Consider the following 57671-nt stretch of genomic DNA (forward strand, 5'->3'; position numbering starts at 1 on the left):
CGAGATCGAAGGCGGCGACGCGGTAGTCGTTATCGGCAATGTTGAGCGCCAGGTTCTTGCCCATGACGCCAAGGCCTATCATGCCTATGTCGAGGAGGTCTGAGTGATTTTGCATGAGATTTTTCCCCATGGGAAACTGAGATTGTCTACACCTATCTTTTATTATAGTCTGGACTATCTGAGTCAAATCATGAGCTTAAATCGCTCTATTGCTTCAACTGCGAGCCACATAGTCGATAGGCACGAAATTGGTCGCGATTATACAAAAACTGGTAAGTTAATTACTAGAAAAACTCGGCGATGACTGACCGCCTGACAGAACAGTGTTTCCTTTTAAGCGCAAAGGGCCACAAAGCCCTTATACATTAAGAGGTTCACTCGCGTAGATTAAGATCTTGGGTCAGGGTCAAGCAGATCTGCCGCAGCTGTTCGAGCTCGGCATCCGACACACTCACCTTCTCCAGCAAGGTTTGCTTCAACGCCAGGGCATCTTGCTTAAGCGCCTCGCCGGCGGGCGTCATCTGAATCACCTTCTTGCGCTCGTCCCGACTGTCCACCTGGCGCACCAGCAAGCCCTTGGCCTCCAGGCGCTTGACGATGGGGGTTAAGGTGCCCAGATCGAGGCGGGTCGCCTGAGACAGATCGGTCAGGCTAGCCTTGTCCTTTAACCAGAGTGCCTGCATGGTCAGATATTGTGGATAGGTCAGATCGCACTGCTGTAGCAAGGGACGATAGGCCCGCACCAGGGCATTGGCGGCCGTATAGAGGGCGAAACAGACATTATCCGACAGACATTCTCCCCCCTGTTGACAGCTCTCCCCCTCGACGACATCCGTCGTCACTTGCATCATTTGCGTTTCACTCATCTGCTTACTCTTCATCTTACCGGACACTTTTCAAAGCACTTTCAAGGCGTTGCTCATTCTAGCAATCGGTCGCCTCACTTCAGGTCATCTATCTTAACAGAATTGACGCAGGATACGCTGACATCAAAACCCATTACTTTGCGCACAAAGTATTTGCATTGCGCTCAATTTATTTGTAGAGTCTAACACAATTAGTTAGCGCGCAAAGCAAAAGAGGACAACTTAATGCAAGCACAAGAGATAATACTGGCCAGCCGCCCTGAAGGCATGCCGACTCAAGCCAACTTCAGCCTGAAACAACTTGAGTTACCGCCGCTCAAGCCAGGCGAGTTTTTAGTCAAGAACCTATGGATGTCGGTCGACCCTTATATGCGCGGCCGAATGATCGATAGAGAGAGTTACATCGCTCCGTTCGCGCTGGGTGAAGCATTGGAAGGTGGCGCCATTGGTGAGGTGATCGAATCGAACCATGAAGGCTTTCCCGTGGGCAGCAAGGTGAGCAGCATGAAAGGCTGGCGCAGCCACTATGTTACAGATGGTACGGATCACACCCTGCTACCGGATACGCCCCTGTCAGAATCTCATTTTCTCGGCGTCCTGGGCATGCCGGGCATGACGGCCTGGACAGGCCTTAACCGTATCGCCCAGCTAAAAGCCGGTGAGACCCTGTTTGTCTCGGCGGCCTCGGGCGCGGTGGGCAGCGTCGCCTGTCAGCTAGGGCTTCTGATGGGTGCCAAGGTTGTTGCCTCCGTGGGTTCGGATGAGAAGGCCGAGGCGCTCAAGGCGATGGGAATCGAACAGGTGATCAACTACAAGACGACGCCTAACCTGAGCCAGGCACTTAAAGCCGCCGCCCCTCAAGGGGTCGATGTTTACTTTGAAAACGTAGGCGGCGAGCATCTGGCTGCGGCGCTGGATAACATGAACGACCATGGCCGTATCGCCGTATGCGGCATGATTGCCCAGTACAACGATACAGCACCGACGCCTGGCCCAAGCAACCTGGCCTACATCATCATGAAGAAGCTGAGAGTGGAAGGCTTTATCGTGTTCGAGCACTGGCAACACTATGGCGAGTTCGCCAAGCAGATGAGTGAGTGGCTGGCCAACGGCAAGGTCAAAGCCGAGCAGACCATATATGAAGGACTAGAGAATGCCCCCGCGGCCTTCATCGGCCTGTTCGAAGGCAAGAACCGCGGTAAGATGGTAGTCAAGCTGGCTTAAATATCGCCTAGCCTATCGAAAAAACCGGCTCGCTGAGCCGGTTTTTTTATAACGGAAAAAGCAGCCCTCGTCTATGCGAGAGTGATAGCCGCTACTTTAATTTCAGCAGACCTATCAAGACACAGATGGCACCGCCAACCATACCCGCCCACGCCTCTATCGGCGTATCGCCACTAACCGCACGGGAGATCTGCGAACTGGTGGAGTCGTAGATGTTATATCCCCACCAGGCTAAGGCTATGCCTATGACCAATAGCACTATCCCTAAATACTGACTCTTCATTTCCATAGCCTCTTGAAAATAGTTGACCGCCTCAGCATACGATAGCTCAAAGTGCTATATCAATGGCAAAGTCACCGGCTTAGTCACAGGCTTAGTCACCGGCCCAGTCTCCGGTTGAGTAACAGGCCGAACAAGCGCATGCACCGACTTCCAATTCGAGCCCTTGACTTACCTAAGTCTGCCAAAGGCCCTAATCACTATGTTTATCTCTAACTAATAATTAACACTGTGCGGTTAAAGCTGTTGGCTAACACTGTACGGTTAAAACACCAGTGTGATGCTCTGTCCGGCCGCCAAGGATTGCCACTGAGTCGAGAGCTGTGTGATGCTCGCTAGCATCTGCTCGAACTCATGCTCACTCACCTGAGGGATAACTAGTCCGCGCTGCTCACAGCTCTGGGCGAGCAGATAGCTGAAGGCCTCGAAATTAAGCTCCTGAGACCAGTAGAGCGACTGCAATGACTCTACCATAGACTCCGTCTGCCACACCTGGGTCTTATCGGCTACCTGACGCGACAGCTGGTTATGCTCCAGGGTGAAACTTATATTCGCCCCGGCCTTTAGCTGACCATAGAAGGCACCAGGGATCGCCAGGGTCTTCTCCACCACGTAGTGGATCATGTCATGGGGCGCTATGCCCTGCTCTGGCATCTGCGTCTCGGTGCGACTGGCATCCTGTCGAATGCAAGTTAGCCTGCCGTAGCGTCCATCTCCCTTGGTAAAAACGACTTGCATACTTTAACTCCTTCTCCTGAATTCCTTACACCTTATTTCCTTGCCCCTTACTCCTTGCTCTGGGCTCTGGGAACTGAGTTCTGAGCACTGTCCGCTTCAAGCCGCGCCTTTGGCTCCTCACCCACAGAGATGAGCCGACCATCTGGGCTGAATCGGCGCCACACGCCTACCTTCTCGCCATCTTGGTATTGTCCTTCCTCGGCAAGCTTGCCACCACGGTGATACTTGCGGTTGCGCAGCCTGTCTGGATCCCAATAACTGGTGCTCCAGCCGTTGCGCTTGCCCTGGCGATACTCGATAGACTTAGACAGCAGGCCTCCTTCGAAACCATAGTGCGCTTCTGTCCCCTCTTTCAGTCCATTGTGATAAGGGATGGTCTTATTCAGGGTGCCATCCTCCAGATAGACCCGGGTCACCCCCTCTAACTGGCCGTCGACATAGGGCTCGACTACTTCGATAGCGCCAGTTTCATAGAAGCTCACCAGCTCGCCGTTAAGTTTGCCCTGATGCAGGGTGGCTTGTTGCTTCAGCCACCCCTCTTCGGCGAAATACTTCGCCTTACCGCTATAGGGCTCGGCCTCGTCGCGCAGGTGAAAGCGACCGTTCACCTTCTCTAATGCGTCTAACTCGACATAGTCCTTCGTCAGCTCACTCGCCACCTGGTAGCCCAGACCCAATAGGGTCACCACGACCAGGCCCACCAGCAAGCGCTTAGGTTTCATCATCCTTTTACTCCAACTCCCTGACCCCAAAAGTAGTCCTTTTTCCTCTGTCATTTCTCTCTATTAGGCAGGTCGCAGCCATTCAAAAAATAAAAGCTATAATTTACAGCTAATTGGTCATCAGACATGCCAAGAATGCCGCTATAGTTAATAGATATTGGTCTTTTGGCAAGTACTTTATGGGGAAGCTTATGAATATTAGAGACTTGAGTGTGGTCAAGAAGATATGGGCAAGTTATCTGGCCGTGTTTATCGTCTTCATCCTAGTTGCCATGTTATTGATGTTAAGTCTATCGACATTGAATCAGAACATTCGCACCTTGACCGATAAGAGTCTGCCCTCGGTCGCCATTCTCAAGGGGATCCAGGTGGACATTACCAAGGTCCGCAAAGATGAGTTCTCCCTGCTTCCCAACAGCGACAACCCTAAGATAGGTCAGTGGCTGCAAGATCTGGACAGATGGCGCGCCGATGTTCAGGCAGGCATTTCCGCCTATGAGGCCCTGGAGCTCAACGCCGAAGAAAGGCAATCCTTTAAGGTATTCAAAGACACCTGGAATCAGTACATACAGGAGACCAGCGCCTATAACGGCCTGCTCAATCAGGGGGATGCCGACAAAGCCAACCAGGTGGTGCTGGCGAGTTTCGGCACCTACTCCAAGGCGCTGAGCAGCCTGGACGACACCCTGGGACTCAACGACGAACTGGTCAAGCAGATAGGCATAAATGTGCACGACGAGGCGCTATCGACCCAATACAGCGCCGGCATAGGCGCGCTGGTGATCATCATAGTGATCGCCCTCGCCTCTACCCTGCTATCACGCGCCATCTGCCGCCCCATCGACCGGGCGCTGGCCTTTGCGGCCAATATCGCCAAGGGACAACTCACCAACGCCATCGACGAGGAGGCCCTGACCCAGGATGAGCTAGGCACCCTGCTGCGCGAGCTAGTCACCATGCAGGCAAACCTGCACGCCCTGGTCTCAGAGATCAACGACTCCACCATACAGCTAACCGCTGCCGTCGAAGAGGTGAGCGCCATCTCGGCGCAGAACGCCTCCAGCATGCAGAATCAGCAGCTGGAACTGAGCTCGGTCGCCTCGGCCATGACCCAGATGCAGGCCGCCGTGGGTGAAGTGGCGCAAAATACCGAAAACGGTGCCACCTCGGCCTATTCGGCCACAGAGATCGCCAAACAAGGCACAGAGACGCTGGCCCAGACCATAGCGGTGATCGAGCGTGTCTCCCAGACGATTCAGGAGTCGGACCTGCTGGCTCACGAGTTAGAATCCAGCTCCAACAACATCAACATGGTGGTGGATGTGATCCGTGGCATCGCCGAGCAGACCAACCTGTTGGCCCTCAACGCCGCCATCGAGGCGGCCCGCGCCGGCGAGCAGGGGCGAGGCTTCGCCGTGGTGGCCGACGAGGTGAGATCCCTGGCGCAGCGCACCCAGGACTCTACCGCCCAGATCGTCGACATAGTCAACCAGCTGCAGGAGAACAGCAGCAAGATAGGTCACTCGAGTCAGGAGTGCCAAACCGGCATCGCCCAGTGTGTCGAGCAGGTGAATGCGGCGGGGAGTCAGATAAGCGAGATAGAACATTCGGTGGAAAATATCGCCCAGATGAGCACCCAGATAGCCACTGCCTGCAGCGAGCAAAATGCGGTCTCCGAGGAGCTAAACCGCAGCGTGGATCATATCAATAATGTCTCGACCGAGATGACCGAAGCTTCGTCACAGACCGCCATCGCCTGTCAGGAGATCAGTAGCCTGGCCCACAACCTCAAGGCCAGGATAGAGACCTTCAAGCTGTAAGGTGACCTGAAAAACCAAAAGGGCCCTAGGGCCCTTTTTTAATAGCAAGCAAAAGCGATATTAGACGTGGGCGTCGGCATACCCCATGCGGGTCAGAGCATTACGCACCAACTCGAGTGTATAGGGATCTTCGATCGTCGCCGGCATCTTGAAGCTCTGGTTATCGGCAATCTTACGCATGGTGCCGCGCAAGATCTTACCCGAGCGTGTCTTAGGCAACTTAGGCACGGCGCTCACCAGCTTAAAGGCCGCCACTGGGCCAATCTGCTCACGCACCAGGGCGATAAGCTCCTTGTAGAGCTGCTCGTCGCTGAGATCGCAACCTTTTTTCAGCACCACCAGTCCCAGCGGCACCTGACCCTTGAGCTTATCGTCGACACCAATCACCGCCGCCTCGGCCACCGCCTCATGCTGACACAGCACCTCTTCGAAGCGTCCGGTCGATAAACGGTGACCGGCCACATTAATGATGTCATCGATGCGGCTCATGATATAGAGGTAACCCTCTTCATCCATGTAGCCGGCATCGCCTGTGAGGTAATAACCCGGATACATGGAGAGGTAGCTCTCTTTATAACGCCCCTCGTTCTGCCACAGGGTCGCGAGCGTGCCGGGCGGCAGTGGCAGCTTGATCACCACGTTACCCGACTGTTCCGGCGCGACACTGTCGCCCATCTCATCGAGTACCTGCACATCATAGCCTGGTACCGCCTTGGCTGGCGAGCCCGCCTTGACCGGCACGGGCGCGGTCCCCATCAAGTTAGCGGCCACCGGCCAGCCGGTTTCTGTCTGCCACCAGTGGTCGATCACCGGCTTGTCTAGCTGCTGCTCGGCCCAGTGCAGGGTATCGGGATCGCAGCGCTCACCGGCGAGGAATAAAGTGCCCAGACAGCTAAGATCCACATCCTTCAGGTAACCACCTTCGGGATCGTCACGTTTGATGGCGCGGATCGCCGTCGGCGCGGTAAAGAAACTCTTCACATTATATTTGGCAATGGTGCGCCAGAAGATACCGGGATCCGGCGTGCCCACAGGCTTACCCTCGAACAGTACGGTAGTAGCGCCCACGAGTAAGGGGCCATAGACGATGTAGGAGTGACCAACCACCCAGCCCACATCCGAGGCCGCCCAGAAGACATCTCCCGGCTCGATATCATAGATATGCTTCATCGACCAGGCGAGCGCCACGGCATGGCCGCCATTGTCGCGCACCACTCCCTTGGGCTGACCCGTGGTGCCCGAGGTATAGAGGATATAAAGCGGATCGGTCGCCTCTACCGTCTGACACTCGATGTTTGGCGCATCGGCCATGGCCCCCTGCCAGTCGACGTCTCGGCCATCGACTAAGTCTGCTTGCAGCTGAGGACGATTGAGGATCACACACTGCTCCACCTTGTGGCTCGCCTGCTCCAGCGCATCATCCAGCAGCGGCTTGTAGGCCACCACGCCCGAGGGCTCGACGCCGCAGGAGGCGGAGAGGATCATCTTTGGCTTGGCATCATCGATTCGGGTCGCTAGCTCGTTGGCGGCGAAACCGCCGAACACTACTGAGTGAATCGCGCCGAGTCGCGCACAGGCCAGCATGGCATAGGCGGTCTCTGGCACCATGGGCATATAGATGATCACCCTGTCGCCTTTGACCACGCCCTGGCTGGCCATGTAGCCGGCCAGTCGGCTCACCTGTGCCTGCAACTCGTTGTAGGTGATCCCATATTCTGTGCCCGTTATCGGGCTCACATATTGAATCGCCACCTGATCGCCGCGCCCGGCCTCGACGTGTCTGTCGACCGCGTTGTAACAGGTATTGAGCTGACCGCCGCTGAACCAGCGATACATAGGTGCCTGACTGTCATCGAGTACCCGCTCAAACGGCTTGTCCCAGGTTAAGGCCCCGGCGGCCTCGCCCCAGAAGGCATTGGGATTATCGATAGATTCCTGGTGTAACTGATTATGCAAATCCTTCATGTGATCTTCTCCGAATGACATGCGCCCGCCACTCACGGTCGACATATCGGCTTCCCCTTCCAAACGATTTGGCTTATGCGCCATAGATCACATTATGGAGGCAAGTGACACTTTTCCCATTAGACCTTTGCCTAACCTATCCGCAAACCCAGGACTGGTGGTTATTTCACCACTTATTGCTGAGATTTTTACAGCCAAACACGCCGATCAGACCACCTAAAATCTTTACCTTTACGTAAACTTCATATATCGTGCTAGAAAAGTTAATCAATATGGTATTTTTTCGATGAGCGACAAACACAGTCCACAGACCACCTACTCCATCAGCGACCTGTCTAAGGAGTTCGATATTACCACACGTAGTATCCGCTTCTACGAAGATCAGGGGCTGCTCAAACCCAAGCGCCGTGGGCAAACCCGCATCTATGGCCTGAAAGATCGCGTGCGCCTCAAGCTGATCTTACGGGGTAAGCGCCTGGGCTTCTCGCTCGCCGAAACCCGCCGCTTATTCGAGCTCTACGATGCCGACAAAAACAGCAGCACTCAGCTACATACCATGCTGGAGTTGGTGGAAGAGAAAAAATCGGCCCTGCAGCAGCAGATGGACGACATCAAGGTGGTCTTGATGGAGCTTAACTCTGCCGAGCAGCAGTGCCGCGCCGCCCTGGAGCAGCAACAGAACACCTAGGGCGTAGCAAGGACCATATCGAATTAACACAGCAACAAATTAGACACAAGCCAGGCTAGGAAGCCTGACTAAAAAAATTATAAAAGCATAAGACCTGTAGGATAAAACCATGACTCAACTCTACTCTTCTCTCAACTTCGGCCTCGGTGAAGATGTCGACATGCTGCGTGATGCAGTGCGTAGCTTCGCCGCCAATGAAATCGCTCCTATCGCCGCCAAGGTGGATCAGGAAAACGCCTTCCCTAACGAGCTATGGCCCGTACTGGGCGAGATGGGACTGCTTGGGGTGACAGTGCCCGAAGAGTACGGCGGAGCAGACATGGGTTACCTGGCCCACGTAGTCGCCATGGAGGAGATCTCCCGCGCCTCGGCCTCTATCGGCCTGAGCTATGGCGCCCACTCTAACCTGTGTGTTAACCAGATCAACCGTAACGGTAATAGCGAACAGAAGGCCAAGTACCTGCCTAAGCTGGTGAGCGGCGAGTATATCGGCGCCCTGGCGATGAGTGAGCCTAACGCAGGTTCGGACGTTGTCTCCATGAAGCTGAGCGCCCGTAAAGAGGGGGACCGTTATATCCTCAACGGCAACAAGATGTGGATCACCAACGGCCCGGACGCCGACACCTATGTGATCTACGCCAAGACAGACATGGACAAGGGGCCACACGGTATCACCGCCTTCATCGTCGAGCGTGGCTTTAAGGGCTTCAGCCAGGCGCAGAAGCTGGACAAGCTGGGCATGCGTGGCTCTAACACCTGTGAGCTAGTGTTCGAAGATTGCGAAGTGCCTGAAGAGAACATCCTAGGCGGTCTCAACAACGGCGTTAAGGTGCTGATGAGCGGCCTGGATTATGAACGCGTAGTGCTCTCTGGCGGCCCACTTGGGATCATGACCGCCTGTATGGATATCGTGGTGCCTTACATTCACGAGCGTGAGCAGTTTGGCAAGTCTATCGGTCAGTTCCAGCTGGTACAGGGCAAGCTTGCCGACATGTACACAGGCATGAACGCCGCCAAGTCTTACGTCTATAACGTGGCCAAGTCATGCGATCGCGGCGAGACCACACGTAAAGACGCCGCCGGCGCCATCCTTTATAGCGCGGAGCTGGCTACCAAGATGGCCCTGGATGCCATCCAGCTGCTAGGCGGCAACGGCTATGTTAACGAGTACGCCACGGGTCGCCTGCTGCGCGATGCCAAGCTTTATGAGATTGGCGCCGGTACCTCAGAGATCCGTCGCATGCTGATCGGCCGCGAGCTGTTCAACGAGTCGAAATAGTCGAATGCGTAAAACGGGCCGGAGCCAATCCGGCCCAGGGCGGGCAATCGCCACTTCCCGTTCACCACAGTCTTAAAAGGAACCAAGCCGTGACGCAACTGAGCAGTCAAATCAATCCCCGCAGCGACGAGTTTAAGGCCAAGCATCAACAGATGAGCCAGGTGGTCGCCGATCTCAAGTTAAAACTGTCTGAAATCGAACAAGGCGGTGGCGCCGTCGCCATGGAGCGCCATCTCTCCCGTGGCAAGCTGTCGCCACGTCAGCGTGTCGAGAAGCTACTGGATCCCGGCTCGCCGTTTCTGGAGATCTCCCAGTTTGCCGCCTACCAGGTCTATGACGACGTGGTACCGGCCGCGGGCATCATAGCCGGTATCGGCCGCGTCAGCGGCGTCGAGTGCATGATCATCGCCAACGACGCCACGGTAAAGGGCGGCACCTATTATCCGCTAACGGTGAAGAAACACCTTAGGGCCCAGGAGATCGCCGAGCGCTGTCACCTGCCCTGCATCTATCTGGTGGACTCGGGCGGGGCTAACCTGCCGCGCCAGGACGAAGTATTCCCCGACAGAGACCATTTCGGTCGCATCTTCTATAACCAGGCCAAGATGTCTTCCAAGGGCATTCCACAGATCGCCGTGGTGATGGGTCTGTGTACCGCGGGCGGCGCCTATGTGCCCGCCATGGCCGATGAGTCGATCATCGTCAAGGAACAGGGCACCATCTTCCTGGCGGGCCCACCATTGGTGAAGGCCGCTACAGGCGAAGAGGTCTCGGCCGAAGAGCTGGGCGGCGCCGAGGTGCATACTAAGATCTCGGGCGTGGCCGACCATATGGCGCAAAACGATGAGCACGCCCTAGAGCTGGCGCGCAAGTCGGTGACCCGTCTCAATCACAACAAGCAGATCGCCAGCCAGCTGAGCCCGGTCAAGCCGCCTAAGTTCGAGATCAACGAGCTCTACGGCATAGTGGGGACAGATCTGAAGAAGCCGTTCGATGTCAAAGAGGTGATCGCCCGTATCGTCGATGACTCAGATTTCGACGAGTTCAAGGCCAACTATGGCGCCACCCTAGTGTGCGGTTTCGCCCGTATCCACGGCTACCCAGTTGGTATCGTCGCCAACAACGGCATCCTCTTCTCCGAGTCGGCGCAGAAGGGCGCCCACTTTATCGAGCTCTGCTGCCAGCGCAAGATCCCGCTGCTGTTTTTGCAAAACATCACAGGCTTCATGGTAGGTAAGAAGTATGAGCATGAAGGGATCGCCAAGCATGGCGCCAAGATGGTGACCGCGGTTTCCTGCGCCACCGTGCCTAAGTTTACCGTGATCATCGGCGGCTCTTATGGCGCCGGTAACTACGGCATGTGTGGCCGCGCCTTCGAACCGACCATGATGTGGATGTGGCCTAACGCCCGCATCTCGGTCATGGGTGGCGAGCAAGCAGCTGGCGTACTGGCGACCGTGCGCCGCGATGGTCTAGCCCGTAAAGGAGTGGACTGGCCGGCCGAAGATGAGGCCGCCTTCCGCGCCCCTATCGTGGCTCAATATGACAAGGAGGGACATCCTTATCATGCTAGCGCTCGTCTGTGGGACGACGGCATTATCGATCCGGCCCAGACCCGTGACGTGGTTGGCCTTGCCCTCTCTGCGGCACTCAATGCGCCGATTGAAGAGACTAAGTTTGGCGTGTTCCGCATGTAATGCGCCGCTAAGTCAACAATCGATAACGCAGAGGCAAGGAAGGATACCCATGACAAGCCAAACAATTGCACAAGAATTTGAATACTTAAGCTGCTCCCTAAACGATGGAGTCGGCGAGATGGTGCTTAACCGCGCCGACAAACACAACGCCTTCGACGAGGTGATGATAGGTGAGATGATCGCCGCCCTCGACCTGTTCGCAAGCGACGACAGCTGTCAGCTGCTGGTGCTTAAGGCCAACGGGCGTAACTTCAGCGCCGGCGCCGATCTCAACTGGATGCGCAAGCAGGCCAAGATGGACTTCGAGCAAAACTTGAGTGACGCCAACGAGCTGGCGACCCTGATGCATAAGCTCGACAAGTTCCCCAAGCCGACGCTGGCATTGGTACAAGGAGCGGCCTTCGGCGGCGCCCTGGGGCTTATCTGCGCCAGCGACATCGCTATCGCCGATAGCCGCGCCAGCTTCTGCCTCAGTGAGGTTAAGCTCGGGCTGATCCCCGCGGTGATCAGCCCCTATGTGGTACGTGCCATGGGCCAGCGCGCCTCGCGCCGCTACATGCTGACCGCCGAGCGCTTCGACGCCGAAACCGCGCTCAAGCTCAATGTGATCCATGAGATTAACGATGATCTCGATAGCGCCAGCGCGCCCATCATCACGGCGCTCAAGGGCAACAGCCCTCAGGGCATGGCCTGGGTCAAGACCCTGCTGTCACGCCTGGAAGATGGTGTGATTGACCAGGAGACGCTGGCCTACACCAGCGAGCGTATCGCCCGCATCCGCGTCTCAGACGAGGGCCAGGAGGGGCTTAACGCCTTCTTCGAGAAGAGAAGCCCAAGGTGGAACACCTAATGAACACAGAGATCATCTTAGACCCTATTGCCCTACCAGTTCGGGGAGCTCGCTAACATGTTTACCAAATTACTGATCGCCAACCGCGGCGAAATCGCCTGCAGAATCATCAAGACCGCACAGGTCATGGGCATCAAAACCGTCGCCCTCTATTCGGACGCCGACAAGGACGCCCGCCATGTGGCCATGGCCGATGAGTCCTTCTACCTGGGCGGCAGCGCCCCGAGCGAGTCTTACCTCAAGGGCGAATTGATCCTTGAGATCGCCAAACGCAGCGGCGCCCAGGCGATCCACCCTGGCTACGGCTTCCTGTCGGAAAACGCCGACTTCGCCCGTCAGTGTGAACAGGCGGGTATCGCCTTCGTCGGCCCAAGCGCCGATGCCATCGACGCCATGGGCAGCAAGAGCGCCGCCAAGATCATTATGGAGAAGGCCAATGTGCCCCTGGTGCCCGGCTATCACGGCGATGATCAGAGCGACGAGGTACTGCTCAAGGCCTCGAAAGAGATAGGCTTCCCTCAGCTGATCAAAGCTGCCTACGGCGGTGGTGGTAAGGGGATGCGTATCGTCGAGTCGGAAGCTGAAGCCCTGGACGCCATCAACTCGGCGCGCCGCGAGGCGGCCTCCTCTTTTGGCAACGACAAGCTGCTGATCGAACGCTACCTGAGACAGCCCCGTCACGTCGAGGTGCAGGTATTTGCCGATACCCAGGGCAACTGCATCTATCTGTCGGATCGCGACTGCTCCATTCAGCGTCGTCACCAGAAGGTGGTCGAAGAGGCACCGGCGCCGGGTCTGTCCGACAGCCTACGCCGCGCCATGGGTGAAGCCGCCGTCGCCGCCGCCAAGGCAATCGACTATGTGGGCGCGGGTACCGTGGAGTTTCTGCTCGACACCCATGCCAGCGACGAGACCGACTGCTTCTACTTCATGGAGATGAACACGCGTCTGCAGGTAGAGCATCCCGTCACCGAGATGGTGACCGGCCAGGACTTGGTGAAATGGCAGCTGATGGTCGCCAGCGGCAGCGAGCTGCCACTGCGCCAGGAAGATGTGCGCATTCACGGCCACTCCTTCGAGGTGCGTATCTACGCCGAAGATCCGCAAAACGAATTTCTGCCCGCCAGCGGCAAGCTCAACTTCCTGCGCGAACCCGAACAGAACCGTTATGTGCGCATCGATTCCGGCATCCGCGAAAACGATGTGATCAGCAACTTCTACGACCCTATGATCGCCAAGCTGATCGTCTGGGACGAGTCGCGCCCCCGCGCCCTGCAGCGCCTGGTGCACGCCCTGGAGTCTTATCAGATCAGTGGCCTGAAACACAACATAGAGTTCCTGGCCAACATCGCCGAACATCAGGCCTTCGCCCAGGCCGATTTCAGCACAGACTTTATCGAGCGTTATGGCGACACCCTGATTGGTGCCAACCTGGATGGCGACAACAGCAGCGAGCAAAATGGCGCCCTGGCCTTCGCCGCCCTCTATCATCTGTGTGCCCAGAAGGAGCAGGCCAAGCTCACCGCGACCAACAGCCACGACCCTTATTCGCCTTGGGGGCAGGTCAGCGGCTTCAGACTCAACCGCAGCGGCGTACATCAGCTCTCTCTGCTGGATGACCAACATGAGATCCAACACCTGACCCTGAGCCAAGTGGGCGATTGCTACTACCTCAGCCTCAACGAGCAGCAACTGACCCTGAGCGGTGAGCTAAAGCAAGATCTGCTGCACGCCGAGATCAACGGCCACAAGAGCAAGATCCCCGTCAGTCGTGAAGGCGACGACTTCACCCTCTTCCTGCCAAGCGGCAGCTATCACTTCCGCGCCCTGCAGACAGAGGTAGTGGAAGATCAGGCCAGCAGCGAAGATAAGCTCAAGGCGCCGATGAACGGCACTATCGTCACTCACCTGGTCGAGGTGGGCGATGAGGTCGAGGCGGGTCAGGGGCTGATGGTGATGGAAGCGATGAAGATGGAATACACCATCGAAGCGCCGTTTGACGGCAAGGTTGCCGCCTTCTTCTTCCAGCCAGGTGAGCTAGTGAGCGACGGCGCCCTGCTGCTGGACGTTACCCCGAACGAGGACGCCTAACCATGAGCAAGACTTATCCAAGCCGGGTCAGCATCTTCGAGGTCGGCGCCCGCGACGGCCTGCAGAACGAGAAGGCGGTCACCACCGCCGATAAGCTGACCCTGATCGATCAGCTCGGCGAGGCGGGCCTGACCCGCATCGAGGCCGGTAGCTTCGTCTCCCCCAAGTGGGTGCCGCAGATGGCCGACTCGGGCGAGATCTTCCGCCAGCTGAGCAAGCGTCCAGGCGTGGTCTACAGCGCATTGACACCGAATCTCAAGGGGCTGGAACTTGCCCTTGACGCTGGCGCGGACGAGGTGGCCATCTTCGGCGCCGCCTCGCAGAGCTTTAGCCAGCGCAACATCAACTGCTCTATCGAGGAGTCGATCGAGCGCTTCATCCCTGTGATGGAGGCGGCTCAGGCGAAACAGATCCCCGTACGCGGCTATGTCTCTTGTGTGCTGGGCTGTCCCTACGAGGGCGAGATCCAGGTCGAGGAAGTGGCTCGCGTGGCAGAGATCCTTTACAAAATGGGCTGCTACGAGATCTCTCTGGGTGACACCATAGGCGTTGGCACCCCCTTAAATGCCCGTAGAATGGTGGAAGCGGTCGCGTGCAGGGTACCGGTAGAGAAACTGGCGCTACACTTTCATGACACCTATGGTCAGGCATTAGCCAATATTCTTGCCTGTCTGGAAACAGGCGTCAGCGTCATCGACAGCTCGGTGGCCGGACTGGGTGGCTGCCCCTATGCCAAAGGCGCCTCGGGCAACCTGGCCACAGAAGATCTGGTCTACATGCTTCACGGCATGGGAATAGAGACCGGCATAGATCTTAACGCCCTGATCACCGCGGGCAACAACATCAGCCAGGCGCTTGGCAGAGACAGCGGTGCCAAGGTTGCACGCGCGCTAACAGAATAACAGGAGCTGGGCTCAGGCCCGGCTTACGCTCAAAGGAGATAATGATAATGGCAGGACTCAATAAGCTGGTCGCCAGCTATGAAGAAGCATTGGAAGGTCTGACTGACAACATGACCGTCATGGTCGGCGGTTTCGGCCTCTGCGGCATCCCTGAAGGCTTAATTGCCCAGATGGTTAAGAGTGGTGCCAAGGGGCTCACCGCCATCTCGAATAACGCCGGGGTCGACGATTTCGGCCTGGGGCTGCTGCTCAAGAGCCGTCAGATCAGCACCATGATCGCCTCTTATGTGGGCGAGAATGCCACCTTCGAGCAGCAGATGCTCTCGGGTGAGCTCAACGTGATCCTCACCCCTCAAGGCACGCTGGCCGAGAAGATCCGCGCCGGCGGCGCCGGTATTCCCGCCTTCTTCACCGCAACCGGTTACGGTACTCCGGTAGCCGAAGGCAAGGAGACTCGTGAGATCGATGGTCGTCACTATGTGCTGGAGCCCGCGCTGACCGCCGATTTCGCCCTGGTTCGCGCCTGGAAGGCCGATACCATGGGTAACCTGGTTTTCCGTAAGACGGCCGCCAACTTCAACCCTATGATGGCCACGGCCGGTAAGATCACTGTGGTAGAAGCCGAGCATATCGTCGAGCCGGGCGAGCTAGACCCAGACCATATCCATACCCCAGGCATCTATGTGGATCGCCTGATCCAAGGTACGTTCGAGAAGCGTATCGAGCAGCGCACCGTCAAGAGCAAATAGGGAGGAGACACCATGGCTTTATCGAGAGAACAACTGGCACAGCGTGTTTCCCAGGAGCTACAGGATGGTTTTTATGTCAACCTGGGCATAGGCATCCCCACCCTAGTGGCCAACTATATTCCCGAAGGCATGCAGGTGATGCTGCAGTCTGAAAACGGCCTGCTCGGCATGGGCGAGTTCCCCACAGAAGAGACCATAGACGCCGATTTGATCAACGCGGGTAAGCAGACGGTTACCGCAGTGCCCGGCGCCTCCTTCTTCTCCTCGGCCGAGAGCTTCGCCATGATCCGTGGTGGTCATGTGGATCTCACCGTGCTGGGCGCCTTCGAGGTGGATGTCGAGGGCTCTATCGCCTCCTGGATGATCCCAGGCAAGCTGATTAAAGGCATGGGCGGCGCCATGGATCTGGTGGCCGGTGCCGACAATATTATCGTCACCATGATGCACGCCGATAAACACGGCAACTCTAAGCTGCTGCCTAAGTGTGAGCTGCCGCTTACCGGCTATGGCTGCATCAAGCGCGTGCTGACCGACCTTGCCTTCCTGGAGATCAAAGATGGCGCGTTCCACCTGCTGGAGCGGGCACCAGGCGTGAGCGTCGAGGAGATCATCGAGAAGACGGCCGGCAAGCTGGTCGTGCCCGAGCATGTCCCCGAGATGCAGTTCTAATTGCACTCGTTAACATGAAAAGCCCGGACAGATGTCTGGGCTTTTTTATATGGCTCTTTTGTATGGCTTTTTGTATGGCTCTTTTGTATGGCTTCTGGGTATAGCGCTTTTGTATGCGCTTAGGCGTTGGCGCGATGTACCGCCTGACGCCAGAACTGCCGCGCCAGTTGCCGCGATTCCATCGACTTGAGCGAGCTGCGCTCACCCAGTTGTCTGTCGGCCTGGGACTGGGCAAAGCCCTCGCTGGCCAGCTCGCTTATCGCCTGCAGCGAGTCGCTGATATCCACCGCCGCCAGTCCCTGCTCCTGCATGGAGTTGGCGCTCAACTCTGCCATCTGATTGATCTTATCGATACGGGTCACCAGCTCGGCAAATACCGCCTCGGCCTGCTTGACCAACTGCACTGCCTGGGTCGCCTGACGCTGACCAGCGCTCAGGGTATGGGCCGCATTGGCGGTGCTCTGCTGGAACTTGGCGATGATGGCATCTATCTGGCTGGTCGAGTCTGCGGTGCGCGCCGACAGCTGGCGTACCTCGTCGGCCACCACGGCAAAGCCCCGGCCAGACTCGCCGGCCCGCGCCGCCTCGATGGCGGCGTTAAGCGCCAGCAGGTTGGTCTGCTCGGCAATCTTGGTGATCACCTCAAGCACCTGATTAATTGCCACGCTGTCATGTTCAATTTCACTCACCACCTGGGCAAAGTTACCTACCTCGCCATGTAGCTCGTCTATGCTGGCCACCACGGCATCGAGCTGCTCATAGCCCTGCTGCACCGCCGCCTGACTGGCCTCGACATCGACAGACACCTGCTTGATCTGCTGGCCTAGTTCATTAAAGCTGGCGGTCAACTCCTCGACCGCCGCCGCGGCCTGGGCCGTCTGTTGATTCTGACCATCGGCGCGATCGGCGGTGGCCGTGATAGAGCTCAGCAAGGTGTCACTGTCCCTGACGATAGTGGTCGAGGCGTCTGTCATGCGCCCCACCACCCCGGCGATCTCCGCGGTGGTGAACTCCATGGCAAACTGAATATTACCCAGCTCGTCCCGCCGCCCGGCATAGATATGTCTGGCCACAGGGTCTGACACTATGGACAGCGCATGCTGGTTGAGGGCGCGCAGCGGCGCCAACATAGCGCGCATCCCAAAGACCAACAGGGGGGCGCAAAGCAGCGCCAGCCAGGGTGAGATGTTGCTTAGCCCAATGGCCAGCAACAGACAAACGAGGGCGAACAGGATCAGCTTAGCGCCATAGCTGAACTTGGCATCAACGATCTCGCTGCGCTGCTCGGCGCTATTCAGGCTCTGATAGATGTCGCTGGCGCGCGCAACCTGCTCCTGACTGGCCCGGCGGCGCACGGACTGATATTCCTTGACCTGGCCGTTCTCCAGCACGGGCGCCACATAGGCGTTGACCCAGTAATAGGAGCCATCTTTACAGCGATTCTTGACGACACCCAGCCAGGGTTGCTTATCGGTCAGTCGCTGCCACAACATGGCAAAGGCGGCTTTTGGCATGTCTGGATGACGCACTATGTTGTGGGGCTGACTGAGCAACTCCTCTTCGGAGAATCCACAGATACGACAGAAATCCTCGTTGGCATAGCCTATGTTGCCCTTGAGATCTGTGGTGGAGAGCAGGATATCATCGTCGGTCAGCGCAACCTCATTGTCTATCACGGGTTGATTATTTCGCATTGCATTTTAGTTAGTTACCCAAATGGTGACTGAATTTTGACGCCTGACAAATTTTCATCAATTGATCTAACGCAATGTATCTGTATCAAGTAGGTTACAGCTGTTGAAATTATGAGGCAGATCTCATAGGTAAGCATTATTCCGTTACTAATTAAGTCGTTATTAATAAAGATTATTCACACCTAATCAGTTGAATTTATAACCAGAAAATCCCTTGCTACAGCTTTTGTTTGCAAAACCTGTCTAATCCACACTATTATCATGGACTTTAAAAACGATACGCCTGCCAGGGTGGCCCATAGCGCATTCGCCGCCGAAGCTCCAAAGACAACTAGAATAAAAACCTAAGAGTGAAATGATGAAACTAGCAGGCCACCTAAACTGATGCCCTACTTTGCCACCTACAAGAACGTACTCCTTGCCGCGCTACTGCTCTGTTTGAGTCTTCCCCTGCTGGCAAAGCATACCCCAGAGGTGCGTTGTGGCGTAGCGACCGGGTTCCCCCCCTATCAGTTTTCCATCGATGGTGAAACCACAGGGTTCGATGCCGACGTAGCCAGGCTGATCTTTCAGCGGCTTGGCAAGGCGTTCCAGTTTAGGCAGGAGTCTTGGGATCTGGTCTTCAATGAACTCAGGTTTGGTGACATAGAGGTGATTGCCGGCATGGAAGTCAACGACCTCAGAACCAAGTTTTTCGACTTTACTCGGCCCTACTACTACCGATACGACGTGATCTTCATTCTCGAAGACAACCAGCAGATCGCTAAACTGGAGGATCTTCATAACAAGTTTGTCAGCGGCGATCGCCACTCTTACATCGAAACCCACTGGAAGGAGCTGGGCACACTGTATAACTTTCGCATCATAGCAACCCCTAGCAAGGAAAAGTCCATGGCGCTGTTAAAGGCGGGTAAGATCCAGGCAGCCATCATGCCGAAGGCCGTCGGCCTCTACCTCGCCCGGCAGATGGGAATAGGCGTTACGATACTGGACAACCCCGATCCCGGCTCGCCCGTGGCCTTTGCGGTCAAGAAAGGCAATAGCGAACTCTTGAGCCAAATTGAAAGCACCCTGCACGCTCTCATTGAAGAAGGCGAGGTTGAGCGGCTATACCAGAAATGGTTTCCGCATAGCAGCACCAAGGGAAAACCTGATAGCCGTTAGCAGCTAGCCACAAGCTATCGCGCCCCCCCCCTCGCAGAAACCCACACAAACTCAATCTGCAGCTACACTGTCAATAAGCGAGCCAAAAAGTAGACAGCTGCGCGCCGTTTCACAAAGAGGTTTTTCAAAAAGAGCCTTTTTACACAAAGCCTTTTTACACAAAGCCTTTTAGCACCAGCGAGGATCCATGCTTAGCAAACTCAATCGAAGGCGCCATATCTTCCAGCTCACCGCCATCTTCAGCATGATATTTGCGCTGATAGGATTTAGCTACAACGTATGGCGCATGGAAATTAGCGAGTATAACAACACCATGCGGACCGCAAGCTTCGAACTCTTGCTGCAGCTCTCTGAACTTGAGGCGATAGTGTTTGCCGCGCACTATGATAAAGACCCCCATGCGGGCAATCCGCGCAAGGGCTGGATCAAGGTAAACCTGATTAACGACTTGAGCATGATCACCGAGGAGGAGGTTATCGCATCATGCGCCGACCTCAAGACCGTATGGCAACACCACTGGCCACAAATGACCGACCAGCGAGAGAGCGCCACCCGTATCGTCGAGCAGATTGACCATACCCGCGCCAGCGTCAGACACTTACTCGCCAGCCTTGAATAGCCGAGGCGTAGGCATAAAAAAGCCACCCTATTGGATGGCTTATTGCTTAGCTCACTCGAGTGGGAGAGTTAGTCCCACAAAAATTCGCGGAAATGCTTACGGCAGACAGACTCATAGCTTTCGTTACCGCCGATGGCGACCTGCTCACCTTCTTTCATGGGGCGGCCTTCGCCATCCAGCCTCACCACCATGTTGGCCTTACGACCACAATGACAGATGGTCTTAAGTTCCACCAGCTTGTCGGCCCAGGCTAACAGGTACTGACTGCCGCTAAACAGCTCGCCCTGGAAATCTGTCTTCAGACCATAGCAGAGCACGGGAATATCCATTACGTCGACCACATAGGTCAGCTGTCTCACCTGCTCCTTGCTCAAAAACTGCGACTCATCGATCAAGATGCAGTGCAGAGGCTGACTCTTAAGCGCCTCGCGCACCATCTCAACCAGATTGTCATCGCTGGCAAATACCTGGGCATCTGTCTCGATACCGATACGAGAGGCCACCTTACCCACGCCATAGCGATCATCTATCGACGCCGTCATGACCAAGGTATTCATGCCGCGTTCGCGATAGTTATAGGAAGATTGCAGCAGTGAGGTGGATTTGCCGGCATTCATTGCCGAATAGTAAAAATAGAGCTGTGCCAAAGCGAGTAGTCCCCTGATTATTGTTATCGAGCGATTCTATCACCATATTGCGCCAATTAGCAGCGCCAAAAGGCTACTCGTCATGGGCTCGCCGCACAGTCTGACACATTTATCGCTTATCCCTATCGCCAACCGAGTCTCGACAGGCCTGCCATTGTCGGAGGCTCGCTATTAGCACTCGTCGCGGCGGCCGCTGAATAAGACCATTAGGGCAATAGAGGCCTCTAATGATATCCATGTCAGCCAATCACTTAGCTAAGTGAGTCTGACCTAGTACCATTTTCAGCCTGAGTTAATTTACAAACGTTAGATTATCCCGACACCCGCCCACATAAAAATAACAATCACAATCTAAGGAAGTTGTATAGATGAAATTGAACCTTATCGCCTTTGCCGTCGTCGGCGCCTTATCGACCACAGTACTGCTCAGTGGTTGTCAAACAAGCAATGCGCCCACACAGGCCGCCGCCGGTATGGAAGCGCAAAACCCACTGATGCAAGCCAGCACGCTGCAATACCAGGCACCCGATTTTAGCCAGATCAAGGATGAGCATTTCGAGCACGCCCTCGAGCAAGGCATAGAAGAGCATCATGCACAGGTATTGGCCATTGCCGACAACAAGGAGCCCGCCACCTTTGCCAACACTATCGTGGCGCTGGAGACCAGCGGCGAGCTGCTGACCCGCGCCTCCAAGGTGTTCTACAACCTGACTGGGTCTAACAGCAACCCCGCCCTACGTAAGCTACAGGGCGAGATGGCCCCTAAGATGGCCGCTCACTCAGACAACATCCACCTCAACGGCAAGTTGTTTGCCCGCATCGATAGCCTGTATCAGCGCCGCAACACCTTAGGGCTAACGGCCGAAGAGGTGCGCCTTATAGAGATCTACCACCAACGCTTCGTCATGGCGGGTGCCAAGCTGACCGAGGCACAAAAGGCCGAGATACGCCTGCTGAACGAAGAGCAGTCTAAGCTCACCAACGAATTTGGTCAGCGCCTGCTAAGGCTCACCAAGGAGATCGCCGTCGTCGTCGACAGTGTCGATGAGCTGAAGGGGCTGTCAGAGAGTGAGATCCGCGCCGCCAAGGCCGATGCCAAAGCCGCCGGACATGAAGGCAAGTATCTGATCAATATCACCAATACCACTCGTCAGCCTATCCTAGCCAAGCTGGAAAACCGAGAGCTACGCCAGCAGGTGTGGCAGGCCTCATCTAATCGCGGCATGAGCGGCGACAACGAAACCGCATCTCTGGTTGCCCGCCTGGCACAGCTGCGCGCCGAGCGTGCCAAACTCCTGGGTTACGATAGCTGGGCCGACTATCGCCTGACGCCGCAGATGGCCAAGACCCCGGAAGCCGTCTATCAGATGTTCGGTTCTATGGTGCCCGCCGTGGTGGCCAACACCCAGAAGGAAGCCGACGATATCCAGGCGATGATCGACAAGACTGGCGGCGACTTCACCCTGGCCCCGTGGGATTGGGCCTTCTATGCCGAGAAGGTGCGTAAAGACAAATTCGATCTCGACAGCGCCGCCATCAAACCTTACTTCGAGTTTGAACGTGTGCTCAAGGACGGCGTGTTCTTCACCCTGGAGCGTCTCTATGGCGTGACCCTCAAGCCGCGCCCGGATCTGCCTGTCTACCATGAAGATGTGAAGGCCTATGAGATGTTTGACGCCGACGGCAGCTCGATGGCGATCTTCTACGCAGACTACTTTGCCCGCGAAGGCAAACGCGGCGGCGCCTGGATGAGCTCCTTCGTGACTCAGTCAAAACTTCTGAACCAGAAGCCTGTGGTGGTCAACGTGATGAACATCAAGAAGGCACCAGAGGGTGAGCCGACCTTCGTCAGCTACGACGAGGTCACCACCATGTTCCACGAGATGGGCCATGGCACCCACGGCATGTTCTCTAAGGTGACCTACCCTAGCCTGTCGGGCACGGCCGTTTCCCGCGACTTTGTCGAGTTCCCCTCGACCTTCGAAGAAGATTGGGCGGCTCACCCCGAGGTGCTGGCCAACTACGCCAAGCACTACGAGACGGGCGAAGTGATCCCCGACGACCTGCTGCAGAAACTGCTGAAATCACGCAGCTTCAATCAGGGCTTCGACACCCTGGAGTATATGGCGGCGGCCCTGGTGGATCTCGAGTGGCACTCACTGAGCGCCGACGCGCCGCTGCAGGATGTGGCCGAATTCGAAGCCAAGGCGCTTAAGAAACACGGCATCAATATCGCCGCCGTACCGCCACGCTACAAGTCGACCTACTTCGCCCACGCCTTCCCCGGCGGTTACTCGGCCAGCTACTACGCCTACATGTGGAGCGAGATCCTGGCGGCGGATGCCTTCGCCTATGTGCAGACCCAGGGCGGTCTTAACCGCGAGATTGGCATGAAGTACCGTAAGACCATCCGCGAGGTCGGCAACAGCGTGCCGCCGATGGAGGCCTACAAGGCCTTTAGAGGTCAGGCGCCGACCACAGAGGCGCTGCTAAAACGCCGCGGTCTCAACTAAGCGAATTCCCGTTAAAGGGGAATATTAACCATAAAAAAATGCCGCTCCATGAGCGGCATTTTTCTGTCTGTGTGGTATCGACAGGTCACTTATACCAATCGTAATAAACAATTGATCATTCTAGCTTGTTAAAACACTCGATAACTGTATTAGTATTTTTAATTGTAGAATAACTACTTATCTAAAAATCCTGCTTTGTTCTCAAGCGTTTTGCCTGCGCTATTTCTGATCACATATTTACTGTGATTGGTATTAAACCGGACGGTTAGCCTTATGACGCAGCACCAGAATGCTTACCACAAACACCCCACTACAGGCTGCCAGTCCCGCGCCGACCGACTCGGTAAAGCCCAGCACGGTATACCCCACCAGGCTGATCCCCGCCACGATGAGGGCATAGGGTAGCTGAGTCAGCACATGGTCTATGTGGTGACAGTTCGCCCCGGTAGACGACAGGATAGTAGTATCCGAGATAGGCGAGCAGTGATCGCCAAACACGGCGCCCGCCAGCACAGAGGCCAGCATAGGCAGCATCATGTTGGTGTGGGTGCCCATGGCCATATCGGCGGCAATCGGCAACATGATACCGAAGGTGCCCCAGCTGGTGCCGGTAGAGAAGGCCGTCAGACCCGCCAGCACGAACAGCACGGCAGGCAGCAGCGCGAACGGAATGTTACCCGTCGCCAGGCTCGCCATATACTTACCCGTCTCCATCTGACCGATCACCCCGGCGATGGTCCAGGCGAACAGCAGAATATAGATGGCGGGCAACATGGAGCGCGCCCCGGCCAGCACACCTTTAAAGATAAGGGCCTTGTCCAGCCCCTGAACAGCCACCAGCACTAGGGTAGCTGCCAGACCAATCACGGCACCGAAGAAGAGCGATGAGGCCACATCCGTCTTCTCGAACGCCCCTATCACGCTAAAGGGCAGGTTTTCCGCGGCCAGCGCAGCGGCGCCGCTGTCGATCATGAAGTAGATGGTAGCAAATACCAGCACGGTAATAGGCAGGAACAGGCCTAAGATCTTACCCGAATCCGCCTCTGGTAGGTCGCTGTTGGCGCCTGGCGGCAGGCCCTTGGCCTCGTCATACAGGTTACCCTTCTGGGCGTTTAGCTCATGCTGGCGCATCGGCCCCACATCCAGCCCCATGAAGGCCACACATAGCAGCAATACCAGGGCGAAGATGGCATAGAAGTTCATCGGGATCATCTGGATAAACACGCTCAGATGGCCGGTGTCGGCAAAGCCATGGGCGGTGAGTATGCCGCCGATCAGCGCGATGATGTACGCCCCCCAGCTAGAGACCGGCGAGATCACGCAGATTGGCGCGGCGGTCGAGTCCAGCAGGTAGGCCAGCTTGCTGCGGGAGATATAGTATCTGTCGGTGAGCGGCCGGGCGACGCTGCCCACGACCAGGCTGTTGAAATAGTCATCGATGAAGACCACGCAGCCCAGGAACATGGTGAGCAGCTTGGCATCGCGCTTATTACGAATATGCTGACGGGCCCAGTCGGCAAAGGCCTTGGCGGCACCGCTCACGGTAATGATTGCGGTGATCATCCCAAGCAGAATCAAGAAACCCAGCAGATAGACGTTCCAGCTGTTTAAGGCGCCATCATCCCACACCAGGCCCACCACCTGTTGTCCCAGGTATTGGCCCATATCCAGCGGTGAAAAATCGGCAATTAACAGTGCCCCCAGGAGGATCCCCACACCGAGCGAGAGCAGGACGCGGCGGGTAAAGATCGCCAGCAGAATCGCTACCACGGGCGGCAGCAAAGAAAGTGCCGAATCGGCATAACTCAAAGTTGTCATTGTAAAATATTGTCTTCGTTTAAATACGAATGGAGGGCAACTGAACTGGTGGGATATAGCATGAGATATTACACCTGTCCTATCAGTAGCGCTCCATAGTGATACCCATTCTCGGTATACCTTCCACTTATCAATCCAGATAAGAAGCACTATGGCAGTGCTGCCTCTATTCGATGACAGCCCCAGCGGCAAGCCTTGATCAACTCCACCACTTCGGCACCAAATCCTTTCATATTCGCTTAACGGCATCACCCTAACGAATACTACTGATATTTAATGCACCTCTACGTCTCAGGACGCCTGCCAATGTCACTATCGGCAAACGTGAGGCACATAAAAACACAAGCGGCTTTAAGGACGCTACCTCAAAGCCGCTCCATGTGATCTATATCACACTAAATTTTAGATGAACACCAAAGTGCTCACCAAGCATTTACATTTTATTAAATAAGTTCGAGTAGCTTAGGCACTGCCTCGAACAGATCCGCTTCCAGACCATAGTCGGCCACCTGGAAGATAGGCGCCTCAGGATCTTTGTTGATTGCCACGATCACCTTAGAATCTTTCATCCCCGCTAAGTGCTGGATGGCACCCGAAATACCCACGGCGATATAGAGGTCTGGCGCAACAATCTTACCCGTCTGACCCACCTGCAGATCGTTTGGCACGTAACCGGCGTCAACCGCGGCGCGAGACGCACCCAGTGCACCGCCCAGCTTATCGGCCAACTGCTCGAGAATCGCAAAGTTCTCGGCGCTGCCCATGGCACGACCACCCGACACCACGACTGAGGCCGCACCAAGATCGGGACGCTCAGACTCAGACAGGGTCTGCGAGACAAACTCGACATCGCCGCTGTACTCGTTATCCAGGGTCTGCACCGAGGCACTACCGTCCTGGGCAACCGCATCGAAGGCACTGGCGCGAACCGTCATCACCTTGATGGCATCCAGGCTCTGAACCGTCGCCATGGCGCTACCGGCATAGATAGGACGCACGAAAGTATCTTCGCTGACCACTTCAACCACTTCAGAGATCTGCGCCACATCTAAAAGGGCCGCAACGCGTGGCAGTGCATCTTTACCGACACTCGAGGCCGCAGCCAGGATGTGTTGATACTCGCTGGCCACAGAAACGATCAGCGATGACAGGTTTTCGGCAATGGCGTTGGCATAAACGGCGCTATCGGCCACCAATACCTGACGCACACCGGCAAGCTGCTTGGCGCTCTCAACCGCGGCGCCACAGTTATGACCGGCTACCATCACATCGACTTCGCTACCGATCGCCTGAGCACAAGCAACTACCTTGGCGGTATCGAGTTTTAAAGTCGCATTATCATGTTCTGCTATTACTAGAATCGCCATTTAGATCACCTTCGCTTCATTCTTTAGCTTGTCCACTAGCTCCTCGACAGAAGCCACCATAATACCCGCTTGACGCTCGGCAGGCGGTGTCACCTTGAGCACCTTCTGATGCTGCTTCAGGGTCACGCCCAGACTGTCTACCGTGATGGTATCGAGCGGCTTACGTTTCGCCTTCATGATGTTAGGTAATTTGGCATAGCGAGGTTCGTTCAGACGCAGGTCTGTGGTGACAATCGCAGGCAGTGGCATCTTAAGGGTCTGCAGACCGCCGTCGATCTCACGGGTAACCACAAGTTGCTCGCCTTCAACCTTTACCTCAGAGGCAAAGGTGGCCTGAGGTAGACCGGCTAGCGCCGCCAGCATCTGGCCTGTCTGGTTGTTGTCGCCATCGATAGACTGCTTACCCAGCATGATCAGCTGAGCCTGCTCATTGGCTTGAATCGCGTTGAGGATCTTTGCAATAGAAAGCGGCGCAAGTTCTTCGTCGGTTTCCACATGAATACCGCGGTCTGCGCCCAGCGCCATCGCCGTGCGTAGCTGCTCCTGCGACGCCTTAGGCCCTATGGTTGCTACCACGATCTCGGTCGCAATACCTGCTTCTTTCAAACGTACCGCTTCTTCTACAGCAATCTCACAAAATGGGTTAATGGCCATCTTCAGATTTGCGGTATCGACATTTGTATTGTCAGCGTTAACCCTGACCTTCACATTAGCATCGACGACGCGTTTTACTGGCACCAATACTTTCATAAGGCTTCCTTCTTACGTCTTTATTCTGGATAACAAATAGTGCATAGCGAAACTATCACCAACTTACGCCACTTTACGTGCTGTTGACGTTAACGTCAACAGGAAGTCACCAGCATCTTTGTCTTACATCAAAAACAGGGTGTTTAGGGGTGACTAAGAGGTCAAAATGGGACAAAAAAAGAAAAGCTGAAATAAAATTTACCTTAAAGGCTCAAATATTCATTTAATTCGTTTGATAAAACCTTTTTTAGTTCCTATTATTAGCCCTGTAATCCTATTTACTATTTTATTTTTAAGCAGGACATTATAAATATGAGCGAATTTCTAGATATATTGACGCATGGTCGTCGCTTTAAGGCTGCTGTTAAAGAATTGTCGGTAGAAGATTTAAAAGATGTAGCAGTTAAGCTTGAAAAAATCATTACCGAGAAAGAGAAGCAAGCAGAAGAAGAAAGCGCGGTTATGGCCGAGCGCAATGCAAAGATAGAAGAGATTCGCCAACAAATGGAAGCTGTTGGTTTATCAATTGACGATTTAGGCGCAGTGGCTGCTAAGCCAGCTCCTAAGAAACGTGCTCCACGCCCACCAAAATATAAAATTGAAGTGAATGGCGAAACGATCACTTGGACGGGTCAGGGTCGCACACCAACCGTATTTAAAAATGAGTTAGATAAGGGTCGTTCACTCGAAGACTTCCTTATCTAAGCTTAAACATTCCCACTGTGGGATGAACGAGCAAAAAAGCCAACCTCAGGGTTGGCTTTTTTATTTGTTAGTCAGGGCAAGTTTGCTACATCCATTTGCATTTCCCCTTTCCTCTGCATTTTCTCAACCATTATTCAGTCATTTCCCCAATGCTTTTCCGAATGATTTTCCAGCCTCCCTTTCTCAACTTATGCCGAGTGTTTGCCAAGCCGCTATTTCTCAGGAGCCTGACATAAACCGATACAGTTCAATGCTTGGAAATTGTTCATAATATGGGATAATCTTGAGCTACTTTTGATCCCAGCCAATAATAATTAAACGCCATGCGAATCCATTTCCTCTCAGTGTCCGCGAGTCTGGTGGCCTGCCTCTTGGCGAGCCCGTCCGCGATAGCAAACGCTCAGTTAACAGATAACACGCCAAAATTAACCGCGCTGTCCCATGCAACCTTGATGATCGCCCCCGGCGAAACCAAACAGGATGCCACCCTGTTAATTGAAGATAATAAAATTAAAGCCATTATCTCCAATGACAAAATACCCGAAGATGCCTATGTCATCGACATGACAGGTAAGCATATTTATCCCGGCTTTATCGACCCGTATACCAATTACGGCATCGACTTTAAATATGACGAGCAGAAAGTGGCCCGCCCGGTTTATGAAATTAAACGCATAGGTGGCAATGCCGATAATGGTGCAATTCACGCTGAAAAAGAGTGGTTTAACTATATATATCCGGACCAGGAAGCGGCCAAGCAATGGATTGATAATGGGTTTACCAGCGTACAAACCGGTATGTTAGACGGCATATTCAGAGGCAGGGCCGCAACTATCTCACTGGCCCCCTTAAAAGCCAATGACATTATTTATCGCGCAAAATCCAGTCACCTGCTCGCCTTCGATAAAGGCAGTTCGATTCAGGATTACCCCAACTCATTAATGGGCAGTATCGCGCTTATTCGACAAACTCTGGCCGATGCCAACTGGTATAGCGCCAATATAGATAAAGCCGACTCGGCTACCCAAGAGAAAAATATCGAATTTAATATCGCGCTGCAGCGCCTGGGTGATATAGACAAACACCCGGCCATATTTGAAACCAAGAATTTAAATAGCCTGCTGCGCGCCGCTCACTTAATGAACGAATTTAAATTATCGGCAAGCCTGGTGGGCAGCGGACGAGAATATGCCCGCATCGACGAGGTCAAGGCCACCGGCTTTAGTATTATCGCCCCGCTCAATTTTCCCGCGGCCCCCAATATTAAAGATGGCGACAAGGAGAGAGAGATAAGCCTGGCTAATCTACGCCACTGGGAGCGGGCGCCGAGCAATCCACACGCGCTGGAAAATGCCAAGATCCCCTTCGCCTTTACCCAGCATGGCATCAAGGCCGACGCCTTCTGGCCAAGACTCAGACAGGCGGTCAAACAAGGGCTGAGCCAAGAGACAGCATTGGCGGCCCTCACCACTGAGGCGGCAGAAATTGCGGGCATCTCTACCTTTAGCGGCAAGCTAAAGCCCGGCTTCATGGCGGATCTGGTAGTGACCGATGGCGACATCTTTACCCAAGGCAAAATTGTCAGCGTCTGGCTACAGGGCAGCGAGACACAGAAGGTGCCTCGCGACAGACACTGGCTCGGCCAAGGCTATCAGCTGACGCTGGGCGAGCTCACCCTAGATCTGGACTTGGTCGACGACGACAAGCTCAGCGGCACCCTGGCCAGCGGCGAGCAGGAGATAACCCTGAGCGACCTTAATTATGCCAATGAACGCCTGACCTTCAACGCCAATCTCGGCGAGGCGGGTTACCCAGGCATCAGCCGCTTCACCCTCTGGTTCGATCCCCAAGGAATTCACGGCAGGATGCTCGACAACAGTAATCGCCAACACCCAATCGCGGGTGTGGTCATGGCACAAGAGCACAAAGATGAATCCGAGCAGGAGAAACCTGCCAAGGCGCTCATCTCCAAACTCACTCAGCCCAACACCGCCTACGGCCTAACGGCGCAGCCCAAGGCTGAGCGCCTGCATATCAAAAACGCTACCCTGTGGACCTCGAGCCAGCAGGGGGTACTGGAAGGCTATGATCTGCTTATCCGCGATGGCCGTATCGAAAAGATAGGCCAGTCTCTCAAGACGCCATCTGGCTACCAAACCCTGGATGCCACCGGCAAACACCTGAGCGCAGGTATTATCGACGAGCACTCCCACATCGCCCTTAACGGCGGCACCAATGAAGATACCGACGCAGTCACCGCCGAGGTGCGTATCGGCGATGTGATCAACCCAGACGATATCGCCATCTACCGCGCCCTGGCGGGTGGTGTAACCACTGCACAAATCCTCCACGGCAGCGCCAACCCCATAGGCGGTCAGGCCCAGGTGATCCAGATGCGTTGGGGTGAGAGCGCCGAGGCGATGAAACTCAAACAAGCCCCCGCCAGCATCAAGTTTGCCCTGGGGGAAAACGTCAAGCAGGCCAACTGGGGCGACAACTACAACCGCCGTTTCCCCCAGAGCCGCATCGGGGTGAAGTCGCTATTTGAGGAAGCCTTCAACGAGGCGCTCGCCTACGAGAAGGCCCTGGCCGACTATGATCGCCTACGCAGCAGTCAGCAACGCAAGCAGGTAGCGCCTAAGCCAAACTATCGCCTCGAGGCGGTGGCCGAGGTGCTACGTGGCGATCGTCAGGTACACATTCACTCCTATGTGCAATCTGAGATCTTGATGTTCCTGCGCCTCGCCGAGGCCTACAAATTTAAGGTTGGCACCTTCACCCATATCCTGGAGGGCTACAAGGTGGCCGAGGAGATGGCCAAGCATGGCACCTACGCCTCCACCTTCTCCGACTGGTGGGCCTACAAGTTCGAGGTCTATGACGCCATACCGCAGAACACTTGCCTGATGCACAACAAGGGGGTGCTCACCAGCATCAACTCGGACGACTATGAGATGCAGAGACGCCTCAACCAGGAGGCGGCAAAATCCATGATGTATTGCGATATGTCGCCAACTGACGCCTGGAACATGGTCACCATCAACCCGGCCAAACAGCTGGGGATCGACCAGCTCACCGGCTCATTGGAAGAAGGCAAGCAGGCCGACCTGGTGCTCTGGAGCGACTCTCCCCTCTCCGTCTATGCCAAGGTAGAGAACACTTGGGTGGGCGGTCGTCGCTACTTCGACCGCCAGCAGGATAAGCAGGCGCAACATGAAGTCGAGCAGGAGCGCGCCGCACTGATCCAGGCGGTGTTGACCCGGGATAAACCCGAGGTCCCCGGCGAGATACCAGAAGAGAAGAGCGAGCCCCAGTGGCACTGCGATACCCACTACAATGCCTGGGGCACAGCCCTTAGCGAGCATAAAGCCATGAACCAAAACAGCGCCCAGCAATCTAGCGCCCACAACCACGCATTCATGGAGGCATTCTAATGAAGCAGACACTCTTTGCCCTTAGCCTAGGCCTCTTCTCCTGTACTGCGATTGCCCACGACATGGTACCCGCCAGCGCCCAGAGTCAGCCGATACTGATCCACAACGCCCGCGTGCACACCGCCCTTAACGGCGTGCTGGATGCCACCGACGTACTGTTCGACAAGGGCAAGATAGTCGCCATAGGTCAACAGCTCTCACAAGAGGGTGCCAAGGTGATCGATGCCAGCGGGCAAGATCTCTACCCTGGGCTTATCGCACTGGACACCTCTATCGGCATCGTCGAGGTGGAGATGATGCGCGCCAGCAACGACGCCTTCGAGGTGGGTGACAGCAACCCGCAGCTACTGGCCGTCAGTGCCTTCAATCCCGACTCGGAGCTTATCCCAACCATCAGGGTCAACGGTATCACCCATGCCCAGGTGGTGCCTCAGGGCGATGCCCTGGCCGGCCAGTCCTCATTGGTCTCCCTCGACAGCTGGACGGTGGAAGAGGCTTTGGTCATCACGGCGCCGCAATTTCATCTCTACTGGCCCAATATCCGCTATCTCTCCAAGGACAAGGAGATCGCCGATAAGCAGCTTAAGGGACTCGATGCACAGATGGCCCGATTAGCCGAGCAGCTCGAGGCCGGTTACCGCTACTATCTGGCCGACAAGGCAGGCACGGTGCAAAAGATAGACAACCGCTGGCAGGCGGCGCTACCCCTGTATCAGGGCAAGGCGAGCCTGTTTATCCACGCCAATCGCAGCGAAGAGATAGAGCGCGCCATCGCCATGACCCGTCCCTATGGCTTCAAGCTGGTGTTTGTCGGAGGCTATGACGCCTGGCGCCTGGCGGATCAGCTGGGCGAGATCGGCGCCTCGGTGATCTACAATCGCACCCTCAGCCTGCCAATGCGCAAGGATGAGCCGGTAGAGATGAGCTTTAAGATCCCAGCCCTGCTGAAACAGGCGGGCGTGCCCTTTGCCATCGGCTTTAGCGGCGACTGGAATGCCCGTAATCTGCCCTTTGCGGCCGGTCAGGCGGCGGCCTATGGCCTGAGTAAGGAAGAGGCGCTTAAGAGCATCACCCTGGATGCGGCCAAGATCTTAGGCGTGGATGATATGGGCGCCATCGCCGTTGGGTATCGTGCCAACTTGGTGCTCTCCAAGGGCGACATTCTCGATCCCGCCGCGAGCAAGATAGACGCTGTGTTTATCGACGGTCGCCAAATAGATCTCAATAATCGCCAACAACAACTTTATCAAAAGTACCTAAAGCGTTAGACTTTTGCTTCTAAACGACTCAAAACTGGCCGGTTATTGGCCAGTTTTGAGCTCTCTTCCTAATACAGGCCCAAATCATGACTAATTCCGACCTGACCACTGCTCTGAAAACGGCTCCTAAGTCTGTCCTGCTGCTCTCTGCCCTGCTGCTCGGTGGCTGCGCCGGCGAATACACCTTCAACAGCAATTTAGATGGTCAGGCCATCGACGACTACTTCAAGGCCGGTGAGGTCCAGCTGTTTCAAGAGACTCAACCTAAGGGTCCTTATGAGCTCAAGGGAATGGTCGAGGGTGAATCTTGTCAGGAGCGCGCCCAGGATGTGCCGGCATCGGTCAGCGAGGCCCGCACCATGGCCCGCCGCGCCGCCGCCGATAAAGGCGCCAACGGGCTGATCATCAAGCGCTGCGCCCTCATCGAGGAGCCGAGCAAGGCCTGTGTTAGCCAAGCCCTGTGCGTCGGTCAGGCCATATTGTTGCCCACCACAGAAAAGTAGTTTTAGCGCCCTGCGCAATAGCGTGAACATAAGTCTTTACCATGACACTCAAGCGTGAAATTGAGGCGGTGGCTATCTGCCGCACTCCCTATAAGCAGAAATTTGGTATTCCCAGACAGCCGGGGCTGGTCACCGCCGCCCGAGGCTTCGTCGAGCTGCAGCCTCCCTATAACCATATCGATACCGTGCGCGGCCTGTCCCAGTACTCGCACATCTGGCTGCTGTTCACCTTCCATGAAAACCTGAGCCAAGGCTGGAAGACCACGGTCAGGCCGCCGCGCCTGGGCGGCAACGAGAAGCTGGGGGTATTTGCCACCCGCTCTACCTTTCGCCCCAACGGCATAGGCCAGTCTGTGGTTAGGCTGCACGCCATCCACCAGCGTAAGGGCAAGGTTGAGCTTGAGATCTCCGCCATGGATCTGCTAGACGGCACGCCAATTCTGGATATCAAGCCTTACATCCCCTTTTCCGACGCCATCGAGGGAGCCATCGGAGGCATTGCCCACGAGGCACCAGTGCTGATCGATGTCCGATTTAGCGATGCGGTGCTGGGACAGCTAGACAAGCTTTCCAGTGACAAGTACCCCAACCTCAAGGCCATTATCGAAGGGGTGCTGGCGCAGGATCCCCGCCCAGCCTACAAGAAGGTCAAGGAAGATCCTAAGCATTATCAGGTCGCCCTCTATGATCTGGATATCCTCTGGCATGTGGATGAGACAGGGATCTTGGTCGATGCGGTGCGCCCGGTGCAACCCGACGCCCTTAGGGAAACAGATTAATCATGCAAGCCCCATTAGCTAACCAGGTGGATTACCGTGAGCAACATAAGCAGCGCCTGGCCTACATGCCCTGGCTCTACTTCTCCTTGAAGCCAAAGCATCTGGTCTGGGCCAAGCCCTGGCAGGATGAGGTGCAGCAAGCGCTGATGAGCGTTGAAACCGTGAGCATAGGCAAGGAGTGCTTTATCGCGCCCCAGGCGAAACTGTTTGCCGAGCCGGGCCGGGATATCCTGATCGGTGATCGCTGCATGATCGCCGCCGACAGCTTCCTGCACGGCCCCATCGTCATGGGTAACGAGGTGGCTATCAATCATGGCTGCTCCCTGGACGGCGGGCGCGGCAAGATAGTGATTGGCGATCAAACCCGCATCGCCAACAATGTCACCATCTACGCCTTCAACCACGGCATGCACCCGGACACGCCGATATATCAACAGAGCAGTCAGTCGAAGGGGATCGTCATAGGCAGAGATGTGTGGATCGGCGCCCAGGCGGGGATAGTCGATGGGGTGACCATAGGTGACTGCGCCGTGATCGGCATGGGCTGTATCGTCACCAAAGACGTGCCCGACTACGCCATTGTCGCCGGTAATCCGGCCCGCGTTATAGGCGACAGGCGCGATAAGAAATAAACGGCCGCACTATTTAGTCGCGCCATCACCGTGGATCAGCTTACCGGTACCATGGAAAATCACGTTGACGACTCCGCCGCCTAAGTCCTTATCTTCCACGCGATTATCCGGGTTATTGGGCCGCGACTCGGCGCTTTTCTTAACCCCATCGTAGAAGGTCTGATCGAGAGATTTATTACTGGCGCAGCCGCTCATGAGCCCTAAGCTGACACTTGCCATCAGCACGATTATTGTAGCTTTCATCGTCTTTTCCTTATCCCAAGTGACTTTCATCGTCATTCCCTGAATCCACTAACATGAATAGCGCCAAACAATGGCAAACCTACATTCATCAATAGCTTAAAGCTAAAGCAGATTTTTTTAACAAGCAAACAAACTTAACAGATCTTTGCAGCACTCACTCTACTGCTCTTGCATCTGCCTTTCTGATGCACATATGATGATAATACCAATCGTAGTAAATAACTGATCATGCTAGCTTGTTAAAACGTCCGATAACGGCGTTACTATTTTTGATTGTAGAATAACTACTTATCGAAAAATCATGCCTTGTTTTTGACCGTTTTTCCTACGCTACTGCTGATCACTTACTTACCCTGATTGGTATTGATCGTTTGCCATTACCCATGGCAGCGAGCACCAGATAATAAAACAAACATCACAAAAGGAAGTCGTCTGTGAATACCCCACGCCTCTTGGGCTTACTCGGCCTGTTGCTGCTACCGGCCGCCAGTGCCGCCCCCTTCGTCTTTGACCAACAAAGCTACCGTCAGGATGTGCAAACCCTCGCCAGCGATGAGTTTGAGGGCCGCGGTCCACTCTCACAGGGCGAGACCCTCACGGTGGAATATCTTGAGAATGCCTTCAAGAAGATGGGGTTAGCACCAGGCTTTGGCGACAGCTATCGCCAGAGCGTGCCCATAGCTAAAATCACTGCCGATCAGAATATGCAGCTAAAGGTAGGCGAGTTGGTGTTTAACAATGGCAGCGACTTCACCGCCCGCACCGAGCAGATCCAGCCGAGCATCAAGCTGGATAACAGCGAAATCGTCTTCGTCGGCTATGGCATCAACGCCCCCGAATACGGCTGGAACGACTACGCCGGTATCGATGTGAAAGGCAAGACGGTGATCCTCATGGTCAATGACCCAGGCTTTGCCACCCAGGACCCACAAGTCTTCAAGGGCAACGCCATGACCTACTATGGCCGCTGGACCTATAAGTATGAAGAGGCTGCCAGACAGGGGGCCAAGGCGGTATTTATCATCCATGAAACCGCTCCCGCCGCCTATGGCTGGAACGTGGTGCAAAACAGCAACACCAATACCAAATACACCCTGGTAGACAAGGAGAAGAACCGCTCCCACATAGGCGTCATGGGCTGGGTCCAACATGAGGTGGCGCAGAAGATCTTCAGCGCCGCGGGCCTGGATTACGACAAGCTCAAACTCACCGCCGCCAAGCCAGGCTTTAAGTCGCGATCGCTAAAACTCAAGGCCAATCTAGAGGTGAAAAACGATATCGAGCTGGCCACCTCCTATAACGTCGCCGGTCTTCTACCGGGCAAGACACGCCCGGACGAGTGGCTGGTGATGCACGCCCACTGGGATCACTTGGGTAAGACGGTCCATGAAGATCAGACCCGCATCTACAACGGCGCGGTAGACAACGCCTCAGGCGTAGCTGGTGTACTGCAGCTGGCGCGTCACTTTAAAGACCTAAGCGCTACTCAGCCGCCTGCACGCTCCATGCTGTTCAGCGCCTTCACCGCCGAGGAAACCGGCCTCATCGGCGCCCAGTATTTCGCCGAAAATTCACCAGTGCCCACCAAGCAGCTGGTCGCCTTCCTCAACATAGACGGCATGAATGTCGGCAAGGAAGTAGATTACATACTTCGCTATGGTGAAGGGGTCTCTGAGCTGGAAAACTACCTGGACAAAGCCGCCAAGGCCCAAGGGCGTTGGGTAAAGGCCGATCCCAGACCGCAAAATGGCCTGATGTTCCGCTCGGATCATTTCGCCCTGGCCAAGCAAGGAGTCCCCGGGCTGATGTTCATGAGCCTGGGAGATACCGACCCTGATTATATCGCCCACAAGTATCACCAGGGCGCCGATGATTATGATCCAAGTTGGACCCTCGGTGGCGTCGAGCAAGATTTGGCGCTCATCAGCGATATTCTAGAGAAGCTAGCCAACAATGACGACTGGCCAAAGTGGCTCGAGGCGTCAGATTTTAAGACCCGCCGCGCCCAGGACGGCCGCTAGCCATAGCCATGATACTTACCGACAAAAGGAGGCCGCGGCCTCCTTTTTCATATTGTTTTTATTCAATAAAACCCTAGTTTCACCTTTCTATCTATCCCCCGCGGCCAACTTAGTTCTTTAGTCTATAAACGCCATTCTTTGCTTGTGAGAAACCTCACACTTTGAGTAGTGTGTCTTCAGACCGCTATCGACACACCCTATGCACGGAGGCTCTATGTCTGCTGTAACGACATTTGCAACTGAGAACCAATTTCCCCTACAACTGAGCCAATTTGACGGCGACACCAGCACGCCGCTCATCGAACAAACCATAGGCGATTATCTGGATCAGATGGCCGCCAGCCATCCCGACCAACTCGCCATCGTCATGCATCATCAAGGGATCCGCTGGAGCTACCAGGAATATCAGTCCCACATCGACGAACTGGCCGCAGGCCTGCTGGCCATCGGCATCAAGCCCGGCGATCGTGTCGGCATCTGGTCACCCAACAATATCGAGTGGTGCCTGACCCAGTTTGCCACCGCCAAGATTGGCGCCATCATGGTGTGCATCAACCCGGCCTATCGCCCAGAGGAGCTACAATATGCCCTCAACAACGTGGGCTGCCGCGCCATCATCTGCGCCGAGAAATTTAAGTCCAGCCACTACCTATCCATGCTCTACGAGCTGGCAACAGAGCTAAAGCAGTGCCTGCCTGGACAGCTTGAGTCGGCCAACCTGCCGAGCCTGGAGTTTGTGATCCGCATGGGCGATGAAGCCTCTCCCGGAATGCTCAACTTCAACCATCTCAAGCGTCCGCTCACCGAGAGCGACCGCAAGGCGCTCAAAGACACCGCCGCGCAGCTCTCCCCCTTCGATGCCATTAATATCCAGTTTACCTCGGGTACTACCGGCAGCCCCAAGGGCGCGACCCTGAGCCATCACAACATCTTGAACAACGGCCTGCTGGTCGCCAACGCGATGCGCCTTGGGCTGGAGGATAGACTCTGTATTCCTGTGCCCCTGTATCACTGCTTCGGCATGGTGCTGGGTAACCTCTCCTGCATCTCTGTGGGCGCCTCGGCCATCTACCCAAGCGACTCCTTCGACCCCCTGACTACTCTTGAAGTGGTCGAGGCCGAGCGCTGCACCGCGCTGCATGGGGTACCGACCATGTTTATCGCCCAGCTGGAGCATCCCGAATTTAAGCGCTTCGACCTCAGCTCGCTGCGCACCGGTGTGATGGCAGGCGCCACCTGCCCCGAAGAGGTGATGCGCAGGGTGCAAGATCTCATGTATATGAAAGAGGTGTTGATAGGCTATGGCCAGACGGAATGCAGCCCCATCAACAACATGACAGAGATCGGCTCGTCACTGGAGAAACGCGTCACCACGGTCGGCCGTGCCCTGGCCCACACCCAGGTGAAGATAGTCGATGAGTTCGGCGAGGTGCTCCCCGTCGGCCAACCCGGTGAGGTGTGCAGCCGAGGCTACTGCGTAATGCAGTTCTACTGGAACGATGCCGAGAAGACCGCCGCCACCATAGACAGCGAAGGCTGGCTCCATTCGGGCGACCTGGGTGAGATGGACAGCGAAGGCTATGTGAAAATCGTCGGTCGCATCAAGGATATGATCATCCGCGGCGGCGAAAACATCTACCCGAGAGAGATCGAAGAGAAGCTCTACACCCACCCAGACGTGCAGGATGCCGCCATCTTCGGTGTGAAGAGCGAGAAATATGGTGAAGAGGTGTGCGCCTGGATCAAGGTGCAACCGGGCGCCAGCGTCACCGAGGAGGAGATACGTCACTTCCTCACCGAGAAATTTGCCTACTTTAAGGTCCCGAGATACATCAAGTTTGTCGAGCAGTATCCCATGACGGTGACCGGTAAGATCCAGAAGTTCAAGATGCGCGAGATGATGTATCAGGAGCTGTATGAGGCAATCAACTGCAACTAGCGATCCCAGCTAGCCCTTCGCCAGCCTAGATTAGGCTGGCTTTTTTTTGCCTGGCGCTTGATGCCAATCTAATTTTTAAAGGCTTATGTTTAGAACATTAGTGCTTAGAAGCTAATGTTTAGAGGCTAATGTTAGAGCTAGTGTTTAGAGGCTAATGTTTACAGGCTAATGTTAGAGACTCAGCAGATGGGCACCCACCTTCTCTACCCGTTTCTCGTTGCGGCTGATCACATAGCCCTGATCGATATAGTCGTCGATACAGGCTTGATACTTGCCATCTGACAGGGTTTCACCGAAGCCTAATCCGGTCCAACTCACCTCACACTGCACCGTCTCCCCCTTGTCGTTGCTCAGAGTCGCCTTCTGATAGGTGGTCTCGAGCTTCGGCACAACAACCAAGGCGCCCAGGGTCAGCGCGATGACGATAATAACTTTTGCTTTCATGGCTATCCTTAATACAACTTTCCTAAAAATACGGCCCTTAATATAACAGCCGTTAGCGACAGCTGACTATCGCCTGCTCATCCCAGCATCCATTGGCATCAAACCTTGTGCAACTAGGCTTACGCTACCTGTATCCTTACATCACGGGCACCGGCGCTCAAGCCAAGCTCCATCAGGCAGCGTTCCTCGACCTCAGACAGCCCCCCTTCACACATGGCCATAGGTTGGATGACCAGTGTTGGCCGCTTAAACAGCCCGAAGCAACCCAGCTGCTTTAAACCCGCTTTCAGGCACTGCTCGGCAGGGGCAAAATTGCCCACCAGCAGGCGCCGGGTGGTAAAAGGTGCTTGGGGTGAAAACATTTGCTGCTGCGAGCCATGACTCACCACGATACGGTCGGGATAAATTTGCGCGATCACTTCCATGTTTTTCTCTACCTTGTTATCTGGCCTTTTATCTCTCGTTTTATCGACCTGCTTAGCTAACTTTATCTTGCCGATAGCCAGCTTCGAAAAGCCCAATACTTTACGCAATTTATCCATATTGATCACTAGTTGGCCGAAAAAAATCTGCCACGGCGCCAGGCCAACAAACTAGGTGACATCAAACGTCAGGGTGCTAAAATGTCGACCTATTTCATCACACAACTGGATATTGGGAATGCGAGTTAGCAAGTACCTGCTTTCAACACAAAAAGAGACCCCAGCAAACGCTGAGGTGGTCAGTCATCAATTAATGCTGCGCGCCGGCATGATACGCCGTAACGCTTCAGGCCTATACAGCTGGTTGCCGTCAGGCTTACGTGTGCTGCGCAAAGTCGAAGCGATCGTTCGCGAAGAGATGAACAATGCAGGTGCTGTTGAGATCTTGATGCCCATGGTGCAACCGGCAGACCTTTGGGTTGAAACCGGCCGTTGGGACAAATTTGGCCCCGAGCTACTGCGTTTCCAAGACAGACATAACCGCGACTTCGTACTGGGCCCAACCCACGAAGAGGTGATCACCGACATCATTCGTAAAGAGGTCAGCTCTTACAAGCAGCTGCCGCTGAACCTGTATCAGATCCAGACCAAGTTCCGCGACGAGGTACGTCCCCGTTTCGGCGTGATGCGTTCACGCGAGTTCCTGATGAAAGACGCCTACTCTTTCCATCTGGATCAGCAGACCATGGATGATACCTATCAGGCCATGTACACAGCCTACAGCAACATCTTAGGCCGTATGGGCCTGGCTTTCCGCCCGGTATTGGCCGACACAGGTTCTATCGGTGGCAGCATGTCACACGAGTTCCACGTGCTGGCCAACAGCGGTGAAGACCTGATCGCCTACTCGACCGAAAGTGACTACGCCGCCAACATCGAGAAGGCCGAGGCGCCAATGCCTACCGAGCCTCGTGGCGCCGCCACCATGGAAATGAGCGTTATCGACACGCCAAACGCCAAGACCATCGAAGAGTTGGTTGAGCAGCACGGTATCGCCATCGAGAAGACCATCAAGACCATTATCGTTAAGGGCGCCAGCGAAGAGGTACCTCTGGTGGCCGTGATCGTTCGTGGCGACCATGAGCTGAACGAAGTCAAAGTCGAGAAGCTCGATGCCGTACTTGCACCATTTGAGATGGCCGGTGAAGCAGAGATCCGCGACGCACTGGGTGCAGGCCCTGGCTCACTCGGCCCTGTTGGCATGACCATCCCAGTATATGTAGATCACAGCGTCAACGTGATGAGCGACTTTGCCGCCGGTGCCAACCAAGACGGTAAGCACTATGTGGGCATCAACTGGGAACGTGACCTGCCACAGGCAGAGGTTGCCGACCTGCGTAACGTTATCGAAGGTGAGCCTAGCCCATGTGGCAAGGGCACTATCGGCCTGCTACGCGGCATCGAAGTGGGTCACATCTTCCAGCTGGGCACCAACTACTCTAAAGCCATGGGCGCCAGCGTACTGGACGAGAACGGCAAGGCACAGACCCTGCTGATGGGTTGTTACGGTGTCGGCGTGAGCCGTATCGTGGCCGCCGCCATCGAGCAGAACCACGACGATCGCGGCATCATCTGGCCAGACGCCATCGCTCCGTTCAAAGTAGGCATCCTGCCGATGAACATGCACAAGTCACATCGCATTAAAGATATGGCCGAGAAGCTATACAGCGATCTTAACGATGCCGGCATCGAAGTCCTGTTCGACGATCGTAAAGAGCGTCCAGGCGTGATGTTTGCCGACATGGAGCTGATTGGTCTGCCACACGTCATCGTGATTGGCGAGCGCAACATAGACAACGGTGTATTCGAATACAAGAACCGTCGCACCGGCGAGAAGCAAGAGATCCCATTCGAAGAGATCGTCGACTTCATCAAGTCTGCCAAGTAAGACTCTTACAGAACTCGAATATAAAACGCCCGGCAACTGCCGGGCTTTTTTATTGCCCTTTTAAGGGCTTATATGTGGTATGTGCTATCTGATAATGCTATCTGATAATGCTATCTCACCAATTATGCCGCCTGCTGCGTCTTTAAAAATGCGGCGCGTGCCTCAAGATACTGCTCGCTGGGCTGGGCCCACTGCGATTGAGGCAGAGGCTGAGACCACTCTGCTACCACATCAGGCCAGGGTCTCACCACGGCGAGGCGCAAATACCAGGCTGAAACTGAGTAAGGTAGCTGCCACCAAGACAGCAGATGAAACAGATAATAGGCGCCCATAGTCAACCAGGACTCGCTGTAATCGCGCAGATTAATATGCAGCCAGCGCTTATTGGGATTGGCCTTAAAGCGCTGCCACAGGTCACGACGTCTGCGGCGAAAACCCTGGCTATCGGGTAAGGGGTCTACCCTTAGCCAATTCTCCTTTGACTCCTCCATGAAGCGGCGGATCGCCTCCCAATTTTCCAGAGAGAAGTTCACTACCATGTAGCCCTCCCCCTGATAGAAATTATGCAGCAACCCGTCGTGCGCCTGATACTCCGCCAGGCGCAGGCTGTGATCTTCCATCTTTATCGGTCGGCCAATGGCCGTGGCACCCAGTGCCGTGCCGCCATGAACATAGGCCACCACAGACTCCCAGGGCACGAAACGCGGCGCGCCACTGACAGCATCTCGATAGCAGAGCTCGCGCCGCTGACGATTAAAACGTATCGTTGGCCGCCGTCGTCGGCGAATCACTTGCCAGCCAAACCCCAACAGGGCCGCCAGCATTACAATCGATAATAGTGCCAGGGTTAGCATGAACGCCAAGCTGTCCAACTCACCCTCTTGCATGCCCGCCGCGATAAAAATCGCGCCGAAGAGATACAAGATAAAAATGACGAAGCGCGTCTGAAAGGCAAGGTCTCTGTCGGCCTTACCCTGGCCGAGATCCAGTGTCACCTCATCGTGTTGCAGAATCAGCTCAGGGGGGAGCAAGGGGTCATCTGGGAGTGACATCACGGGCAGCGGCGCAAGAAAATAAACCGGTCGACCGTTTAGCATCAGGCTATCGCCGGCGCGCGGCGCAGATTCGAGGGGAATACTCATAGACTAAAGACTTCTTAGCCGCCGCATCTAAATACGCACCACAACAGTTTTACCGATAAAATCGTGCACCGCGCGCCGCTTATCGTTAAACAACATGGTGACAAACTCTGACAGATCCCAGCTCAGTGAGATAAAGGTAAAACCAATCACCACGAATGACAGGCCCAGGCTGACCTTGCCGACCGACGCCATCACCATCAGATAGGCGGCTACTAACAGGGCGCCTAAGATGCTCAGCGCTAAATTGACCGACTCTCTTCTAAATGCCTGCCATAGGTCGATGTCGGTTTCGCTCAGGTGATCGACCACCTTGACCTCCATGATCATCTTGCCAACTGTCTGACCAAAATAACCATGCATCAAAAGGGAATAAACGCCAAATAGAACGCCATTTAACGCCTGCACCAACTTATCGTCATAATTGAGTTGGATATCGAAGATCAGACGTTCAACAATCAATATCAAGCCGAAGAGTAAGCCATCTATGACTGCCGCCCAGAAGCGCGGCCAAAAGGTTGCGTATTTATTACCTTCGATGCCGATTACATCCTCGGCCTGCTCTTTTGGCCAGCGGCCGGGATCCTTGAGCAGCTCTACGACTCTATCGTAACGTTCAGGATACTCCTCCCGGTTTATGTACCTTTCGGCCTCTAATAATTCCTTGTAGGAGTATGTTGAAAAATCCGGTGCGTAGTCCATTAACTCACTCATTCCCTATCTATGATGTTGTTTTTGTTGCGCTGAAATCTTAACGATAAGCGCGCGAAGCATACCGTTTTATCTTAAAAGGAACAATTCTTTAAGGACTAGCGAATTGACTATTCTGGAGCTAATGAAAGGTAACAACTGAAAAACAAATCTAACTAAGAAATGCCCAGCAAGGGCTGGGCATTTCTTAACTCGCATAACTTACATAATGTTAACGCTAGCAGGCAAAGACTCAACTTTATAATCGGCAGCCGCAAACCCTGGATCTAGATAGGCCTTTAGCTCAGTCTCATTAACATTCAAAGCTTTCCACTCATCAATAATACTCTTGGCGTATTTAAGGGCCTCTACAGCCTGCTCTTCTGAAAACTTCATTTGTTTTAACTGCTTGCCATAAAATGCCATGAAAACAGAGAATGAAATCTTAGTCATATCAACTGCGGAAAATACTGCACAATATGCAGAAACTTTTTCGACTTTTGTCTTAATACTCGTAGCTTCAACATCTCGTTTCCAGCCCCGAATATCGAGTCTAAAAAGCTGACCGAAATCGCCAGGGACAATATAATAGGCTTTCATAGTACTGCCCCCCGCAGAGGAAGACCCCAAAAACATCTCAACGGCCTCACCGACTAAGCCACAAACACCATCAATGATGTTTGATTTCCCACCTTCAGATAGCTTGTTTATATGTTCTTTGGCTTTATCTACGAAACCTACGCTGTCGCTAGTCGATGCTGCAGTTCTAATATCAGAACGTAAATATGAATCGATTGGGATAGTTTGGTCTAAATCTTTACCTGCACCAAGAATGGCCAGCTTGATCTCGTTTTCCATAGTGTTGGCCTTTTCTTGAGCCAAATCCATAAGACTATTGATCAACTCCCTCGTTTCATCAGTAAGCTGTTTAGATTCATCGAGTTCCTTAATTTTGTCGCGTATCATACCCATGGTAACGTCCTCTGTTGTGTTGATAAATCATCCTCATCACAAACTAGTTGCTAACTTAAATTTACGCAAATAGGAATCGTTACTTTCTATATACTGATTAACATAACTGTTGATGCTTAACCAAAATCACATACTGCACTAGCTCAGGTTCAAGCGAGCTTGAGTGATTTGACCTTGAATAGGTCTAGTCAATTACATATTTATAATGCAACCTACCTCATGGGCCAGAATTAACCTGTTTAAATCACACCATGTGTGCAAATAGAGTAACGACCATTTTTTAAGCTGGTACCGCTTCAAATCAGCATAACTATGTGTCCGATTTGAAGTGCCGCCAGCCTAGAGCCTCTCGACATTATTCAAAACAAAAAGGCTGACACCTGAGTGCCAGCCTTTATCTCAACGATGTTTATTGAGCAATCTTGACCTAATTACACTGATGCGGATAAGCAATGTTATCGACATATTCGGCGGCGCAGGATGAGTCGCAAGGGTCACATAGGTTACGCTCGACACGTTCTATATCGTGACAGAAGTTACAACCTATGCCTGTAGTACCTTTATTAATATGATTGTGCATGCGATCCCAGGTGCGCGGTAGATTTTTACTACCATCGTGGCATTGGGCACATACTTGCTCTTTCGGCCCCTTGAGTCGATAGCCCATGGCATCGAGCTTAGAGTCTGTGGTCAAGTCCAGCGTCTCCTCGTGACACTGACTACAAGCTGCAACATCACTGGCAGGGTTTACACCGTGGTTGATCGCCTGATAGGTATCTGTTTCTATCCACTTATAGGGTTCATTAACTGGGTAGCCCATGTTAACCAAGCCAGATTCGATTGCGGTAACGGCGTCACCCGAGCCTTTGATGTATTCGAAAGTATCGAGAGCAATCATACGCTCATCGGCGACCGTCATAGGCTGTGTCGCTGTCTTGTACTTGAACGGCGTTAGCTTTCCGTCATTCACGTCTCCCATAGGGCGAGACGTTGGATAACGTCCGGTGAGGGGATCGATAACCCCCAAATCATAAAGTAGATAGTTATCGCTCTTACGATTCCAGAACTTAAATTCTGGTGTCTGGTTGGCCAGCTTATCGGTATGGGGATGACCCGCACCTGAAACACCATCGGCCGGTGTGCCATCATGGTGGAAGCGCCAATCCCTGTTCATCTCTGTCGGCACGTGTGAAGGATCACCTAAATCTTTTGCATAGGTGGGAATATGGCAAGACTGACACGCCACTCTGGCCACATGGCGATCGGGTTCACCGCGTCGGCCTGAGGCAGCATGACCCGAGCCCGAATCCATACCTTGGTGGCAAGTTCCGCTGCTACAGGTCACTTCGGCGCCGCGAACTATGTCATCGGTCGGGCGAAGATCTGAGCCCTTACCTATCACTCTGTGGCTTTCAAACTTATGGCAGTCCTGACACTCGAGGTTTGCACCGGCAACATTCATATGCACGTCAAAATGCATATCTGAATTGCCCATCAAGGCAGAAGAGATATCACCACGCTTCACACCATCGCCACCACCGGCATAGGCATGACACTTAAGACAGTTAGTTCTGCTCGGTGCCGCGATGTTTTTCACATAGGCATCGAGAGTTGTCTGCGCAGTACCGTCCGATGGCCCCATGCTGCCGTCTGGTTTTCTCACACGATTTAGCGCGTAGTCTTTGTTATGGCACATAAGACAGTCGACATTGGCCTTGGTGTCACCCTCGCCAGGCTTGACCCCTCGGCCAGCATGGCATGAGCCACAAACGGGCCAGTCTCCCTCGATATTGATACAGTAACTGTTAACCGCATTGGTCAACTTACCTTGCAGGGTTCCTCCCTGATTAACCATATCCGGTGTATCACCCGTCCATTGGTAGTGGGTAGAGCCAAACATCTCCTCGTACTGGGTACCCGCGATCCCGCCATCATGACAGTTTATACAAGCCGTAGGATAATCGTCCCAGCTTAGATCAGAGTGCGGATTGGAAGCATTGCAGCCACCTGAGGGCTCTACTTCACAGACGCCACAGGAGTTGAGCTCCCAGACCAGTGAGTTGTTATCGTTACAATCTAAACCGGCGTTATAACCATCGCCATCGTTATCTATAGGTTTTCCGGCGGAGACCGGAAGCGTAAGGACTAAGGCTAGCAAGCCTATACATCCCGATACTTTAGTGTTACTCATCATCTTACTCCATTTTATTTTTATTAAACGTTAATAATGGAATTAACAAACTCGCTAAAGTACAGGCTAGAGTCTTCATCTACTCAGTGTCGGTCATCCCTAATAGGGTAAAGTGGCTGCTTAAAAAAATACTGTCTGCAACAGTCACTCACAGCATCACATTTATTAAGGGTGCACCTATCTGAAAGACTCAATTCAACGATTGTCTTTTCCAAAATTAAAACCGTGGGTAACGGCTATGATTGTCGGCGTTTTACTTTATATTTCGAGTCGCAAGCCGACGTGTTACGCTCGAAGCTATCTATATTTCAGACTGCTTATTTAACACACGTTAAAATATAACAATCTGAGTAGGCATACATTCAGCGACCTTTTAAATAATGACTAACAAACCTGTTACTTATATTTGCTGAACTTACACTAAGGATATCGTTCATTTTATGAGGCAGATCTTGTTTCCATAAAAATTCATAAGATTTTTTTACTACAGAAAAACCTTAATTAGGTAGGCAGCACTTACAGAAAAGATCCATTAACTATTAATGACTTACTCCCCTATCAGTTTATGAAAACAAATAGTGTTGTATGGGTCATGAATTTCCTAAACGACTATATTTAAAGTGCACTATCACACGCCAAGCGGTTGTTTTAAAAAACTAAAAAGATTAACGGTTAGATGTTCACATGAAGATGACGTAAGGGAGCATTAAACAGTGAGATAGAGGTCATGTCTGAACTTAGAGCAAGCGGGTGTGAATTTATATAGAAACTGGCACAAAAAGGAACAGCCACATTTAAGATGATTTAGCGATAACTAAATCTGGTTGAGCAAGAAGATTTTAAAATGTAAAAGGAATACCGCCTAAGATGACACAAGCTTAATTAACACCTTAATAAGCATCAGCTGTTTTAACCAAGAAAAGATATTAACACCCAACCGACACAGTATTAACACTATAGATCATTCCATTCTCAAAAGGACTGAATAAAATCAATATCAACATGAATAAACACTCCCCTCTTTAATGAAGGAATAAAAATCAATACTAGATTTATCGAGAGAACAGACCTTATAAAACCTCAATATTTAACTTAAGAAACAAATCACACCAAACAAACATTACAACTACAGCTTTCATAAATACCCAATAATTTAAAGACACTTCATAATAATTGGTAAATTACATCATCATCTGATAGAGAAAAGGATACAAAGACAGATTTCTACACATCAGTCATCAAAAAGTTCTTTAAAACTAAATTCTTTATACATAAACTCTCGAGAATAGTTTTTCTAAAAACAAGGTCTCTAAGCACTGGCTCTAAAAACAGACTCTAAAAACAGAGCCTCTAAAAACAGAGGCGCTACAAATACCGATTAAACCAGCCGATAATCTCTTGGTTGGCCTCTGCCTTACTATGGGTTAGAAAGTGATTGTCACCAGGGTATAAACCAACTTATCGGAGTCGTTAAACCTATGCTCACCAAACATCACTCCAAACGCTGCATCCCCTCACAGCCAGTGCCTCTGCAAATTTAACACACTTCTTACGTTTCGCCTCAATAGCCCCACGCCACACATCATAGTCTGCAGATACGCTGCTGAAACAATCACGCTGACTTTTCACCTAGGCATCAAAGATAAGATCCGCCGCACTAACTGTTTGAGAATGAAAAAGCAGGATAAAGATAAATAAACACTTCTCACAAAAACTCCCTTTCTGTGATGAATAGGCACGCTCAGACTTGGTGATAGCCTCATAAAATAGCGCCTCTAACCTGAAGTAAGTTGAATCGCCTCACTTTGAGGCATCAAGGTGCCAATGAAATACGGGCCATTCCACTTTTTCTTGCTCATTTACTGAACACTGTCCATTCTAAATTATCTAGAAAATCATTGGCAATTCATAAATATCCCACCAATAATTAACAAACAAAATGCGTGATTAGTTGGCTGTTTCACCTATGTTCAGCTTTACAAATAGTGACTAACTTAAATTGACAACCATAATCGAATCAATGCCATTTTTCTGGAGGCCTAAATTATGACTAGTTCTATCGATGGATTGAATACCGTCGAGATTCTGCGCAAAGGCTTGCCTGCCAGTTCAAAGCAGGACGTAATTATCGTTGGCGCCGGTATAGCTGGTTTAACAGCGGCCAACCTTCTTAAGGATGCCGGGCATTATGTAAGGATATTTGAATCCCAACAACGTAATGGTGGGCGACTTTATACTCATTTTTATCCTGATGGCCGTTATGCTGAGCTAGGTGGTATGCGTTATGCGCCAGGTCACATCCATGCACATACTCTTTTTAAGCAGTATGGCATGACAGTTTTGCCCTTCCCACTATCATATAAAGAAGTCAACTTGAATGGTCGCACGAGTGAAATCAATAGTGTGACGTTGAGGGATATGGGGTTTGATGTGGAACAGTCATTCTCTGAGCTAATGGAAAAAACGATGGCACCAGCATTCAAGGTGTTTGATGACATAAAAGATGAAGATGAAGCATATTACGCGTTTATTAATCAGTATGACGGCTATTCCATTCGAGACTATCTTGTCGAACAAAATCTGACTGATTCAGAGATCGCCGCAATAGCGTTATTAAACAATATAGAAGGGCGTATGGCATTTAATTTTGCCGAGTGGGCCATGTATGTTCGAGAGGATGCTTTTGGTAGTAAGTTGACATACCTCAAGGAAAGCGCTGGTACGCTATGCGATCGGATGGCAGAACCGTTATCTGGCCTCATTCAATATGGCGCAAGGGTCACTGAAGTAAAACAAACAATCTCCAAGGCAGAGGTATCAGTGTTAATAGGAGGTAAAGAGCATACCTATAAGGCAGACGCTGTAGTGATGACTCCACCACCAATAGTCTTACGGCATATCAAAATAGAAGGTATGGATGGGCCTAAACGTGAAGCGGTGAGGTCAGCCTACGCCGGTAGGGCTGCAAAGGTTTTCCTGCAATTTTCCAAACAATGGTGGGAAGATAGAATTGGAACTAATGGGGGAATGTGTATTACAGACTTACCGAGTCGAAATATTGTATTTACGGTAGCTGGGCAAGGAAGTGGTGAGCGAGGACAAATTATTGGCTCTTATACTTGGGAAGCAGATGCTATGGTAATGGCGTCTTTATCCCCGGAAGAGCGAATTTTGAGAGTACTTGACGATGTGGTTTCAATTTATCCAGAGGCACATCAATATTTTGAGGGAGGAGTAGCGCATGACTGGGGAAATGATCAGCATGCTGGTGGAGTAGGTGGATTATTTCAGCCGCATCAGATGACCAGCAAACATTATCAGAGATTATTGCAACCAGTTGGGCGAGTTTGGTTCGCCGGCGAAACCTATGACAGAAAACATCGCAGGTGGATTGAATCAGCAATACGTTCAGCAGTGAAAAACGTATATGCAATAACACAGTCTTATGAGGAAATTCCATGGTTAGATTAAGAATGACAATTACCTCCGATACTGATGGTAAAATTGTAGAGCTCGAAGGTGATGTTACAAAAATATTAGGGTGGGAAATTAAAGAATTAATCGGTAAGCCAGTTATCGAAATTATACCGTTTAAGCATCGCGAGCGACACAATGCGGGATGGGAGCGATGGAATAAAAAAAGCACCAAAAAAGCAATGGGCTCATGGCTACAGGTAGACGCTCGTCGGGTTGATGGAAATACGCTGCCTGTTGAGTTATGCATAACGGAACGAAGTCATGTTGTCACTGCAATTATCGAAACACCAGCAGACATAACACTTCCAAGACTAGATGAAGACTAAGTGAAGTGTTAACTGGGGCCTTGTAGACCAATTCGAGGCATTGGGTACAGTAACCTTAGGGCTTCCGTTTTATTCAATTAGCTAACGAGCAGGCATAGCTAACCTGCTCAATATGTCGCTAAGGAGTTGTTTGAAATGATACATCGCGGTCTCTGACAATTAGCGAAGATAGTAAGCATTGTCGTGCTTCCAGCTCACCTTTAATCATCAGTGCGGCGGCGATAGCAGTGCCTCTGTAAGTTTGGCAGTACCAATACAATAGCGGTCTCACTCCGAATGAGTCGGAAAGGCTTTACTGGAAAACTTATAAAACCGTGGCCAATTTTAGTTGACCACTACTGCTAGATTGCCATGAAGGTTAAACCTTCAGACATACTCCCAACACCCAAGTCGCCAAAAGCTCAACTCCACACTAACAGAAACCAAAAAAACAAAAATGCCCAACCTCATCTAAGGCTGGGCATTATCCTCAAAGTCAGGCTAGACGAAGCCTAGACATTATCTTTGGTCCTCAATCACTACCCCATCATCCGCCAGGGCCCCTGGTGCCACCAGCGCCACCTCCCCTGACAGCTGGGTCTCGGCGCGGATCGACGCCTGCACGGCGGCGATATCCAGCTGTGGCCGCATCGTCTCATCCACCTCACACAGCAGGCGCATCACATCATTATCCTGCTGACGGGTAACGACGAGTCGCACCTTCACAATGCCGGGATGACGGGCGCGCACCCGCTCTACCTGCTCTGGGTGTACAAACAGCCCCTTCACCTTAGTGGTCTGATCGGCGCGTCCCAGCCAGCCCTTGATACGCACATTGGTGCGACCGCAGGCACTCGTGCCCGGCATGATGGCCGACAGATCGCCGGTGGCAAAACGCACCAGGGGATAGTCGCGGTTAAAGCTGGTCACCACCACCTCACCCACCTCGCCCTCGGGCACAGGTGTCAGGGTGCCAGGCCGCACTATCTCGACGATGATATCTTCGGCGACCACCAGGCCTTCACCCGAGACGCTCTCGAAGGCGATAAGCCCCAGGTCTGCGGTGACGTAGGCCTGCTTGACGTCGATGTCCGCCGCCTCGAAGCTGGCCTTGAGGGATGGGGTTAACGCCTCGCCAGACACCAGTGCCTTAGTGATCGAGCTGGTGTCCATCCCCTGCTCCCTGCCTTTCTCCAGCAGTATGTTGAGAAACGAGGGGGTGCCACAGTAGCCATTGGGTTTGATTGAGCTTATCAGCGCCAGCTGCATCTCGGTCTGCCCAGGCCCCGCCGGGATCACTGTACAGCCGCAGGCCTTGGCGCCCGAATCCATGATGAAACCGCCGGGCGTCAGATGATAGGCGAGGCAGTTCTGCACCGTATCGCCGGGGCGGAACCCGGCGGCGAAGAAGGCCTGGCCCATGCGCCACCAGTCATGGCCGTCACACTCGGGATCTAGGATAGGCCCTGGCGACTGGAAGATGCGGCCACTTGGCCTGTCTGGCGTCATACCGGCAAAGGGTGGCTGCTCTGCCTGCAGACGGATCAAATCGGCCTTACGGGTAATGGGTAGGGTTGCCAGCGCCTCGCGGCTATTAATCTGAGTAAGATCTATCCCCTCAAACAAGCGGGCAAAATAGTCGCAATGACGGCTGGCATAGCCGAGCTGCTCGGGCAGCGCCGCCATCAGTTGCTGTTCGCGCTCGGCTGGAGCGATAGCCTCTTGGGGTTTGAAATACTCGGCCATATTGCCTCCTACAGCCAACGCTTACGGCGTTTATAGGACTTTAAGTTCTTGAAGCTCTTGCGGGTCTCGTTGCCGCCGCCCAGATAGAACTCCTTCACATCTTCGTTGTTGAGCAGCTGGGCCTTGGTGCCGTCGAGCACTATCTTGCCCGACTCCATGATATAGCCGTAGTTAGCGGCCTTGAGGGCATAGTTGGCGTTCTGCTCCACCAGCAGCATGGTGATCCCCTGCTCGCGGTTGATCTTCTCAATGATGCCAAACACCTCTTTGACCAGCAGGGGCGAGAGACCCATAGAGGGTTCGTCCAGGCAGATCACCTTAGGTCTGGCCATGAGGGCGCGGCCGATGGCCAGCATCTGCTGCTCACCGCCCGACAGATAACCCGCCAGTCCGGTGCGCTCCTTGAGGCGCGGGAAGTAGTTGAACACCATCTCGATATCCTGGTTCACCTGGCCGTCGCGGCGGGTATAGGCCCCCAGTTTCAGGTTTTCGATCACCGTCATATCCTCGACGATGCGGCGTCCCTCCATCACCTGAAACAGGCCGGAGCGCACCACGTCATCGGCATTCTTCACGTCGATACGCTCGCCCATGAAATGAATGTCACCGCGGGATACCTCGCCATTTTCCGTCTTAAGCAAACCTGAGATCGCCTTAAGGGTGGTGGACTTACCGGCGCCGTTTGGCCCGAGCAGGGTAACTATCTCCCCCTGGGGCACCTCTATGCTCACGCCGCGTAGCACCTGGATCACATCGTCATAGACCACTTCGATATTGTTGATCGAGAGAAGTGGTGTCTCGGGCTTTAACTGCACTGCTTGTGTCATAACAACTCCAAGGTCAAGAAGCGAGCCGGGCAAGCCTGACCTGCCCGGCAAATGGTAAGAGATTAGTAGCCTAACCAGTCGGTACGGCGCTCAAGGGTCACCTGATTCACCTTCTCGACCTTGATGTCGCCATGGTTAAAGTTACCCTTGTAGATGTTGACCTGGTTGATGCCGCGGTGATCCTCTGGGGTCCAGGTGGCTGCCAGGCAGACGCCCTCTAGCCCTTTAGGTACCCAGTTTTTGTGTGCGTACATGCCCTTCTTCACGTTCTCACCCGTGATACCGCCGTTGGCCTTGGCCCACTCCATCGACTCCTTCATGAAGTAGGTCGAGCAGACGCCGCGGATATAGTGATGCAGACGCTCCTCTGTGCCCGTGCTGTCAGACATCTTAGAGATCTCACGCACCAGCTTCATGCCGGGTACATCGTCGGTCCAGAACGGCGTCATGGTTGGGAAGATATAGTTTCTCACCCCCTCACCGGCCGCCTTAAACACCAGCTTGTCGCCGCCCCAGATGTTAGACATAAACTGGATATCGGTACCCACAGTGTCACAAGACTTGATCAGCGACTGTACCGAGCCCCCCAGGTTACCGATATAGCCGTAGTTGGTGCCCGAACTCTTGAGGCTCAAGCACTGGGCCTTGAAGTCGCCCGGCTTCATGGAGATCACCACAGATGGCTGCACGTCGAAGCCCAGCTCGGTGGCATACTCGGCGCAGGCCTCTTTAGGCGCGTTAGGGAAAGGATGGTTGGCGCCGATATGGGTAAACTTAGGCTTGCCCTTACCACCCTTGGCCTTCCAGTCATCGGCCGCCCACTGCACCAGGCCGCGACAGGCATCCGAATAGGATGCGCCATAGAAGAAGTTATAAGGCGCCGGCTTAGTGGTCTTAGGGTTCTTGCCCTGAGGGTCTGTCAGGTGGCCCGAATAGGAGGCCGAGAAGATAGGCGTCTTATCCTTGGCGGCGAAGGAGATCAGCGCCTCGGTGTCGGCCGTCCCCCAACCCTGCATGGCCACCATGTTCTTACGCGATAGCCACTTCTTATAAGAGGCGATCGCCTGGGGCACCTTGTAGGCGTAGTCTATGGTCTCATACTCCAGCTTTGTGCCGTCGATACCGCCGTGGGCATTGATATAGGCCAGGGCGTCACGCACTCCATCGGCGTAGGGCTTACCCACGAAGGCGGTGGGCCCTGACATGTCAGCCAGGTGGCCGACAAAAACCGTATCCTCGGCCTGGGCAGCGCCGGCGGCAAAGGTTAAACAAGCAAGCGTGGTGCTAAGCAGTATTTTTTTAGTCATCGTTTTCTTCCTTCAACATGATCCATAAAGATTGAATGCGGTTAAGGCAGCGCTACAGCCGGGTTTAACGCTCATTGCGATTCAAACTGTGTCGGTTTTACAGCAAATTGATTTGTCTTCGCCCTTATCTGTCCTCGACTTAGTAGGCGAAGGGGTAACACTTCCAGTAATTCTTGATCTGTCCCCAGCGATGGGCCAGTCCCTCAGGCTCGAAGATGAGGAACAAAATGATCACCAGGCCGATAGCCATCTCCTTGATGTAGGCCAGGCCGTCGGTGACCATGGGCAGGTTGCCGAAGTCTGTGTATTTCATCAGGCCGACTATCCCCTCTAACACCTCGGGCAGCAGCACCATGAACACCACGCCCATCAGAGTGCCCTTGATTGAACCCAGGCCGCCGATGATCACCATGGCCAAGAACTGAATCGACATTAAGATGGTGAAGCCCTCGGACGAGACATAGCCCAGGTAGTGGCCATAGAGGGCACCACCTATCCCGGCGTAGAAGGAGGAGATACCAAAGGACAGCAGACGGTACTTGTTGAGCTTGACCCCCATGATCTCCGCCGACAGATAGTGGTCGCGCACCGCCACGAAGGCGCGGCCGTCACGGCTACGCATCAGGTTACAGCCCCAGATGTACATGAACACCAAGGCAAACAGGGCGATGAAGTAGAAGCTCATATCGGTATCGAAGTCGAAACCGAACAGGCTGACGGGCGCCGCCATGGCCCCGGCCGCACCGCCGGTAAACCACTCGGCGCGGCCGAAGAAGTCCTGAATGATGAACTGCGCCGCCAGGGTGGCGATGGCCAGATAGAGTCCCTTGATTCGCGCCGCCGGCATACCGAACATCATGCCGACGCCCATGGTGAGAAAGCCCGCCAGCGGAATACAAAACACCACAGGGATGTTAAAGCTGGTGTTGAGCCAGGCCGAGGCGAAGGCGCCGAAGCCAAAGAAGGCGCCGTGGCCCAGGGAGATCTGCCCGGTGAAACCCACCAGGATATTGAGCCCCAGCGCGGCAATGCCTAAGTAAGAGATCTGAATAAACAGGGTCAGAAAGTAACCATCGAGTACCAAGGGCGCGGCGCAGGCCAGCGCGATCACCAGGCAGGTCACCAGGCGTATGGTCTTGGTCTCAAAAATCGTGTTGTCAGCCTTATAGCTGGTGCGAAAATCCCCGCACGGGCGCATCGCTAAACTAGACATAGAAAACTCCTTGAACTGCAATAGGGTCGAACGTAATTAGGTGTGTCATGGCTATGCTCCTTAGATGCGCTCGATGTCGCGGGTACCGAACAGGCCATAGGGCTTGAACCAGAGGATCACCAACAGCACATAGAAGGGGGCGATGTTGTACAGGTTACCCACATGCAGCCACTGGCTGTCGAAGAACTCGGCAACGTTTTCCAGCACACCTATCACCACGCCACCGACAATGGCGCCGACGATAGAGTCCAGTCCGCCCAAGATCACCGCGGGGAACACCTTGATACCTATGGTCGAGAGCGAGTCTGACACGCCGTTCACCATGCCTATCACCACACCGGCCGTGGCCGAGACGGTCGCGGCAATGCCCCAGCTCATGGCAAACACCTGCTTGACCGAGATCCCCAGGCTCTGGGCTACCTGCTGGTCAAACGCCGTGGCACGCATCGCCAGGCCATGCTTGGAATATTTAAAGAAGAGGAAGAAGGCGGCCATGATCAAGATGGCGATGATGGTACTCATCAGGTACGCCAGCTCTATGTTGAGGCCGAAGATGGCGATAGACTGGGTATCGAACACCTTAGGGTAGCTCTGTGGCGAGACGCCGAATATCCACTTAGTCAGCGACTGGAAGAAGATAGACAGGCCGATAGTCACCATGATCACCGAGATGATGGGCTCACCTATCATGGGGCGCAGCACTATCATCTGCAGCAGCACGCCGAACACCGCCATGAAACAGAGGGTGAACAGGAAGCCGACAAAAAACGGCAGCTGGAAATAGGTGAGAAACGCCCAGCAGACCCAGGCCCCCACCAGCAGAAACTCGCCCTGGGCAAAGTTAACGATCTGGGTCGACTTGTACACCAGCACGAAACACATACCCACCACGCCATACAGCAGGCCGACGATCAGGCCGTTGACGATGAGTTGCAATAAGAGTTCAAAGTTCATGATGCTCTCCTTTGAGTGGCGTCGCCCTCGAGACGATGCTGTGGCGCGATCACTGTCGCCACCTTGACTTGGGTTTGAATGCGCGACTTGGTGCCGTCCTGGAAGGTGATCACGGTATCGATATCCACATGGGGCTGATCGCCATAGATGGCCTCGATGATCTCGCCATACTTGTCGGCGATGACACCACGTCTCACCTTACGGGTACGGGTCAGCTCGCCATCATCGGCGTCCAGCTCCTTGTAGAGCAGCACAAACTTGTTGATCTTCTGCGCATCGGGCAGGGTCTCGTTCACCCGCTCCACCTCGGCCTGTAGCTGCTGATACACCTCGGGCAGGCTCGACAGGTTGGTGTAGTTGGTGAAGGCCAGTCCCTGCTGCTCGGCCCACTTGGAGACGATGCTGAAGCGGATACACAAAATCGCGGACAGATAGGGCTTGTCCTTGCCCAAGATCACCGCCTCACCGATGAAGGAGGAGAACTTGAGCTTATTCTCGATATATTGCGGCGAGTACTGAATGCCCTGGCTGGTCTTGGCCAAGTCTTTGATGCGGTCGATCACCACCAGATGGCCCGACGGCTTGAAGTAACCGGCGTCCCCTGTGTGCATCCAGCCATCTTTGACATCTTCATCGAAAGCGGCCTGATCGCCCAGGTAGCCATTGAACATGCCCACCGTCTTGGCTATCACCTCACCCACCCCTTCGCTGTCGGTGTTGATCACCTTAAGCTCGGCGGTATCGAAGGCCACACCGACAGTATCGTAATCCACGTCATGTTCGTCGTGTATTGTATAAGCGCCACACATCTCGGTCTGACCATAGAGCTGACGCAGCGGCACGCCGATCGCCTGGAAGAACTTGAAGGTATCCGGCCCCATGGCCGCGCCGCCTGTGGCCGCCGACTTGAGGAAGGAAAACCCTAACCGGTCACGCAGCGCCTTCATCAAGATGATGTCGGCCAGCTTAGAGCGTCTGCCCTCGGCAAGTCGCTGCTCGGCGCGCTTCATGGCAAAGTCGAACAGCTTTTGCTTGAGCGGGGTCGAGTCCATCATGCGCGCCTTGACGTCGGCGAGGATCCCTTCCCACACCCTAGGTGCCAGCAGCACGAAGCTTGGACCTATCTCGCGCAGATCCGCCATCATGGTTTCCTGCTCTTCGACGAAGTTCACGATCTGACGGGCGATGAGCGCCTGGCCTACGGCGTAGACCTGCTCCATGATCCAGGGCAGCGGCAGCACGGAAACATAGTTGTCGCCCGGCGCGCGGGGATCGGCCCGCAGGTAGGAGCAGCAATGGTCGATAAACTTGCTGCCCTGTAGCAATACGATCTTGGGCTTAGAGGTGGTGCCCGAGGTGGTGCAGTAGATGGCGATGTTCTCCGCCTTGCCCGCATCCACCAGGTTGTC

48 protein-coding genes and 1 riboswitch (2 of these 49 only partly in view) are annotated in these 57671 nt (G+C 53.9%); of the genes, 24 read left to right on the top strand and 24 right to left on the bottom strand.

Annotated elements, in window-relative coordinates; genetic code table 11:
* Together gndA and L2731_RS01180 are read right to left on the bottom strand one after the other, a co-directional pair.
* Positions 1–115, bottom strand: the beginning of a protein-coding gene (gene gndA / locus L2731_RS01175) for an NADP-dependent phosphogluconate dehydrogenase (protein WP_249251492.1). The gene continues 1427 nt to the left of window position 1, outside the view; the window shows 115 of its 1542 coding nt (coding positions 1–115); the start codon lies at positions 113–115; the stop codon falls past the left edge of the window.
* A 259-nt stretch (positions 116–374) separates the two neighbouring features.
* Positions 375–851 carry a MarR family winged helix-turn-helix transcriptional regulator gene (locus L2731_RS01180; RefSeq protein WP_415836997.1) on the bottom strand — a complete coding sequence of 159 codons (477 nt, stop codon included), beginning with the start codon at positions 849–851 and terminating at the stop codon, positions 375–377.
* 240 nt (positions 852–1091) lie between these two features.
* On the opposite strand from L2731_RS01180, the gene L2731_RS01185 reads away from it, so the two are divergent.
* Entirely contained in the window at positions 1092–2090 is a 999-nt protein-coding gene (locus L2731_RS01185; protein WP_239851463.1) for an NADP-dependent oxidoreductase, read from the top strand.
* 91 nt (positions 2091–2181) lie between these two features.
* Here the strand turns inward: L2731_RS01185 and L2731_RS01190 are convergent, their stop codons facing one another.
* From L2731_RS01190 to L2731_RS01200, 3 genes are all read right to left on the bottom strand, one after another.
* On the bottom strand, positions 2182–2373 hold the full coding sequence (locus L2731_RS01190; protein ID WP_249251495.1) for a DUF3185 family protein: 192 nt from the start codon (positions 2371–2373) through the stop codon (positions 2182–2184).
* Positions 2374–2634: 261 nt separating this feature from the next.
* A complete protein-coding gene (locus tag L2731_RS01195; protein ID WP_239851467.1) occupies positions 2635–3108 on the bottom strand; it encodes a cytoplasmic protein in 474 nt (157 codons plus the stop codon).
* A 47-nt stretch (positions 3109–3155) separates the two neighbouring features.
* Positions 3156–3833, bottom strand: a complete 678-nt coding sequence (locus tag L2731_RS01200; protein ID WP_249251499.1) for a toxin-antitoxin system YwqK family antitoxin — start codon at positions 3831–3833, stop codon at positions 3156–3158.
* 188 nt (positions 3834–4021) lie between these two features.
* Here L2731_RS01200 and L2731_RS01205 point away from each other — a divergent pair, with 188 nt between their 5' ends.
* Positions 4022–5650 (top strand): methyl-accepting chemotaxis protein, encoded by a 1629-nt coding sequence (locus L2731_RS01205; RefSeq protein ID WP_249251501.1) that lies wholly within the window; start codon positions 4022–4024, stop codon positions 5648–5650.
* 60 nt (positions 5651–5710) lie between these two features.
* Here L2731_RS01205 and L2731_RS01210 read toward each other — a convergent pair whose 3' ends face one another.
* A complete protein-coding gene (locus L2731_RS01210) occupies positions 5711–7615 on the bottom strand; it encodes a propionyl-CoA synthetase (protein ID WP_249251503.1) in 1905 nt (634 codons plus the stop codon).
* Between the two features lie 286 nt (positions 7616–7901).
* Here L2731_RS01210 and L2731_RS01215 point away from each other — a divergent pair, with 286 nt between their 5' ends.
* The 8 genes from L2731_RS01215 to L2731_RS01250 all read left to right on the top strand — a co-directional run bounded on the left by L2731_RS01215 (position 7902) and on the right by L2731_RS01250 (position 16540).
* The gene (locus tag L2731_RS01215; protein WP_239851476.1) at positions 7902–8303 is read left to right on the top strand and encodes a MerR family transcriptional regulator; all 402 of its coding nucleotides are present in this window, start codon (positions 7902–7904) and stop codon (positions 8301–8303) included.
* Positions 8304–8412: 109 nt separating this feature from the next.
* The gene (locus L2731_RS01220) at positions 8413–9582 is read left to right on the top strand and encodes an isovaleryl-CoA dehydrogenase (protein ID WP_249251507.1); all 1170 of its coding nucleotides are present in this window, start codon (positions 8413–8415) and stop codon (positions 9580–9582) included.
* Positions 9583–9671: 89 nt separating this feature from the next.
* Positions 9672–11279 carry a carboxyl transferase domain-containing protein gene (locus L2731_RS01225; RefSeq protein WP_249251508.1) on the top strand — a complete coding sequence of 536 codons (1608 nt, stop codon included), beginning with the start codon at positions 9672–9674 and terminating at the stop codon, positions 11277–11279.
* 49 nt (positions 11280–11328) lie between these two features.
* The gene (locus L2731_RS01230) at positions 11329–12129 is read left to right on the top strand and encodes an enoyl-CoA hydratase-related protein (protein WP_249251511.1); all 801 of its coding nucleotides are present in this window, start codon (positions 11329–11331) and stop codon (positions 12127–12129) included.
* 57 nt (positions 12130–12186) lie between these two features.
* Positions 12187–14220, top strand: coding sequence for an acetyl-CoA carboxylase biotin carboxylase subunit (locus tag L2731_RS01235; RefSeq protein WP_249251512.1), 2034 nt, complete (start codon positions 12187–12189; stop codon positions 14218–14220).
* A gap of 2 nt (positions 14221–14222) precedes the next feature.
* Positions 14223–15122: a hydroxymethylglutaryl-CoA lyase gene (locus tag L2731_RS01240; protein WP_249251513.1), complete on the top strand. Its 900-nt coding sequence runs from the start codon at positions 14223–14225 to the stop codon at positions 15120–15122.
* Positions 15123–15169: 47 nt separating this feature from the next.
* Positions 15170–15871 carry a CoA transferase subunit A gene (locus L2731_RS01245; RefSeq protein ID WP_144200389.1) on the top strand — a complete coding sequence of 234 codons (702 nt, stop codon included), beginning with the start codon at positions 15170–15172 and terminating at the stop codon, positions 15869–15871.
* A 12-nt stretch (positions 15872–15883) separates the two neighbouring features.
* Positions 15884–16540, top strand: a complete 657-nt coding sequence (locus tag L2731_RS01250) for a 3-oxoacid CoA-transferase subunit B (protein ID WP_041509327.1) — start codon at positions 15884–15886, stop codon at positions 16538–16540.
* A gap of 119 nt (positions 16541–16659) precedes the next feature.
* Here the strand turns inward: L2731_RS01250 and L2731_RS01255 are convergent, their stop codons facing one another.
* Positions 16660–18234, bottom strand: coding sequence for a methyl-accepting chemotaxis protein (locus tag L2731_RS01255; RefSeq protein ID WP_249251514.1), 1575 nt, complete (start codon positions 18232–18234; stop codon positions 16660–16662).
* A 384-nt stretch (positions 18235–18618) separates the two neighbouring features.
* On the opposite strand from L2731_RS01255, the gene L2731_RS01260 reads away from it, so the two are divergent.
* Positions 18619–19398 (top strand): transporter substrate-binding domain-containing protein, encoded by a 780-nt coding sequence (locus tag L2731_RS01260; RefSeq protein ID WP_249251515.1) that lies wholly within the window; start codon positions 18619–18621, stop codon positions 19396–19398.
* 187 nt (positions 19399–19585) lie between these two features.
* Complete coding sequence (locus tag L2731_RS01265; protein WP_249251516.1) at positions 19586–20017, top strand: hypothetical protein; 432 nt, start codon at positions 19586–19588, stop codon at positions 20015–20017.
* A 68-nt stretch (positions 20018–20085) separates the two neighbouring features.
* On the opposite strand, the gene L2731_RS01270 is transcribed toward L2731_RS01265, so the two are convergent.
* Positions 20086–20664 carry a thymidine kinase gene (locus L2731_RS01270; RefSeq protein ID WP_041509323.1) on the bottom strand — a complete coding sequence of 193 codons (579 nt, stop codon included), beginning with the start codon at positions 20662–20664 and terminating at the stop codon, positions 20086–20088.
* Between the two features lie 368 nt (positions 20665–21032).
* Between L2731_RS01270 and L2731_RS01275 the strand changes: the two genes are divergently transcribed.
* Positions 21033–23177 carry a M3 family metallopeptidase gene (locus tag L2731_RS01275; RefSeq protein ID WP_249251518.1) on the top strand — a complete coding sequence of 715 codons (2145 nt, stop codon included), beginning with the start codon at positions 21033–21035 and terminating at the stop codon, positions 23175–23177.
* 252 nt (positions 23178–23429) lie between these two features.
* On the opposite strand, the gene L2731_RS01280 is transcribed toward L2731_RS01275, so the two are convergent.
* The 3 genes from L2731_RS01280 to L2731_RS01290 all read right to left on the bottom strand — a co-directional run bounded on the left by L2731_RS01280 (position 23430) and on the right by L2731_RS01290 (position 27112).
* Entirely contained in the window at positions 23430–24995 is a 1566-nt protein-coding gene (locus tag L2731_RS01280; RefSeq protein WP_239851494.1) for a Na+/H+ antiporter NhaC family protein, read from the bottom strand.
* A 78-nt stretch (positions 24996–25073) separates the two neighbouring features.
* Positions 25074–25290: riboswitch (Lysine riboswitch) on the bottom strand.
* A 148-nt stretch (positions 25291–25438) separates the two neighbouring features.
* Positions 25439–26362, bottom strand: coding sequence for an electron transfer flavoprotein subunit alpha/FixB family protein (locus L2731_RS01285; RefSeq protein ID WP_041509320.1), 924 nt, complete (start codon positions 26360–26362; stop codon positions 25439–25441).
* Complete coding sequence (locus L2731_RS01290; RefSeq protein WP_041509319.1) at positions 26363–27112, bottom strand: electron transfer flavoprotein subunit beta/FixA family protein; 750 nt, start codon at positions 27110–27112, stop codon at positions 26363–26365. It lies immediately after the preceding gene.
* A gap of 312 nt (positions 27113–27424) precedes the next feature.
* On the opposite strand from L2731_RS01290, the gene L2731_RS01295 reads away from it, so the two are divergent.
* From L2731_RS01295 to L2731_RS01320, 6 genes are all read left to right on the top strand, one after another.
* Positions 27425–27817, top strand: a complete 393-nt coding sequence (locus L2731_RS01295; protein ID WP_041509318.1) for an H-NS histone family protein — start codon at positions 27425–27427, stop codon at positions 27815–27817.
* 323 nt (positions 27818–28140) lie between these two features.
* Positions 28141–31251 (top strand): amidohydrolase family protein, encoded by a 3111-nt coding sequence (locus L2731_RS01300; protein WP_249251519.1) that lies wholly within the window; start codon positions 28141–28143, stop codon positions 31249–31251.
* Positions 31251–32519, top strand: a complete 1269-nt coding sequence (locus L2731_RS01305) for an amidohydrolase family protein (protein WP_249251520.1) — start codon at positions 31251–31253, stop codon at positions 32517–32519. The genes L2731_RS01300 and L2731_RS01305 overlap by 1 nt, the downstream gene beginning before the upstream one ends.
* A 77-nt stretch (positions 32520–32596) precedes the next feature.
* A complete protein-coding gene (gene rcsF / locus L2731_RS01310; RefSeq protein WP_249251521.1) occupies positions 32597–33013 on the top strand; it encodes an Rcs stress response system protein RcsF in 417 nt (138 codons plus the stop codon).
* A 41-nt stretch (positions 33014–33054) separates the two neighbouring features.
* Positions 33055–33792: a tRNA (N6-threonylcarbamoyladenosine(37)-N6)-methyltransferase TrmO gene (tsaA, locus tag L2731_RS01315; RefSeq protein WP_249251522.1), complete on the top strand. Its 738-nt coding sequence runs from the start codon at positions 33055–33057 to the stop codon at positions 33790–33792.
* A 2-nt stretch (positions 33793–33794) separates the two neighbouring features.
* Entirely contained in the window at positions 33795–34424 is a 630-nt protein-coding gene (locus L2731_RS01320; RefSeq protein ID WP_249251523.1) for an acyltransferase, read from the top strand.
* Between the two features lie 9 nt (positions 34425–34433).
* Here the strand turns inward: L2731_RS01320 and L2731_RS01325 are convergent, their stop codons facing one another.
* Positions 34434–34667 (bottom strand): hypothetical protein, encoded by a 234-nt coding sequence (locus L2731_RS01325; protein WP_249251525.1) that lies wholly within the window; start codon positions 34665–34667, stop codon positions 34434–34436.
* A 467-nt stretch (positions 34668–35134) separates the two neighbouring features.
* On the opposite strand from L2731_RS01325, the gene L2731_RS01330 reads away from it, so the two are divergent.
* Positions 35135–36688 carry a M28 family metallopeptidase gene (locus L2731_RS01330; protein WP_249251640.1) on the top strand — a complete coding sequence of 518 codons (1554 nt, stop codon included), beginning with the start codon at positions 35135–35137 and terminating at the stop codon, positions 36686–36688.
* A 214-nt stretch (positions 36689–36902) separates the two neighbouring features.
* On the top strand, positions 36903–38627 hold the full coding sequence (locus L2731_RS01335) for an AMP-binding protein (RefSeq protein ID WP_249251527.1): 1725 nt from the start codon (positions 36903–36905) through the stop codon (positions 38625–38627).
* A 171-nt stretch (positions 38628–38798) separates the two neighbouring features.
* On the opposite strand, the gene L2731_RS01340 is transcribed toward L2731_RS01335, so the two are convergent.
* Both L2731_RS01340 and L2731_RS01345 read right to left on the bottom strand, forming a co-directional pair.
* Entirely contained in the window at positions 38799–39071 is a 273-nt protein-coding gene (locus L2731_RS01340; protein ID WP_239851506.1) for a hypothetical protein, read from the bottom strand.
* A 119-nt stretch (positions 39072–39190) separates the two neighbouring features.
* A complete protein-coding gene (locus L2731_RS01345) occupies positions 39191–39613 on the bottom strand; it encodes a hypothetical protein (protein WP_249251528.1) in 423 nt (140 codons plus the stop codon).
* A 118-nt stretch (positions 39614–39731) separates the two neighbouring features.
* Between L2731_RS01345 and L2731_RS01350 the strand changes: the two genes are divergently transcribed.
* Positions 39732–41441, top strand: coding sequence for a proline--tRNA ligase (locus L2731_RS01350; RefSeq protein ID WP_249251529.1), 1710 nt, complete (start codon positions 39732–39734; stop codon positions 41439–41441).
* 122 nt (positions 41442–41563) lie between these two features.
* Here the strand turns inward: L2731_RS01350 and L2731_RS01355 are convergent, their stop codons facing one another.
* From L2731_RS01355 to L2731_RS01370, 4 genes are all read right to left on the bottom strand, one after another.
* The gene (locus L2731_RS01355) at positions 41564–42583 is read right to left on the bottom strand and encodes a hypothetical protein (protein WP_249251530.1); all 1020 of its coding nucleotides are present in this window, start codon (positions 42581–42583) and stop codon (positions 41564–41566) included.
* 27 nt (positions 42584–42610) lie between these two features.
* Positions 42611–43294 (bottom strand): RDD family protein, encoded by a 684-nt coding sequence (locus tag L2731_RS01360; protein ID WP_239851513.1) that lies wholly within the window; start codon positions 43292–43294, stop codon positions 42611–42613.
* A gap of 198 nt (positions 43295–43492) precedes the next feature.
* Entirely contained in the window at positions 43493–44242 is a 750-nt protein-coding gene (locus tag L2731_RS01365) for a hypothetical protein (RefSeq protein WP_239851514.1), read from the bottom strand.
* 427 nt (positions 44243–44669) lie between these two features.
* Positions 44670–46433: a hypothetical protein gene (locus tag L2731_RS01370; protein WP_249251531.1), complete on the bottom strand. Its 1764-nt coding sequence runs from the start codon at positions 46431–46433 to the stop codon at positions 44670–44672.
* 2046 nt (positions 46434–48479) lie between these two features.
* On the opposite strand from L2731_RS01370, the gene L2731_RS01375 reads away from it, so the two are divergent.
* A complete protein-coding gene (locus L2731_RS01375; RefSeq protein WP_249251532.1) occupies positions 48480–49904 on the top strand; it encodes a flavin monoamine oxidase family protein in 1425 nt (474 codons plus the stop codon).
* Positions 49892–50236, top strand: a complete 345-nt coding sequence (locus L2731_RS01380; RefSeq protein ID WP_249251533.1) for a PAS domain S-box protein — start codon at positions 49892–49894, stop codon at positions 50234–50236. The genes L2731_RS01375 and L2731_RS01380 overlap by 13 nt, the downstream gene beginning before the upstream one ends.
* A 498-nt stretch (positions 50237–50734) precedes the next feature.
* On the opposite strand, the gene L2731_RS01385 is transcribed toward L2731_RS01380, so the two are convergent.
* From L2731_RS01385 to L2731_RS01410, 6 genes are all read right to left on the bottom strand, one after another.
* A complete protein-coding gene (locus tag L2731_RS01385; protein ID WP_249251535.1) occupies positions 50735–51961 on the bottom strand; it encodes a phenylacetate--CoA ligase family protein in 1227 nt (408 codons plus the stop codon).
* 8 nt (positions 51962–51969) lie between these two features.
* Positions 51970–52788, bottom strand: a complete 819-nt coding sequence (locus tag L2731_RS01390; protein ID WP_249251536.1) for an ABC transporter ATP-binding protein — start codon at positions 52786–52788, stop codon at positions 51970–51972.
* Between the two features lie 62 nt (positions 52789–52850).
* Positions 52851–54095: an ABC transporter substrate-binding protein gene (locus L2731_RS01395; protein WP_041509299.1), complete on the bottom strand. Its 1245-nt coding sequence runs from the start codon at positions 54093–54095 to the stop codon at positions 52851–52853.
* A 139-nt stretch (positions 54096–54234) separates the two neighbouring features.
* Positions 54235–55308: a branched-chain amino acid ABC transporter permease gene (locus tag L2731_RS01400; protein WP_239851521.1), complete on the bottom strand. Its 1074-nt coding sequence runs from the start codon at positions 55306–55308 to the stop codon at positions 54235–54237.
* A gap of 60 nt (positions 55309–55368) precedes the next feature.
* Positions 55369–56262, bottom strand: coding sequence for a branched-chain amino acid ABC transporter permease (locus L2731_RS01405; RefSeq protein WP_041509297.1), 894 nt, complete (start codon positions 56260–56262; stop codon positions 55369–55371).
* On the bottom strand, positions 56259–57671 hold the 3' portion of the coding sequence (locus tag L2731_RS01410; protein ID WP_249251537.1) for a long-chain fatty acid--CoA ligase. Its footprint extends 555 nt past the window's final position; only the last 1413 of its 1968 coding nucleotides appear in the window; the start codon falls outside the window, past its right edge; it ends in the stop codon at positions 56259–56261. Before L2731_RS01410 ends, L2731_RS01405 begins: the two co-directional genes overlap by 4 nt.

This window comes from Shewanella aquimarina (assembly GCF_023349185.1).
Taxonomy (GTDB): domain Bacteria; phylum Pseudomonadota; class Gammaproteobacteria; order Enterobacterales; family Shewanellaceae; genus Shewanella; species Shewanella aquimarina.

Coding starts and splice junctions, on each gene's coding strand:
- L2731_RS01180 (WP_415836997.1), bottom strand. CDS start 851: ATGATGCAAGTGACGACGGATGTCGTCGAGGGGGAGAGCTGTCAACAG.
- L2731_RS01280 (WP_239851494.1), bottom strand. CDS start 24,995: ATGACAACTTTGAGTTATGCCGATTCGGCACTTTCTTTGCTGCCGCCC.
- L2731_RS01400 (WP_239851521.1), bottom strand. CDS start 55,308: ATGTCTAGTTTAGCGATGCGCCCGTGCGGGGATTTTCGCACCAGCTAT.
- rcsF (WP_249251521.1), top strand. CDS start 32,597: ATGACTAATTCCGACCTGACCACTGCTCTGAAAACGGCTCCTAAGTCT.
- L2731_RS01405 (WP_041509297.1), bottom strand. CDS start 56,262: ATGAACTTTGAACTCTTATTGCAACTCATCGTCAACGGCCTGATCGTC.
- L2731_RS01185 (WP_239851463.1), top strand. CDS start 1,092: ATGCAAGCACAAGAGATAATACTGGCCAGCCGCCCTGAAGGCATGCCG.
- L2731_RS01245 (WP_144200389.1), top strand. CDS start 15,170: ATGGCAGGACTCAATAAGCTGGTCGCCAGCTATGAAGAAGCATTGGAA.
- L2731_RS01365 (WP_239851514.1), bottom strand. CDS start 44,242: ATGGGTATGATACGCGACAAAATTAAGGAACTCGATGAATCTAAACAG.
- L2731_RS01360 (WP_239851513.1), bottom strand. CDS start 43,294: ATGAGTGAGTTAATGGACTACGCACCGGATTTTTCAACATACTCCTAC.
- L2731_RS01345 (WP_249251528.1), bottom strand. CDS start 39,613: ATGGATAAATTGCGTAAAGTATTGGGCTTTTCGAAGCTGGCTATCGGC.
- L2731_RS01395 (WP_041509299.1), bottom strand. CDS start 54,095: ATGACTAAAAAAATACTGCTTAGCACCACGCTTGCTTGTTTAACCTTT.
- L2731_RS01305 (WP_249251520.1), top strand. CDS start 31,251: ATGAAGCAGACACTCTTTGCCCTTAGCCTAGGCCTCTTCTCCTGTACT.
- L2731_RS01385 (WP_249251535.1), bottom strand. CDS start 51,961: ATGGCCGAGTATTTCAAACCCCAAGAGGCTATCGCTCCAGCCGAGCGC.
- L2731_RS01195 (WP_239851467.1), bottom strand. CDS start 3,108: ATGCAAGTCGTTTTTACCAAGGGAGATGGACGCTACGGCAGGCTAACT.
- L2731_RS01275 (WP_249251518.1), top strand. CDS start 21,033: ATGAAATTGAACCTTATCGCCTTTGCCGTCGTCGGCGCCTTATCGACC.
- L2731_RS01320 (WP_249251523.1), top strand. CDS start 33,795: ATGCAAGCCCCATTAGCTAACCAGGTGGATTACCGTGAGCAACATAAG.
- L2731_RS01220 (WP_249251507.1), top strand. CDS start 8,413: ATGACTCAACTCTACTCTTCTCTCAACTTCGGCCTCGGTGAAGATGTC.
- L2731_RS01265 (WP_249251516.1), top strand. CDS start 19,586: ATGCTTAGCAAACTCAATCGAAGGCGCCATATCTTCCAGCTCACCGCC.
- L2731_RS01340 (WP_239851506.1), bottom strand. CDS start 39,071: ATGAAAGCAAAAGTTATTATCGTCATCGCGCTGACCCTGGGCGCCTTG.
- L2731_RS01380 (WP_249251533.1), top strand. CDS start 49,892: ATGGTTAGATTAAGAATGACAATTACCTCCGATACTGATGGTAAAATT.
- L2731_RS01290 (WP_041509319.1), bottom strand. CDS start 27,112: ATGAAAGTATTGGTGCCAGTAAAACGCGTCGTCGATGCTAATGTGAAG.
- L2731_RS01300 (WP_249251519.1), top strand. CDS start 28,141: ATGCGAATCCATTTCCTCTCAGTGTCCGCGAGTCTGGTGGCCTGCCTC.
- L2731_RS01335 (WP_249251527.1), top strand. CDS start 36,903: ATGTCTGCTGTAACGACATTTGCAACTGAGAACCAATTTCCCCTACAA.
- L2731_RS01210 (WP_249251503.1), bottom strand. CDS start 7,615: ATGAAGGATTTGCATAATCAGTTACACCAGGAATCTATCGATAATCCC.
- L2731_RS01260 (WP_249251515.1), top strand. CDS start 18,619: ATGCCCTACTTTGCCACCTACAAGAACGTACTCCTTGCCGCGCTACTG.
- L2731_RS01355 (WP_249251530.1), bottom strand. CDS start 42,583: ATGAGTATTCCCCTCGAATCTGCGCCGCGCGCCGGCGATAGCCTGATG.
- L2731_RS01215 (WP_239851476.1), top strand. CDS start 7,902: ATGAGCGACAAACACAGTCCACAGACCACCTACTCCATCAGCGACCTG.
- L2731_RS01285 (WP_041509320.1), bottom strand. CDS start 26,362: ATGGCGATTCTAGTAATAGCAGAACATGATAATGCGACTTTAAAACTC.
- L2731_RS01230 (WP_249251511.1), top strand. CDS start 11,329: ATGACAAGCCAAACAATTGCACAAGAATTTGAATACTTAAGCTGCTCC.
- L2731_RS01390 (WP_249251536.1), bottom strand. CDS start 52,788: ATGACACAAGCAGTGCAGTTAAAGCCCGAGACACCACTTCTCTCGATC.
- L2731_RS01200 (WP_249251499.1), bottom strand. CDS start 3,833: ATGATGAAACCTAAGCGCTTGCTGGTGGGCCTGGTCGTGGTGACCCTA.
- L2731_RS01250 (WP_041509327.1), top strand. CDS start 15,884: ATGGCTTTATCGAGAGAACAACTGGCACAGCGTGTTTCCCAGGAGCTA.
- L2731_RS01350 (WP_249251529.1), top strand. CDS start 39,732: ATGCGAGTTAGCAAGTACCTGCTTTCAACACAAAAAGAGACCCCAGCA.
- tsaA (WP_249251522.1), top strand. CDS start 33,055: ATGACACTCAAGCGTGAAATTGAGGCGGTGGCTATCTGCCGCACTCCC.
- L2731_RS01370 (WP_249251531.1), bottom strand. CDS start 46,433: ATGAGTAACACTAAAGTATCGGGATGTATAGGCTTGCTAGCCTTAGTC.
- L2731_RS01375 (WP_249251532.1), top strand. CDS start 48,480: ATGACTAGTTCTATCGATGGATTGAATACCGTCGAGATTCTGCGCAAA.
- L2731_RS01190 (WP_249251495.1), bottom strand. CDS start 2,373: ATGAAGAGTCAGTATTTAGGGATAGTGCTATTGGTCATAGGCATAGCC.
- L2731_RS01325 (WP_249251525.1), bottom strand. CDS start 34,667: ATGAAAGCTACAATAATCGTGCTGATGGCAAGTGTCAGCTTAGGGCTC.
- L2731_RS01240 (WP_249251513.1), top strand. CDS start 14,223: ATGAGCAAGACTTATCCAAGCCGGGTCAGCATCTTCGAGGTCGGCGCC.
- L2731_RS01205 (WP_249251501.1), top strand. CDS start 4,022: ATGAATATTAGAGACTTGAGTGTGGTCAAGAAGATATGGGCAAGTTAT.
- L2731_RS01235 (WP_249251512.1), top strand. CDS start 12,187: ATGTTTACCAAATTACTGATCGCCAACCGCGGCGAAATCGCCTGCAGA.
- L2731_RS01255 (WP_249251514.1), bottom strand. CDS start 18,234: ATGCGAAATAATCAACCCGTGATAGACAATGAGGTTGCGCTGACCGAC.
- L2731_RS01295 (WP_041509318.1), top strand. CDS start 27,425: ATGAGCGAATTTCTAGATATATTGACGCATGGTCGTCGCTTTAAGGCT.